The following is a 44030-nucleotide window of genomic DNA, read 5'->3' on the forward strand; positions in this document are numbered from 1 at the left end:
CCGAAGCCGTCGCCGACGCCCTCCTCGACGCCGTCGCCGCCGACCGCTTCCTCGTCCTGCCCCACCCCGAGGTCGCCGGGTACTACCGCAACCGGGCCACCGACCCCGAGCGCTGGCTCACCACGATGAACCACCTCCAGCGCACCTGGGAGAGCGGCCCCCGCTGACCGCCCACGGGCGCCCGCCGGGCCTCGGCGGACGCCCCCGGGCCCGGCGGATGGGAAGATCTACCGGGCGGGGAGAAGTCCCCCGGCCGAGAAGGATCACCAGGAAGGCGGCGGAGCATGGCCAGGACGACGGACGAAAGCGGTACGCCCGTCCCCCAGAGGCTCCTCGCCGCCGCCACCCGGCTCTTCGCGGAGCGCGGGTACGACCGGACCTCCGTCCAGGAGATCGTGGAGGCCGCCGGGGTCACCAAGGGCGCCCTCTACCACTACTTCGGTTCCAAGGAGGACCTCCTCCAGGAGGTCTACGCCCGGGTCCTGCGCCTCCAGCAGGAACGGCTCGACGCCCACGCGGACGCCGACGCACCCGTCGAGGACCGGCTGCGCACCGCCGCCGCCGACGTCGTCGTCACCACCATCGAGAACCTCGACGACGCCGCCATCTTCTTCCGCTCGATGCACCACCTCAGCCCCGAGAAGAACAAGCAGGTACGGGCCGAGCGCCGCCGCTACCACGAGCGCTTCCGGGCGCTGGTCGAGGAGGGCCAGCGCACCGGGGTGTTCTCCGCCGCGACCCCCGCCGACCTCGTGGTCGACTACCACTTCGGCTCCGTGCACCACCTGTCCACCTGGTACCGCCCCGACGGCCCGCTCAGCCCCGGACAGGTCGCCGACCACCTCGCCGACCTGCTGCTGAGGGCCCTCCGGCCCTGACGCGGGCACGCCCCGAGGCACGCCCCGGGGGTGCTGCGGCCCCGAAGCCCCGCACCCGCTGAGACCTTCGGGCCCCGAGAGCCAGGCCCCGGCGGGGCGGGTCCACCGAGGGCCCCGCCCCGCCCGCCCCACCCGCCCCGCCGCCTACAGGTACTTCTTCAGCTCCCGCCGTGCCAGTGACCGCTGGTGCACCTCGTCCGGGCCGTCCGCGAGCCGCAGCGTCCGGGCCGCCGCCCACAGCTCGGCCAGCGGGAAGTCCTGCGAGACCCCGCCCGCGCCGTGCGCCTGCACCGCCTTGTCGATGATGTCGACGACCGCGCGCGGAGTCGCGATCTTGATGGCCTGGATCTCGGTGTGCGCGCCCCGGTTGCCGACGGTGTCCATGAGCCAGGCGGTCTTCAGGACGAGGAGCCGCAACTGCTCGATCGTCACCCGGGCGTCCGCGATCCAGTTCCGCACCACGCCCTGCTGGGCCAGCGGCTGTCCGAAGGCGGTACGGGAGACCGCGCGCCGACAGGTCAGTTCCAGGGCCCGCTCGGCCATGCCGATGAGCCTCATGCAGTGGTGGACGCGACCGGGGCCGAGCCTGGCCTGCGCGATGGCGAAACCGCCGCCCTCCTCGCCGACGAGGTGCGAGGCGGGGACGCGGACGCCGTCGAAGAGCACCTCGGCGTGGCCGCCGTGGGAGTGGTCCTCGTACCCGTACACCCGCATCGCGCGCCGGACCTCGACGCCCGGGGTGTCGCGCGGCACCAGGATCATCGACTGCTGGCGGCGCGGGTCGGCGCCGTCGGGGTCGGTCTTGCCCATGACGACGAAGACCCGGCAGCGGGGGTTCATCGCCCCGGAGATGTACCACTTGCGGCCGTCGACGACGTACGAGTCGCCGTCCCGCCGGATGCGGGTCTCGATGTTCGTGGCGTCCGAGGAGGCGACCTCGGGTTCGGTCATCGCGAAGGCCGAGCGGATCTCGCCCGAGAGCAGCGGCTCCAGCCACCGCTTCCGCTGCTCATCGTCACCGAACTGGGCGAGCAGCTCCATGTTCCCGGTGTCCGGGGCGGCGCAGTTGAGGGCGGTGGGCGCCAGCTGCGGGCTGCGGCCGGTGATCTCGGCGAGCGGCGCGTACTGGAGGTTGGTCAGACCGGCTCCGTACACGGGGTCGGGGAGGAAGAGGTTCCAGAGCCCCTGCCGCTTGGCCTCGGCCTTGAGTTCCTCGACGACCGGCGGGGTGTCCCAGGGCGAGGCGAGCAGGGCGCGCTGCTCCTCGGCGGTCCGCTCGGCCGGGTACACGTACGCGTCCATGAAGGCGAGGAGCCTCGCGCGGAGTTCCTCGGTGCGCGCGTCGTGGGCGAAGTCCATGGCGGGTCAGCCTTCCTGGAGGGTGGTCAGGCCGTGCTCGATGAAGACGGGGACGAGTTCGCCGATGCGGTCGAAGCCCGCGCCGACCGTCTGCCCGAGGGTCCAGCGGTAGTGGATGCCCTCCAGGATCACGGCGAGCTTGAACCAGGCGAAGGCCGTGTACCAGGAGAGGGCGGAGGTGTCGCGGCCGGAACGGGCGGCGTAGCGCTCGACCAGCTCGGCGGCGTCCGGATGGCCGGGGGCCGTGGCGGTGCTGGAGAGGGGGGAGTCCGGCAGGTCCAGCGGGGTGCCGTACATGACCAGCAGGCCCAGGTCGGTGAGCGGGTCGCCGAGGGTGGACATCTCCCAGTCGAGGACGGCCCGGACGCGGTCGTCGGCGCCGACGAGGACGTTGTCGAGGCGGTAGTCGCCGTGGATCACAGTGGGCGGCGGGGAGACGGGCAGCGTCCGGCCGAGGGCGGCGTGCAGCTCCTCGATCCCGGGCAGTTCGCGCCCGCGCGAGGCGTCGAGCTGCTTGCCCCAGCGGCGCAGTTGCCGGTCGAGGAAGCCCTCGGGGCGCCCGAAGTCACCGAGCCCGACCGCGCCGGGGTCCACCGAGTGCAGGTCGACGAGGGTGTCGACGAGACCGAGGACGGTGGCGCGGGTGCGCCCGGGGCCGAGCGGGGCGAGTTCGCCGGCCGAGCGGTACGGGGTCCCTTCGACGAACTCCATGACGTAGAACGGCGCTCCGAGCACCGACTCGTCCTCGCAGAGCAGCAGCGTCCGGGGGACGGGGACGTCCGTGGTGTGCAGGGCGCTGATGACGCGGTGCTCGCGCCGCATGTCGTGGGCGGTGGCGAGGACATGGCCGAGCGGCGGACGGCGGACCACCCAGCGGCCGGTGCCGTCGGTGACGGTGTACGTCAGGTTCGAGCGCCCGCCCTCGATCAGCCCGGCTTCGAGGGGGCCGGTCACCAGTCCGGGCCGTTCCGCGTCGAGGAAGCGGCGCAGCCGCTCGGGGTCGAGACCTGGCGGCGGGGCGGAACTCATGGGCTACCTCCGGATCGGCTGCGGTCGCCGCCCATGATGACCGACCAGTCGGTATGTCGTCCAGAGGGACCCGCGAGAGCGCCTCCGGGAGGGGGCGACGAGGGAGCCGCCCGCACGGACGCCCTTCCCCGGCGGCCCTCGGACTCCCTTCCCGAGTGGCCCTCGGACGCCTTTCCCCGGCGGCCCCCCGGCACCCTCCGAGCCGTCCGTACGGGCCGACCGTTTCCAGGCGGCAGCCCGTACGGGTTCCTCCCCGCCGACCCCGTGAGGGCCCGTCCAGATCCCCCTCCTCCCGTACGGGCTCCCCGTAAGGCGCGGACGCGGCTCAGGAGTAGCTCAGACGCGGCGCGGACGCGGCTCAGGCGTGGCAGGCCACCGGCACCCCGCCGTTCATCGCCGCCATGTCGCCGAAGACCGCCACCGGGTCCAGCGGCGAACCCTCCGGAAGGCCCTCCAACTCCGCGTACGCCCGGTGCAGGTTCGCCACCAGGCGCTCGCTCTCCCGCCAGACGGCGAACTCGCCCAGGTCCGCGCGGCGAGCCGTCTCCAGCGGCGCCGCCCCCCGCGCGTGCCCCTCCGCCGCCAGCTCCCGCACCCAGCGCAGATACCGCTCGGTCGAGTCGTACGCCGAGGGGTCGGTCACCCGGCCGTGCCCCGGCACCACGATCGGCGCGTCCAGGGACCGCAGCAGGTCGAGGGCGCGCAGCGAACCCGCCAGCGAACCCATCGGCAGGAACGGCGTCCCGCCGTGGAAGACCAGGTCGCCGGTGAACACCACGCCCTGCTCGGGCAGGTGCACGACGGAGTCGCCCGTGGTGTGCGCGGGCCCCGGGTGGATCAGCCGCACCTCGGTCGCGCCGACGTACAGCGTCATCCGGTCCCGGTAGGTGACCGACGGCGGCAGGATCTCGATCTCGCCGAAGTCCGTCCGGGGCCACAGCAGATGCAGTTGGTGCCCGGCCTCCAGCTGTTCGGTCCGGCAGTTCTCGTGCCCCACGATCCGCGCCTCCGGCATGAACACCCCGTTGCCGTAGGTGTGGTCGCCGTGGTGGTGGGTCGACACGACGGTGCGGGGCAGCGGCAGGCCCTCGGCGAGGACCGCCGCGCGGAGCAGCCGGGCCCGGCGCTCGGTGGCGGCGGTGTCGACGAGCAGCGACTCCCGGGCGTCGCCGAGGAACCCGGCGTTGTTCAGGCACCAGCCCCCGTCGGGCTGGACGAAGGCGTGCACGTGCGGTGCGAGCGTGACCACGTAGGGATCGGTCGCGGACAAGGTGTTCCCCCCGGTTCGGAGTCCGACTGACAGAGGAAGAGTGCCAGTCGGCGAGGGCGCCGTGGAGCCCGGTCCCACCGTCACAGTGACGTTTCTGTGGTGAATGCGCTGAGCCTGGAGAGTGAGTAAAGCGTTCGCATGGAGAAGTTCAACGACTTCCCACGAAACCATCAGGTTTCGGCAAGAGGTCGTCGTGTCGTGACGGCCCCGGCGCCTTTTCTGTGTTTCCCGAGAAGACCAGGAGTCAGACGTTGAGCGACGCACGTCACGAGAGCTACGGAACCAAACTGCGCGAGCGGATCGCCGCGCCCGGCACGACCCCGCTGATCGGCGTGTTCGACATGTACTCGGCGTCCGTCGCCGCCGACCACTACGACGGGATGTTCGTCTCCGGGTTCGGCTTCTCCGCCTCGTACTACGGGCTGCCGGACGTCGGCTTCATCGCCTGGCCGGACATGGTCGGCTTCGTGCAGCGGCTCCGGGGCGCGTTCCCGAAGCAGCACCTGCTCGTGGACATCGACGACGGTTACGTCGACCCCGAGGTGGCCTGCCACGTCGTGGAGGGGCTGGAGCGGATCGGGGCCTCCGGAGTGATCCTGGAGGACCAGAAGCGGCCCCGGCGGTGCGGGCACGCGGACGGGAAGCAGGTGCTGCCGCTGGACGAGTACCTGGCCAAGCTGGAGATGGTCCTCGCGACCCGGCGGGACATGGTCGTGGTGGCCCGTACGGACGCGACCGACGAGGAGGAGATCCTCCACCGGGCCAAGTGCCTGGCCGCGACCGACGCCGACGTGGTCCTGGTCGACGGCGTACGGAGCGTGGAGTGGATCAAGCGCATCCGCGAGGTCGTCGGCGGCAAGCCGCTGCTCTTCAACCAGATCGCGGGCGGCAAGTCCCCCCGGCTCTCGCTCGCCGAACTCTCCGAGCTGGGCGTGGACGTGGCGATCTACAGCACCCCCTGCCTCTTCGCCGCGCACCAGGCCATGGACTCGGCGCTCACCGAGCTGAAGCGGGCGGACGGGCGGCTGCCGTCCTTCGATCCCGCCGCCAGCATCGGGGTGGCCGCGTCGACCCGCCTCCTGGAGCGGAACATCGCCCGCCACCACGAGGCCCCCGAAGCGGTGGGGGTGTGAACCCGGCGGTCCCGCTCAGGGCCCTCGGTCTCGCGGTGGTGCTGCTCGCGGCCGTCACCGGGCCCGCCGTCGCCGGCGGCAGCCTGATCACCGTCATCGACAACTCCGAGGCCGACTCGATCCTGGAGGTCGACCGCGCGGCCAACGTCCAGTACGGCGGCAGCGGAACCGTCGGCAGCGACCACGACGGCAGCGCGGTCGACGCGATCGAGGCCCTGATGGGAGTCGTCGAGGGCGACGAGGAGGACTGACGAGGACGCCCGAGGACGCCGAGGACGCGCGGACGGCCGGACACCACGAGACGGTGTCCGGCCGTCCGCGCGCCGCCGTACCGGTCCGGGCGCCGGGGGCCTCACCGGATCACCGCCTCACCGACTCACCAGATCATCGCCGCGCCGAACACCGCGAGCGCGACCGTGATGAGCGCCGTGAGCCAGGCCCCCCGGTACGACAGCGGGTCCGGCCGGGCCGCGCTCAGGGACCGGATGCGGCGGTGGGCGACGGCCAGGAAGGCGATCCACACCAGCGCCGACAGCGCGAACCCCGCCACCCCCAGCGGGGTGGTCCCGTCCTGGACGCCCAGCTTGACCGCGAGCACCGCGACCACGGTGCAGGACAGCGTCGTGCGCCGCCAGGCGAGCCGGGTCCGCTCCGGCTGGAGCCCCGGATCGCGGAGGGGCCCGGCGGGCGGGGGCGCCGGACGGTGAGGGGTTCCGGCGGGCGGGAGCCCGTGATCGCGAGAGTTCCCGGCAGGCGGGAGCCCGTGATCGTGAGGCTCCCCGGCGGGCGGGGGCGCCGGATCGCGCGGGTCCCCGGCGGGCCGCCCGTCACCGGCAGTGGTCACCGTCCCGCCCAGCCGAAGAGCACGACCACCACCATCGTGACCGCCACCACGGCCACCACCAGGCTCAGGACCGCCGGGAAGCGGGAGCCGGGCAGGTCCTCGCCGCGCCGCATGGCCCGCTCGCAGCGCACCCAGTGGTTCACCGCGCGCAGCGCGCACAGCACCCCGGCGGCGAGCAGCGCCAGCGCGAGCCCGACCCGGACGCCCCAGCGCAGGTCCGGAAGGAACTGGTCCACCGCGAAACCGCCGCCGACCAGGGCGAGCGCGGTCCTTATCCAGGCCAGGAAGGTCCGTTCGTTGGCGAGGGAGAAACGGTAGTCGGGCGTCTCCCCCTCGTCCCGGACGCGCTGCGGCGCGAACCACAGCCGCAGACTCCGCACAAAATCGCTCACATGTGCACCCTAACGGCCGGATGCCCGGCCCGCCCGGGTGCTCTCAGCCCGCCCGGAGGGCCTCGAGGCGTTCGAACGCGGCGAGCCCGTCCGGCACCCACGACCAGGTCCGGAGCCGTGCGGACAGCTCCTCGTCGGTGAGGAAGCCGTGCCAGGCGACCTCCTCGGCCTGCGGGTCCACCGGCAGCTCGCACCGCACCTCGTAGACCGCCGACCACCATTTCCCGGCCACGCCCCCGGAGTCGTACAGGAAGGTGAGGACGTGCTCGGGCCGGGGCAGACCCCGTACGCCGAGCTCCTCCTCGGCCTCCCGCAGGGCGGCCTCGTCGTAGGACTCGCCCGCTCCGACGACCCCGCCGACGAACATGTCGTACAGGGAGGGGAAGACCAGCTTCGTCGGCGTCCTGCGGTGCACGAAGACCCGGCCCCCGGCGTCCCTGACCCGGACGAAGACACAGCGGTGGATCAGCCCCCGCGCGTACACCTCACCGCGCGGGGCCCGGCCGATCACCCGGTCGTGCTCGTCGACGACGTCGAGGATCTCTTCAGCGGCGCTCATGCCACCATCCAAGCAAACCCGCCGGACCCACCGGCCCCCGAGTCACGCTGAGGCGCCCCGAGTCACCCCGAGGCACCCCGAGTCCCTTTGCGCCACCCCGAGGCGCCCCGCGTCCCCCTGAGTCACCCCGAGGCGCCCGGCCGCCCTCACTGGCCCATGACGTACTTGACCGTCGGCCCGGTGGTCCAGCCGCCGTCGACCGCCAGCTCGGCGCCCGTCACGTACGAGGCGGCGTCCGAGAGCAGGAAGACGACCGCGCCCGCGATCTCGTCGGCCTCGCCGACCCGGCCCATCGGCGTGTTCGGGTAGTTGCCCTCGCCCCGCTGGATGCCCACGGCGGCGGTCATCGGCGTGTACGTCATGCCCGGGTGGACGGAGTTCACCCGGATCTTCGACGTGCCCAGCTCCACCGCGCCGATCTTCGTCAGACCCCGCACGCCCCACTTGGAGGCGCCGTACCCGGCGGTCAGCGCCAGACCCATGAGGCCCGCGGCCGAGGAGATGTTGACGATCGAACCGCCACCGGCCTCCCGCATCGCCGGGACCGCGGCCTTCATGCCGATGAAGACACCGGTCAGATTGATGTCGAGGACCTTGCGGAAGTGCTCGACGGACTCGGTCTCCAGGAGCGTGCCGGTGGAGATGCCCGCGTTGTTCACCAGACCGTGCAGCCCGCCGAACTCCGCCACCGCGTACGCGACGGCCGCCGTCCACTCCTCCTCGGAGCTCACGTCGTGGTGGAAGAAGCGGGCCCGCTCGCCGAGCGCCTCGGCGGTCGCCCGGCCCTCTTCGTCCAGGACGTCGGTGACGACGACGTTCGCCCCCGCCGCGACCGCCTGACGGGCGGCCTCGGCGCCCAGCCCACGGGCTCCGCCGGTGATGAGCACGGTCCTGCCGGTGAGGTCGTTCATGGAAGTTCCTTTCGGTGGTGCGCCTGCTCCGGCTGTGCGGCGCGCAGCAGGGCGGTGGTGGTCTCCACCAGATCGGCGAGGAAGAGCGCCTCTCCGGTGAGGGGTTCGATGCCGTCGAGGTACTGCCGGGCCCGGTCCGCGAGCGCCGCGCCCACCACGGTCAGCGCCAGGTCGAGGCGCTCCAGGAGCAGCGGCCCCGGCAGCCCGTCCACGGCCAGCCGGTCGGCGATCCGCTCGATCAGGCGCCAGTAGGCGGTGCCCGCGAGGGTGGGGTGCGGGGTGCGGGCGCGGATTCCGCTCTCGTGGCTGAGCTGCGCGGAGATCCGCAGACAGCGCCGCCCCCGCTCGGTCCGCAGCTCGCTCGCCTCGGCGGTGACGAGAGCCCCGACCAGGGCGCGCGTCTCGTCGTCGGCGGTCGTCAGCAGCGGGGCGAGCACCCCTTCCGTACGGGCCTGGCGGCCCGCCATCACCGCGTCGAGGAGCCCGGCGCGGGAGCCGAAGTGGTACTGCACGGCGGACGGATTGGCCTGTCCGGCCAGCGCCACCACGTCCCGCAGCTGTGCGCCGTGGACTCCTTGGGCGGCGAAGATCTCCTCCGCCGCCCGGATCAGTCTGTCCCGGGTCCCGGGTCCGGATGTCCTCGCCATGCGTCCATGTTAATGCCCGACATTAGAAAGCGGGAGGGCCGGGGTCGGTCCGGACGGTTGACTCGATACATCCGTGTATCCAAGATGCGGTCCATGTCCTACGACGCTGATGTGATCGTGATCGGAGCCGGTCTCGCCGGACTCGTCGCCACCGCCGAACTGGTCGACGCGGGCCGCACCGTGATCCTCCTCGACCAGGAACCCGAGCAGTCCCTCGGCGGCCAGGCCCACTGGTCCTTCGGCGGCCTCTTCCTCGTCGACTCGCCCGAGCAGCGCCGGATGCGGGTGAAGGACAGCCACGCGCTCGCCCTCCAGGACTGGTACGGCACCGCGGGCTTCGACCGCGCCGAGGACCACTGGCCCCGGAAGTGGGCCGAGGCGTACGTCGACTTCGCCTCGGGCGAGAAGCGCGCCTGGCTCCGCGCGCGGGGAGTGCGCTTCTTCCCCGTCGTCGGCTGGGCCGAGCGCGGCGGCTACGACGCCAACGGCCACGGCAACTCCGTCCCCCGCTTCCACATCACCTGGGGTACGGGCCCCGGTCTCGTCGCCCCCTTCGAGCGCACGGTCCGCGAGGGCGCCGCCCGGGGTCTCGTCCGCTTCCGCTTCCGCCACCGGGTCACCGCCCTCGGCCGTACCGCCGGAGCCGTCGACACCGTCTCCGGCGAGATCCTGGAACCCTCCGCCGCCGCCCGGGGCACCGCCAGCACCCGCACGGTCACCGGACGCTTCGAACTGCGCGCCCAGGCGGTGATCGTCACCTCCGGCGGCATCGGCGGCAACCACGACCTGGTCCGCGCCCAGTGGCCGGAGCGGCTCGGCACCCCGCCCGCCCGGCTGCTCTCCGGGGTCCCCGCCCATGTCGACGGACTGATGCTCGGCGTCGCGGAGAAGGCGGGCGCCCGGCACGTCAACCGCGACCGGATGTGGCACTACACCGAGGGCATCGAGAACTGGAACCCGATCTGGGCCCGGCACGGCATCCGCATCCTGCCCGGACCGTCCTCCCTCTGGCTGGACGCGACCGGCCGACGGCTGCCCGTCCCGCTCTTCCCCGGCTTCGACACCCTCGGCACCCTCGAACACATCATGCGGAGCGGGTACGACCACACCTGGTTCGTCCTGGACAAGAGGATCATCGGCAAGGAGTTCGCCCTCTCGGGCTCCGAACAGAACCCGGACCTCACCGGCAGATCGATCCGTGACGTCCTCGGCCGAGCCCGCGCCGACGTGCCGGGTCCCGTGAAGGCGTTCATGGACAAGGGCGTCGACTTCGTCGTCGAGGACGACCTCTCCGCCCTCGTCCGGGGCATGAACCGGATCACCGGCGAGGATCTGATCGACGAGACCGCGCTGCGCCGCGAGATCACCGCCCGCGACCGGGAGATCGCCAACCCCTTCACCAAGGACCTCCAGGTCACGGCGATCCGGGGGGCCCGCAGATACCTGGGCGACAAGCTCATCCGTACGGCGGCCCCGCACCGCGTCCTCGACCCCGCGGCGGGCCCGCTGATCGCCGTCCGCCTCAGCATCCTGACCCGCAAGTCCCTCGGCGGTCTGGAGACCGATCTGGACTCCCGGGTCCTGACGGACGGCGGCGCACCCCTGGAGGGCGTGTACGCGGCGGGCGAGGCGGCCGGTTTCGGCGGCGGCGGCGTCCACGGCTACCGCTCCCTGGAGGGCACCTTCCTCGGCGGCTGCGTCTTCTCGGGCCGGGCGGCGGGCCGGGCGGCGGCGAGAGCGGTGGGCTGAGGCGCTCCACCGGGGCGCGGATCCGCCGCGCGGGCCGCGCGGCGGCGAGAGCGGTGGTCCGCGTCGCCCGTCCGTGCCACCACCCGGAACCGTTCCACCACCAGCATCGTCCCGTCGTCCACGGTGAAGGCCGGGTCGCCCAGGGCCTCCCGCATCTCCTCGCCGTGCCAGAAGCGCTCGTGCGCCGCGCGCCACTGCGGCACGGACAGATGTCCCTCGCCCTCGTCCAGGGCGAGGGACAGATCGGCCTCGCCGAGGGGCAGCACCCGGACCGCCGTCACCTCCACCACCGCGACCTCGCGCCCGTCCGAGTCGATCAGCGCCGACCGCTCGCCCACCTCGGGCAGGTCCTCGTCCTCGATCTCGTACTCCACGAGGAGCCCCGTCGTGGCGACCTTCTCGCCGGAGAGGACCGCCGCGACCAGCCGGTCCCGCAGCGGGCCGGGAAAGGCGAGGAGGAAGGGCTTGAGCGCGTGAGGGCCGGTCATGGCCGACAGTGTGTCAGCCATGACCGGCCCTCGGCGGTGCCGTGGGAACCTCCCCGGTCATGACACCGGGAGGTCCTCCCGGGCACGGAACCGGGAGGTTCCCTGGGTCACAACACCAGCGACAGGAGCAGCACGAAGACGATGCCGACGACCGAGATGATCGTCTCCATCACCGACCAGGTCTTGACCGTCTGGCCGACGTCCATCCCGAAGTACTCCTTGACCAGCCAGAACCCGGCGTCGTTGACATGGCTGAAGAAGAGCGAACCCGCGCCGATGGCGAGCACGAGCAGCGCCGTGTGGCTGGTCGACATGCCCTCCGCGAGCGGGGCCACCAGGCCCGCCGCCGAGATCGTCGCGACCGTCGCCGAGCCCGTGGCGAGCCGGATCGCGACCGCGATCAGCCAGGCCAGCAGCAGGGTCGGGATGGCCCAGTCCTTGGAGAAGTCCAGGATCATCTGGCCGACGCCGATGTCGATCAGGGTCTGCTTGAAGCCGCCGCCCGCGCCGACGATCATCAGCACGCCCGCGATGGGGCCGAGGGACTTCTCGACGATCGTCGACAGCCGCTCCTTGCCGAACCCGGCCGCGCGGCCCAGCGTGAAGAGGGCGACTATCACGGAGGCCAGCAGCGCGATCATCGGCGAGCCGATGACGTCGGTGACCTTCTGGAGCCCGTTCTCCGGGTCGTCGACGACGATGTCGACGAGCGCCTTCACCAGCATCAGGACGACCGGCAGCATCACGGTGGCGACGGTGACGCCGAAGCCGGGACGCTTCTCCAGGTCCTCGGAGGGCCGCACCGGGATCATGTTGTCGGGGGCGGGGACGTCCACCCAGCGCGCCGCGTAACGGGAGAAGAGCGGACCGGCGATGATCACGGTCGGCACGGCCACGACGAGACCGAGGGCGAGGGTGACGCCCAGATTGGCGTCGACCGCGTCGATCGCGACGAGCGGACCGGGGTGCGGCGGGATGAGCCCGTGCATCACGGAGAGACCGGCGAGGGCCGGGATGCCGATCCGCATCAGGGAGTAGTTGCCGCGCTTGGCGACGAGGAGCACGACCGGGATCAGCAGCACGATGCCGACCTCGAAGAAGAGCGGCAGACCGATCACCGACGCGATGAGCACCATCGCCCACGGCATGGCCCGGCCGCTCGCCCTGGCCAGGATCGTGTCGACGATCTGGTCGGCGCCGCCGGAGTCGGCGAGCAGCTTGCCGAGGATCGCGCCGAGGGCGATCAGCACGCCCACCCCGGCGACGGTGTTGCCGAGTCCGGTGCTGAAGGACTTGATGGCCGCGGCGAGCGGAGCACCGGCGAACGCGCCGAGCCCGAGCGACCCGATGGTCAGCGCCAGGAACGGGTGCAGCTTGAACTTGGTGATGAGCAGAACGATGACGGCGATGCCGGCGAGTACGGCGATGCCGAGCTGGGCGTTGCCTGCCGAGGTGATCGGTTCGGCGGCGTCCGCTGCCAGGATCTCGACGCTGAGACTGGTCACGGTGGGGTCCTCGGGGGTCAGTGGGTGAGCCGGCGCAGCGCGGCGGCGGCCCGGGCGGTGATCTCTTCGGGGGTGCCGGAGACGTCGACGGCGACGCCGGCCTCGTCGTCCCGCAAGGGCTGCAGGGTGGCGAACTGGGAGTCGAGGAGGGCGGTCGGCATGAAGTGCCCCTTGCGCCCGGCCATGCGCTCCTCGATGAGCTTCCGGTCACCGGTGAGGTGGAGGAAGACCACCCCGGGCGCGGCGGCGCGCAGCCGGTCCCGGTAGTCGCGCTTCAGCGCGGAACTGCTCACCACCCCGCCGAGCCCGGCCCTGTCGTGCGCCCAGGCTCCGATGGCGTCCAGCCAGGGAGCCCGGTCGGCGTCGTCCAGAGGGGTCCCGGCGGACATCTTGGCCACGTTGGCCGCCGGGTGGAAGTCGTCGCCCTCCGCGTAGGGGAGGCCGAGCGCCTCGGCGACCAGCGGACCGATGGTGGTCTTGCCGGTCCCCGAGACGCCCATCACGACGACGACCTGGGGGTGGGGGGTGGTGCTCATGAGGTGGTGCCTCGCTGTCTTCTTCGACATCGATCCGTCGGGCTCATGAAACCCATTGGGTACGACGTATTCAAGAGTCTGTGATGAAAAAGTAGTACTTTTAATCGGGATGAGATCGAAGAGGTGACGATGAAGGCGGTCGGAGAGGTGATCGTTCCGGCGTCCCGCATAGGCTTGCCGTCATGACGACACCGGCCCAGGGCCTCCACTCGCACGTCCTGGCCGTCCTGGGCCTCGCGATCACGGCGGGGGAGTACCCGCCCGGCACCGTGCTGCGCACCGACGAGCTGGCCCAGCGCTTCGACGTCTCCCGCACTGTGGTCCGCGAGGTCGTCCGCGTCCTGGAGTCCATGCACCTGGTGGAGTCCCGGCGCCGCGTCGGCGTGACCGTGCTCCCCACCGGAAGCTGGAACGTGTACGACCCCCAGGTCATCCGGTGGCGGCTCGCGGGCGCCGACCGCCCCCGTCAGCTCCGCTCGCTGACCGTGCTCCGGTCGGCCGTCGAGCCGGTCGCCGCCGGGCTCGCCGCCGCGCACGCCACCCCCGAGCAGTGCCGCGAGCTGACCGAACAGGCCCTCGGCATGGTGGCGACCTCGCGCGGGCGGCGACTGGACGAGTACCTCGTCCACGACGTCGCCTTCCACCGGATCGTGCTCAACGCCTCGGGGAACGAGATGTTCGCCCGCCTCGGCGACGTCGTCGCCGAGGTCCTCACCGGCCGCACCCACCACCATGTGATGTTCGAGGACCCCGATCCCGCGGCCGTCACCCTGCACGTCCAGGTCGCCGAGGCGGTACGGGAGCGGGACGCGGTCCGCGCCGAGGAACTGACCCGGCAGATCGCGGTCGGCGCCCTCCAGGAGCTGGACGTCCTCGCCCCCTGACCCGCCCGCGCCGGGCTCAGCGGGCCTCCCCGTCCTCCCGCGCGTCGAAGGTCTCCCGCGCGCGGGTGACGGCGGGCAGATGCTCCGACGCCCACGCGAGCAGGACGTCGACGGGCTCCCGGAGGGTCTTGCCGAGCGGGGTGATCCGGTATCGAACCCCCACCGGACGGGTCGCGAGGACCTCGCGCTCGACCACGCCGTTCCTTTCCAGCCGCCGGAGCGTCGCCGTCAGCGACTTCTGCGTGACCCGGGGGACGGCCCGGCGCAGCTCGTTGAAACGGCACGGGCGTTCGCAGAGCTCGTTGAGGACGCTGAGCGACCACTTGTCGAGGACCTGGTCGAGCAGCTCGCGGTGCGGAAGGTCGATGCGGAGCCCGTCGGCGGTGTCCACGGCGATACCTGGTCTCGTTGAAGTGTCCTTCTGTCGCTAAGTAGCTTACGGATACCTAGTGCGAGGAGAACACCATGACCGTTCGCCACCTCAGCCCCGAAGGCCTGCCGGGCCCCGTCCCGTACCACCAGGTGGCCGTCGGCACCGGCACGCGGCACGTCCATGTCGCCGGGCAGATCGCCCGCCGCGCGGACGGGACCCCGGTCGCCCCCGGTGACCTGGCCGGACAGGTCGCCCAGGCCCTGCGCAACACCTCCACCGGACTCGCGGGCGCGGGCGCCTCCTTCGCGGACGTGCTCCGCCTGACGTTCTACGTGACCCGGTGGAGCCCGGAGCGGGTCGACGACCTCATGGCGGGCGTGGCGGCCGTCGCCGACGAGATCGGGCTCGGCCTGCCCCTGCCGCCCTCCTCCCTCATCGGCGTCGAGTACCTCTTCGAGCCGGACGTGCTCGTCGAGATCGAGGCGACCGCGCTGCTCGACTGACCCCCGGCACCGGCGAACGCCCCGGTCACCGTGCGTGCCCCCGCGGGAACGTCCTGTGGGGGTCTCGCCTTTTGTCAGGAGATAGTGGTACGCAGGAGCCTTACAAGATCCGTTCGGAGGAAGGAAAGTTCGCGATGCCGCAGCACGTACAGGGGGTCATCGCCCCCGGCAGGAACGAACCGGTGCGGGTCGAGACGATCGTCATCCCCGACCCAGGCCCCGGCGAGGCCGTCGTCAAGATCCAGGCCTGCGGCGTCTGCCACACGGACCTGCACTACAAACAGGGTGCCATCAACGACGAGTTCCCCTTCCTCCTCGGCCACGAGGCGGCCGGAATCGTCGAGTCGGTCGGCGAGGGCGTCACCGAGGTCACCCCCGGCGACTTCGTGGTCCTCAACTGGCGCGCCGTCTGCGGCACCTGCCGCGCCTGTCTGCGCGGGCGCCCCTGGTACTGCTTCGCCACCCACAACGCGAAGCAGCGGATGACCCTGCTCGACGGCACGGAACTCTCCCCGGCCCTCGGCATCGGCGCCTTCGCCGAGAAGACCCTGGTCGCCGCCGGACAGTGCACCAAGGTCGACCCCGCCGTCGCCCCCGAGGTCGCGGGCCTCCTCGGCTGCGGCGTGATGGCCGGCATCGGCGCCGCGATCAACACCGGGAACGTCGGCCGGGGCGACACCGTCGCCGTCATCGGCTGCGGCGGCGTCGGCGACGCGGCCGTCGTCGGCTCCCGCCTCGCCGGAGCCGCGAAGATCATCGCCGTGGACATCGACGACCGGAAGCTGGAGACGGCGAAGGCGATGGGCGCCACCCACACCGTCAACTCCCGCTCCACCGACCCCGTCGAGGCGATCCGCGAGCTCACCGGCGGCTTCGGCGCCGACGTCGTCATCGAGGCCGTCGGCCGCCCCGAGACCTACCAGCAGGCCTTCTACGCCCGCGACCTGGCCGGGACCGTCGTCCTCGTCGGCGTCCCCACCCCCGAGATGAAGCTCGAACTGCCCCTCCTGGACGTCTTCGGCCGGGGCGGCGCCCTCAAGTCCTCCTGGTACGGCGACTGTCTGCCCTCCCGCGACTTCCCGATGCTGATCGACCTGCACCAGCAGGGCCGCATCGACCTCGCCGCCTTCGTCACCGAGACCATCGCCCTCGACGAGGTCGAGAAGGCCTTCGCCCGGATGCACGAGGGCGACGTCCTGCGCTCGGTGGTGGTGCTGTGATGGCCGCCCGCATCGACCACCTCGTCACCTCCGGCACCTTCAGCCTCGACGGCGGCACCTGGGACGTCGACAACAACGTCTGGATCGTCGGCGACGACACCGAGGCGATCGTCATCGACGCCGCGCACGACGCCGGGGCCATCCTCGCCGCGCTCGACGGCCGCGCCCTGCGCGCCATCGTCTGCACCCACGCCCACAACGACCACATCGACGCGGCACCGGCGCTCGCCGCCGCCACCGGCGCCCGCATCCTGCTCCACCCCGCCGACCAGCCGCTGTGGAAGCAGACCCACCCCGACCACAGCCCCGACGGCGACCTCGCCGACGGCCAGGTCCTCACCATCGCGGGCACCGACCTCACGGTCCTGCACACCCCGGGCCACGCCCCCGGCGCGGTCAGCCTGTACGCCCCCGACCTCGGCACCGTCTTCACCGGGGACACCCTCTTCCAGGGCGGTCCGGGCGCCACCGGCCGGTCCTTCTCGGACTTCCCGACGATCGTCGACTCGATCCGCGAGAAGCTCCTCGCCCTGCCGCCGGAGACGGTGGTGAGGACCGGCCACGGCGACACCACCACGGTCGGCGCCGAGGCCCCGCACCTCCAGGAATGGATCAGCCGAGGCCACTGAGGGCGAGACGGCTCCCGAAACTCCTCGGCACACCCGTGAACGGGTCGGTGAACTCCAGCGTCCGCGCCAGCAGTTGCAGCGGACGCCGGTGGTCCTCCGGCCCGTCCGCGCGGACCACCGGATAGACCGGGTCGTGCAGGATCGGCAGCCCCAGCGCGTTCATGTGCACCCGCAGCTGATGCGTGCGCCCGGTCTCCGGCACCAGCCGGTACCGCCCGAGCCCGCCCCGCCGCTCCACCAGCGCGATCCGGCTCAGACTGTTCGGCTCGCCCGGCACCTCCCGGGCGGCCATCACCCCCCGCTCCTTCTCGATCCGGCTGCGCACCGTCGCGGGGAGCACCACCGCCGGGTCGTACGGCGCCACAGCCTCGTACTCCTTGCGCACGAGCCGGTCCCGGAACAGCGTCTGGTACGCCCCCCGGTCCTCCTCCCGCACCACGAAGAGCACCAGCCCCGCCGTCAGCCGGTCGAGCCGGTGCGCGGGCTGCAGCCTGGGCAGCCCCAGCTCCCGCCGCAGCCGTGCGAGCGCGGTCTCGGTCACATGCCGTCCCCGGGGCATCGTGGCGAGGAAGTGCGGCTTGTCCGCGACCACGATCCGCTCGTCCCGGTGCACGACGCCGACCGGGAAGGGTACGGGCTCCTCGACGGGGAAGTCCCGGTGGAACCAGAGGTAGCGCCCCACGGCGTACGGCTCGTCCCCGGAGACGGGCCCGTCGGTCCCGACGAACCGGCCCTCCCGCAGCATCTCCTCGACCCGGCTCTCCCCGACGGCCGCCCCGTACCGCCCGACCAGATGGTCCCGTACGGTCCCCCAGGCTCCGGCGGAGTCCTCGGGCAGCCGCACCCGGACGGGATCGATCCCCTCCCGCTGGGGCAGCGGCGAGGCGGGCGCCTTCGCTCTCCTTCTCACCGCTCCGCCTCGGGTCAGTGCCTAAGCACGCGAAAGCCCCGGCCGAATGAGAATCGTCCGGGGCTCCATGCAGGTGTCCGAGGGGGGCTTGAACTCTCCGCTCGGGCACCAGCCCACTACTCCTGTGACCTGCGAGGATATCAGAGACACGCCGTAGGTTCGCCGGGGCTGGTCGGCCACAGGGTGCCGACGCGTTGTACTGCCGGGGACGGAGGGGCCCGGACGTCCTCGGTGCGCGCGGTGCTGAGCCAGATGCTCAGGACGTAGGTGCAGTCCTGGTCGGCAAACTCCGTACGGAACGGCTGACGGGCCCGCAGGGTCTCGCGGACGTACCCGTCCGTCCCGTCGTCCTCCGCCCATTTCCGCAGGTCGTCACAGCAGTGGGAGCCCGGCCGAGCCACGTGGTACGTGCGAGGCGGGAGCCAGTCGACCTGTGCGGGGTCGGGGTCGAGCCGGTCGGCCAGCCGCAGGGCCTCACCCCGGAGCCAGCGCACCACGAGCTTGGGGGAGATGACCTCGACCCGCCCGAGGCTGTACGTCGTCGGCAGCCAGGTCCCGGCGACGGGCCCCACCGCGTACACCTCGCCGACGTAGGCGGGCAGTATCACCGCCCTCAGCCCTGTCACGGCGACATCTCCGGCCGACGCAGGTAGACGGTCGTGCCCCTGCCGAGGACGCTCTCAGCCCGCAGGGGCCCCGCCCAGACCACGCGGACCAGGTCACGGCGTCCGCCCGCGGGCGTCACGACCGCTCCGCCGACAGCGGAGTGATCAGCGTGCGGATGTCTGCCCACTCCGCCACCGACGGCTCCCTGAGAGTGCGGGCCGACGCGGGCCACTGCGCACCACCGCCGGGCGGGCGAAGGATGAACAGCCCGTGGTCCTTCCGGACGATCTTGCCGTACCGGACACGCCCACCGCTGGTGTCCACCGCGTACCTGTTCACGACGGGGGACCACTCAACTGCTCCCATGGGAGCAGCGATAGTGCGGAGACGGTGCAACTTTGCGGAAGGCACCACAAAACTCCTTGCGCCAATTCGGACTTGGGGAGTTCAACGCTAGAGGGAGTGACCTAGTACATGGCACCCTCTGACCTAGGTCACAAAGGTGGATCGATGGAGTGACCTAGTACATCCACACTGACCTAGGTCATTGGCCTGAGAGGTGGAACCAGTGAGCGACGAACCCGCTACGCCGAAGTACATGCAGATCGCGGACACTTTGAGGCAGTCCGTCCTTGACGGCGAGCGCGCCGAGGGGAGCAAGCTCCCCAGCAACCGGCAACTGGCGTCCACGTACGGGGTCGCGATCGCGACGGTGCAGCGTGCCCTCGAACAGCTGTCCGTTGAGGGGATCATCAGGACCAGCCAGCGCGGAACCTTCGTCTCCAACACCCCTTCTGTGAGCAGTTCGGGCAGGGATCGAGTAGCCCGCGTGCTTTCGACCGGTTCACCTTTCACCACCGGCGAGCACTGCCTTGTGACCAAGGCGGAACTCAAGGTGCCCCCCCTGTACGTCCAAGAGATCTTCGGTCTCGGAGAGGGGGATCAGGTCGTCATGCGTGAATGGCACGTTGGCCAGGGTTCGCAGCGCCGAGGGCTTCATGTGGCCTGGTACCCGGCGCAGTTCGCCGCTTCGGTGCCTTCCCTGCTGTCCTTCAACCGGGGCAAGGTGCACTCGATGCTCAGCGATGTCATCGCGGCAACGGGGCGCCGCCCGACGAACGGACGGGATGACATGCACGGCCGTGACGCGGATGCCCGTGAGGCGAACTACCTGGGTCTCCGCGTCGGGTCACCGATCTTGGCGGGTGCTACTCGCCTTTGGGATGACGTGGGGGTAATCGAGTACTCGGAATGGTGCCTCCCGTACCGGCACGTGATCGGGTACGCCTACGAACTGTGAGCCCTGGGAGTACGTCCCTGGAGCTAGCCGTTCGACAGGAGCGCCCCGGCCGGATGTGTTCTGGCTGGGGCGTTTGCTTCGGCTGGAGGCACGGCAGGGTCACGAACGATCTGGAGGCCGGGGAGAACCCCGTAGAGGTCTCCGGGGACGTCCGGCACCACTCGCCGGGCCGCACCGTGGCCCGGTACGGCCACTCACGTAAGCACGGAGGCCCACCGACTGCGGCGCGGGCCGACTCGGCCTGTCATCCCTGGTCTGACCAGGAAGTTTCTCGGCTGTTGGTCACGTGGTGGGTCACGCCACGGCCAGAAAAAGCAAAAAACCCCAGATCAACTGGGGTCTTAGCTGGTGTCCGAGGGGGGACTTGAACCCCCACGCCCGATAAAGGGCACTAGCACCTCAAGCTAGCGCGTCTGCCATTCCGCCACCCGGACAAGGTGTCTGTCTTCCTGGCCGCTGGGCCCTTCCGACGTGGAAAACAATACCAGGATCCGAGGTGGCCGATCACCACCCCCGGTGGGCCCCCGTCATGTGACGGGAGCATGTCGGCGGAGGGCCGCCCTTGGGCCGGAGAGGGGGCGCGCGGGAGGATGGGGGCGAGCACCGAAGCAGTCACGTGGGGCACCTAGTGGGAGGAAGCAGCGTGAGCGAGTCGAACACCGGCCGGAGCGTCACCGCGGAGAACGAGGTCGTCGACCTCTGCCGCGACCTCATCCGCATCGACACCAGCAACTACGGCGACCACTCCGGGCCGGGGGAGCGGGCCGCGGCGGAGTACATCGCCGAGCAGCTCGCGGAAGTGGGCCTCGAACCGAAGATCATCGAGTCGCACAAGGGCCGGGCCTCCACCGTCGCCCGCATCGAGGGCGAGGACCCCTCCCGCCCCGCCCTGCTCATCCACGGCCACACCGACGTCGTCCCGGCCAACGCCGAGGACTGGACCCACCACCCCTTCTCCGGCGAGGTCGCCGACGGCTGTGTCTGGGGCCGTGGCGCCGTGGACATGAAGGACATGGACGCGATGACCCTCGCGGTCGTACGGGACCGGCTGCGCAGTGGCCGCAAGCCCCCGCGCGACATCGTCCTCGCCTTCCTCGCCGACGAGGAGGCGGGCGGCACCTACGGCGCCCGGCACCTGGTCGACAAGCACCGGGGCCTCTTCGACGGGGTCACCGAGGCCATCGGCGAGGTCGGCGGCTTCTCCTTCACCGTCAACGAGAACCTGCGGCTCTATCTGGTCGAGACGGCCCAGAAGGGTATGCACTGGATGCGCCTGACCGTCGAGGGCACGGCCGGCCACGGCTCGATGACCAACGACGACAACGCCATCACCGAGCTGTGCGAGGCGGTCGGCCGCCTCGGCCGCCACCAGTGGCCGGTCAGGGTGACCAAGACCGTACGGTCCTTCCTGGACGAGCTCTCGGACGCGCTCGGCACCCCGCTCGACCCCGAGGACATGGACGGCACCCTCGCCAAGCTCGGCGGGATCGCCAAGATGGTCGGCGCCACCCTCCGCAACTCGGCCGCCCCGACCATGCTCGGCGCCGGGTACAAGGTCAACGTGATCCCCGGCCAGGCCACCGCGCACGTCGACGGACGGTTCCTGCCCGGCTACGAGCAGGAGTTCCTGGCCGACCTCGACCGCATCCTCGGCCCCCGCGTGAAGCGCGAGGACGTGCACGGCGACAAGGCCCTGGAGACCACCTTCGACGGAGCCCTGGTGGACGCCATGCAGCTGGCACTGCGCGCCGAGGACCCGATCGCCCGCGCCGTGCCGTACATGCTCTCCGGCGGCACCGACGCCAAGTCCTTCGACGACCTCGGCATCCGCTGCTTCGGCTTCGCGCCGCTCCAGCTCCCGCCGGAGCTGGACTTCGCCGGGATGTTCCACGGCGTGGACGAGCGGGTACCGGTGGACGGCCTGAAGTTCGGCGTCCGGGTCCTGGACCGGTTCATCGACGCCTGCTGAACCGGGCACCCTCCGGGCACCCGCCGGCCGCCCGATTCGTCCGCGCGTTCGCATGTGACCGGAAAGAGTGAATGAACACAGGGGCTCGTAGCCCTCACCATTCCCCCTCGTTACAGGTGTGCGGTCCGCGGCTGGGACCGCATTGCCAACTAGGAGGAATAATGATCAAGAAGGTCGTCGCCGCTGCGGCTGCCACGGGCGGTCTCGTTCTCGCGGGCGCGGGCATGGCCGTCGCCGACGCCGGTGCCCAGGGTGCCGCCATCGGTTCCCCCGGTGTCCTCTCGGGCAACGTCGTCCAGGTGCCGGTTCACGTTCCCGTGAACCTGTGCGGCAACACGGTCTCCGTGATCGGTCTGCTGAACCCCGCCTTCGGCAACACCTGCGTCAACGCCTGACATCGGGCTTCGCCCCCTGAGGGCGTGAGTCCGTCCGGCCCCGGAGTGCGTGCCATGCACTCCGGGGCCGGTGGTCATTTCCGCCCCGGGTCCACTGCCCGGTGGCTCTCTCCTCGAAGCCGAGCAGGCAGGGAAAACAGCTATGCGACAGGTCACGCGCAAGGGTCTCGTCACCGTTGCGGCAGCCGGAGGAATCTTCGCCGCGATCGGCGGCGGCTACGCCCACGCCGATTCCGGCGCGCAGGGCGCGGCCACGAACTCCCCGGGCATCGCGTCCGGCAATTCCGTCCAGGTCCCGGTGCACGTGCCGGTGAACGCCTGCGGGAACACCGTCAACGCCGTCGGGTTGCTCAACCCGGCGATGGGCAACACGTGCGCCAACACCTCCAAGCCCGGGAAACCCGGGGGGAATCCGGGCGGTGGCTCCTCCGCCGACGGGCCCGCGAACCACTCTCCCGGCATCGCCTCCGGCAACACCGTCAAGGTGCCGGTCGACGTCCCCGTGAACGTGTGCGGCAACAGCGTCACGGGAGTCGGCCTGCTCAACCCGGCGGCGGGCAACCGCTGCGCCGACGGCGCCGAGCCGGCCCGCCCCGGGAATCCCGGCCACCCGGGCAACCCCGGGAATCCGAGCACCCCCGGGAATCCAGGCACTCCGGGTAAGCCCGGTACCCCCGGCAACCCGGGCACCCCCGAGGGGCCCAAGAGCGAGGGCGGGACCGACACCCCCGGCGAGCACCCCGCCGCCCCGCCCCGCGCCTTCGAGAAGCTGGCGGAGACCGGCTCGGGACCGCTCGGCGTGATCGTCCCCGCCGGAGCGGGACTGCTGCTCGCGGGCTCGCTGATCTACCGCCGCGCCCGCCGCGCCGCCTGACCCCTCCGGAACCCCGCAAGACCCGTCCGACGCACCACGCACAGGGGCCCCGCACACCGCGGGGCCCCTTCTCGTCCGCTCACCAGGTCGCCCGGACCTGGCGGATGATCCGCCGCTTCAGCCGCACCCTGCGACTCCCGTCCCGGTGCAGGCTGAGACGGTCCAACTCCCAGTGCCCGTACTCCGCGTGGTCCGTCAGCAGTCGTGCGGCCTCCTTGCGGGAGACGCCGCGCGGCACGTACACGTCGACAAATTCGTATTCCGGCATCGCATCTATTGTGCGGGCACCGCCCTGGTACGGATAGCGTCTGTCCCATGTCTGATGCTGCGCAGCCCACCGCTGCCGAGGTACGCGCCGCCGCCGAGGCGGTCAAAGCCGCACTGGACCGTCACCTCGCGGCGGTCGAACGCCGCTCGGGGGACGACGACACGGCCGTCTACGAAGCCTTCAACGCCCTTGCCACGGCGGCCGAGGCCTACGACGAACTCCTCTACGACCGCTACGACGAGGTCACCCCCTTCGAGATCCCCGGAGCCGACGGCGCGCTGCCGCCGTACTCCGGACCTGACGAACCCCATGCCCTCAGCCTCCTGATCCGCCGCGACTACGCGGTGGCGGAACCCCAGCGGCTGCTGGCCCAGGCGCGTCGCGTCGCCGGGGCCGACGGACCGGCGGACCCCACCGGGCCGGGAGCCAGGGCGGGCGTCTCACCGCTCGCCGCGCTCGGCGTGCTCTTCGGCGAGTACGAACCCGACGAGATCGCCTCGCGCCACAAGGAGTTCGGTCTGGAGGAAGGCGACTCCACGCTCTGGGTCACCGCCGCCGAAGAGCTTCCCGAACCGGGGGAGTGGCTCGACGCGCCCTTCGAGCACGTCGACCCGGAGCGGATCGTCTGCCGCTTCGACGTCAGCGCCGTCTTCGACGAGGACGCCGAGGACGACGAGGAGGAGCACGAAGAGGACGCCGAGCACGAAGAGGACGGCGACGGCGAGGAGGACGCCGAGGACCACGGAGCCGAGGACGACGACGGAGCCGAGGTGGTGGACGCCCGCCGCTCCGGCGTCTGACCGGCCCCAGGGGCCGTCGGCCGGGCGCCGACCGGGGGACCCGCACGGAGCGAGCCGGGACGACCGGGGGAGACGGCGGAGGGCCGGGACACCGATCATGGTGTCCCGGCCCTCCGCCGTTCCGCGCCCCGGCTCCCGCCGGTCACGCCCACCCGGGCCCGGGTGGGGTGCCTGGCGACACGGAGGGAACGCCCCGGCCGCTCCGGCAGCGCCCCGAGGTGTCGTGCCGGGCCCCGTCCGGTCCGGGCCCCGGACCGGACGGGAGCCGAAAGAGCGGCCTACTTCTCCGGTACGGCCAGCAGCGCTTCCAGGAGCGGGCGCAGCCGGGTCGTACGCTCCGGGGCCACGCCCTCGGCCACCGCGCGGGGCAGCGCCTGCTCCACGCCGTGCACGACCGACAGATGGCGCTCCGCCCGGCCGAACGCCGTGTACACCCACGGGCGGCTCAGCCCCCCGGCGGCGTCCCCGGGCAGCACCACGACCACCGCGGGCCAGCGCGCCCCGGCCGCCTGATGCGCGGTGAGCGCCCAGCCGTGCCGCAGCTCCGACTCCAGCCGGTCCCGGGGCACCACCGGCGTCCCGTCCCCGCACCGCAACCGCAGGCCCTCCGGCTCGGCCCCCACGACCGTGCCCGTCACCGTCAGGCCCGGCGCCGGGGCGTACGCCACCCGGTCGCCCGGGTCGTAGCCGCCGAACCGGCCGGGTCCGGGGTTGAGCCGCTGCTTCAGGGCCGCGTTCAGCGCGCGCGTACCGGCCGAGCCGCCGTGGCCGACCGTGACCACCTGCGTCTGCTCCGGCGGCACCCCGATCGCCCTGGGCACCGAGTCGGCCACCAGTTGGACCGTACGGTGCACGGCCTCGCCCGCGTCCCGCACCGGGACGATGACGATCTCCTTGCCGGGCGCCTCCACCCGGTTCAGTTCGCCCGCGCCGATGCCCGACACCAGCTCCCCGAGCGGCCCCGGGTCGGGCAGCCGCGAGGCGACCCGGGGGCACACCCGGGCCGCGAGCACATCGGCGAAGACCCGCCCGGCACCGGGCGCGCCCAGCACCTCCGGGTCGCCTCCCAGCACCAGACGGCAGCCGTCGGGGAGGGACTCCACGAGCAGCGCGGCGGTCTCCACGTCCAGCTGCGGGGCGTCCAGGACCACCAGGAGGTCCAGGGCCAGGGCGCCGTCCTCGTCCCGGCCGGGCCCCGCCGTCCCCGAGAGCAGCGCGGCCACCGTCACCGCGTCCGCCGCCCCGTCGCCGAGCGCCCGGCGCCCGCCGTCGGAGTGGACGGCGACCAGGGCGCGCAGCCCGCGCGCGCGGGCCGCCGCCGCGAGGGCCACCGGTTCGGTCCGGGCGGCCTCGCCGCCCGTGTGCAGGACCAGGCCGTGCGCCCCGGTGGCACGCTCCAGCTCGGAGCCGTCCCAGGGCGCGGCCGTCGCGGTCCGTACGAGCCGGGCGAGGCCCTCCGCGAGGCTCTCCTCCGCGAGCGCGTACCGGTCGAGACCGAGCAGCGCGGGCGGGGCGGGCACCTCGGAGGCGGGCGCGGCGGTGGCCTCGCCCTCCCCGTGCTCCTCCTCGTCCCCGTGCTCCTCGTCCCCCTCGGGTTCCTCGGGGGGTTCCTCCTGGAAGAGGAGCACCGCGCCCGCCGAGACCGCCTCCTCGACCGCCGCGTCCGGATCGGGCACCCGGTGCCCGGCGAGCCCGGCGCGCACGGCTCCGGCCTCCAGCGCGGTGTCGCCCCGGAGCGCGGCCCGCTCCAGGAGCCACACCGTCAGGGCGACGGCGCGGCGCGGGTCGTCAGGGGCACACGCGGGGCCGAGCAGCGCCCGCGCGAAGCCGTCGGCCTGCTCGGGGCGCACCCCGGGCACGGCGAGCAGCTGCCAGGGGTCGTCGAGCAGCGCGGCGGCGGCCCCCTCGCCGAACGCCCCGGCGATCTGCCCGGCCAGCGCCTCGGGGGCACCGCCCCTGGCCAGGACCTCCCGGACGGCGTCGGTGGTGCCGGGTGCCGGTGCGGACGGGCGGGCGGGCCCGGACGGGCGGGCGGCCGTCGGCGCGGACCCGGGTTCTGACCCGGACCCGGACCCGGGGCCGGGTCCGGCGGCAGGTCCGGCGGCGGGGCGGCGGGGGGCGGGCTCGGGGGACTCGTAGAAGGCACTGCCCGAGGCCTTGCCGCCCTCGACGGCCCGTACGGCGGCGAGGAGGTCGGCCGCCGTGCCGCTGAGGCCGGTGCCGCTCGTCACCGTCCCTTCCTTGCCCGCCTTCCGCGCCTCGATCCTGGCCCGCAGCTCGCGCTGGGCGGCCAGCTCGGCCTGCGCCTCGCTCAGCTCGGGCGTACCCGTGCCCGTACCCGTGCCCGTACTTGTATCCGTACCTTCGGCCCGGTCGGCGGCCTCCCCTGCGGGAACGGTGTCCGCCGCGTCGGCCCCGTCCCCGGCGCCGCCCTCGCTCCCGGCCTCCGGCGGAGCGTCCCCGCTCCCGGCCCCGTCCTCGGGCGGTGCCTCTTCGGTCCCGTCCCCCGGCGCCGTGCCGGTCCCCTCGGGCGCGGCCTCCGGGGACACGTCCCCATCCCGGGCGTCGGCCTCCGGGGACGTGTCCCCGGGTCCGGCCTGTGGTGGTACGGACCCCGGTCCGTGCCCGGCTTCGGTCTCCGACGGCGTGTCCCCGGTCCCGGTGGTCTCCCCCGCGTGCTCGGCGGGTGCCGTGTCATCGGGGGACTCGGGTGCCTCGGGTGCGGTCCCCCCGGAAGGCTCGGTCACAAGGTGCTCCAGTCGTGATCCGGATAGCGGTGCACGGGCGCCGACACATCGTCCAGCGCCCGGCAGATCTCGTCAGGAAGACTAAGGGTCTCCACCGACAACGCGGCCGTGAGCTGGCGCGCCGTGCGCGCGCCGACGATCGGGGCGGTCACTCCCGGCCGGTCGCGGACCCAGGCGAGCGCCACGTGCAGCGGGGTGGTGGCGAGCCCGTCGGCGGCCATGGCGACCGCTTCCACGATCCGGCTCGCCGGTTCGTCGAGGTACGGCTCCACGAACGGCCCCATCGTCTCCGACGCGCCCCGCGAGTCCGTCGGCGTCCCGCTCCGGTACTTGCCGGTGAGGACCCCGCGCCCGAGCGGCGACGAGGGCAGCAGTCCTATGCCCAGGTCCTGGGCGGCGGGCAGCACCTCGCGCTCCACGCCCCGCTGCAGCAGCGAGTACTCCAGCTGCGCCCCGGCGAGCCGGGTCCGGTCGCCGCCGAGCTGCCAGGTGCCCGCCTTGGCGAGCTGCCAGCCGCAGAAGTTGGCCACGCCCGCGTACCGCGCCCGCCCGCTGCGCACGGCGATGTCGAGGGCCTGGAGCGACTCCTCCAGGGGCGTGTGCGGGTCGTAGGCGTGCAGCTGCCACAGGTCCACGTGGTCGGTGCCGAGCCGGGCGAGGGAGGCGTCGAGAGCGGCGAGCAGATGGCCCCGGGAGCCGTCCGTGCGCCGGTCGGGGTCCGGCACGCTGCCCGCCTTGGTCGACAGGACGAGGTCCTGCCGGGACACGAGCCGTTCCATCAGCCGCCCGAGCAGGTACTCGGCCTCGCCCCCGCCGTACACGTCGGCGGTGTCGACGAGCGTGCCGCCCGCGTCCCAGAACGCCTTCAACTGCTCGGCGGCGTCGTGCTCGTCGGTGTCCCGGCCCCAGGTGAGGGTGCCGAGTCCGATGCGCGACACGCGCAGGCCGGTACGTCCGAGATGCCTCTGCTCCATGGGCGCGAGAGTACTGGCCAGGGCACCACGCGGAGAGAGCCTGTGGACAACGCGCCCTGACGGATGCCCCGGCAGCGCGCTAGAGTCCGGCGCACAGGTACGTTACCGATGGGTAAGGGGTGCGTGTACATGCGGCTCGGCATCAATCTCGGCTACTGGGGTGCGGGCATGGACGGCGACAACCTCGCCGTCGCGCAGGAGGCGGACCGGCTCGGCCTGGACGTGTGCTGGGCCGCCGAGGCGTACGGCTCCGACGCCCCCACCGTCCTCGCCTGGGTCGCCGCGCGGACCGAGCGGATCGACGTGGGCTCGGCGATCATGCAGATCCCGGCCCGGCAGCCCGCCATGACGGCGATGACCGCGGCCACCCTCGACTCGCTCAGCGGCGGCCGGTTCCGCCTCGGCCTCGGCGTCTCCGGCCCACAGGTCTCCGAGGGCTGGTACGGCGTCAAGTTCGACAAGCCGCTGGCCAGGACCCGCGAGTACGTCGAGATCGTCCGCAAGGCGATGTCCCGCGAGCGCCTCACCCACGAGGGCGAGCATTGGACCCTGCCGCTGCCCGGCGGCCCCGGCAAGCCCATCAAGCTGACCGTGCACCCGGAGCGGGAGCGCATCCCGCTGTACATCGCGGCCATCGGCCCGAAGAACCTGGAGCAGACCGGCGAGATCGCCGACGGCGCCCTGCTGATCTTCCCGTCGGCCGCGCACCTGGAGGAGACGGCCCTGCGACCGCTGCGGGCGGGCCGCGAGAAGGCCGGTCTGACGATGGACGGCTTCGACGTCTGCCCGACCGTGCCGCTGGCCCTCGGCGACGACGTGGACGCCCTCGCCGACGTGTTCCGCCCGTACACGGCGCTGTACGTCGGCGGCATGGGCAGCCGACGGCAGAACTTCTACCACCAGCTCGCCGGGCGCATGGGGTACGAGAAGGAGGCCGCCGAGATCCAGGACAAGTACCTGGCCGGCGACAAGACGGGGGCGGCGGCGGCCGTGCCCCGCAGCCTGATCGACCAGACCACCCTGCTCGGCCCGGTCGAGCGGATCGCGGAGCGGATGACGGCCTACGCCGAGGCGGGGGTCACCACCCTCACCCTCGCCCCCGCCGGGTTCACCCTCGACGAGCGGCTGGCGGCGCTGCGGGCGGGCGTGACGGCGATGGAGCGCGCGGGCCTGGCGTAGGGAGCGCGCGGGCCCGGGGACCCGGGACGTACCGGCCCGGCCGGGTACGTCCCGGGTTCCCGACGCACCGCGCTCCCCGGTGTACGCGTACACCGGGGAGCGGGTGGAGGTCCGCGGCCGTGGTGGGGGCTCGGGGGGTCTTCCCCGCCACGGCCGTCATCCAGCACAACGCTCCACGACGCCCCCGGTTACGGCCCCCGGCCCTCACTCTTTCGGCCGAGCCCGGGAACCCCTCCTGTTGCCCGGGGGCGCCGACCGCATTTGACTCGGTCCCCCGGACGTACGGAACGCGGACGTCCGCACGGAGGTGGCGGCGATGCTCACGGCCAAGGGCCTGTTCCAGGAAATCATCGACAACGACGAGTCGTTCCGGCTCTTCTGCTCGATCGCGGCGAGCGGCGAGTCGCAGGGCGGCTGGGAGAACGCCCGGATCGCGGCCCTCGTCGCCCCCGGCATGGCGGAACTCACGCCCAAGATCGTCCGGCACGGCGCCGACGAGGACAAGCACGGCCGGATCTTCCGCGCGCTGCTGCGCAAGCGCGGCCTCGAACCCGTCCCCGTACCGCCGGACACCGACTACACGATGCTCCTCGAACGGCGCGGCATCGGGCTCACCCACGACAAGCTGCGCCGCGACGAGCGGCTGACCGAGGAGGACGTGATCGTCTACCTCGCGCACAGCAGGGTCACCGAGCAGCGCGCCGCCGACCAGATGGACATGCTCGTGGCGTACTTCGGCGACCACCCCGAACTGGGCCGGGCCATCCGCATGATCGACGACGACGAGGCGAACCACCTCGCCTACTGCCACGAGGAGCTGCTCCGGCTCGCGCGCGCCGGCCACGGGCGCCTCATCCAGCGGACCCTGCGCGAGTCCGCGCTCGTCGAGATCCGGGTCCACCGGGACGTGAGCCTCGCCGTGATGGGCCACATGGGCCGTGTCCTGGGCTGGTCCCGCCCCAAGGCGGCCGTCCTCGCCGCGGGCATCCACGCGGTGTACGCGTACGAGCGGGCGGCCGGATGGCACCGGATGGTCGGTCTGAGGACGCCCGAGCGGCTCGACGCCCTCGGCGGTCCCGCCGTCCCCGCGCCCGCCTACTGAGACCCCGGGGCCGGGCGCCTCACATCCAGCCGCGCCGCTTGAACGTCCGGTACAGCCCCATGACGATCCCCGCCATCAGACAGAGCACCGCCGGGTACGACCACACCCAGTGCAGCTCCGGCATGTGGTCGAAGTTCATGCCGTAGACGCCCGCGACCATCGTCGGCACGGCGGCCATGGCCGCCCACGCCGAGATCTTCCGCATGTCGTCGTTCTGCCGCACCCCCATCTGCGCCAGATGCGCCGACAGCATGTCCGTGAGCAGCCGGTCGAGCCCCTCCACCTGCTCGTTGGCGCGCAGCAGATGGTCGTCGACGTCCCGGAAGAAGGGCCGCGCGGGCTCGTTCACGAACGGCACGGAACCGGCCGTCAGCCGGGCCAGCGGCCCCGCGAGCGGCCCGGCGGCCCGGCGGAACTCCAGGACCTGCCGCTTCGCCGTGTAGATCCGCTCGGCGGTGTTGCCCGTCGGAACGCCCCCGGAGGGCGCGAAGACGTCCGTCTCCAGCTCCTCCAGGTCCACCTGGAGCTCGGTCGCCACGTCGAGGTAGTGGTCCACGACCGTGTCGCTCACCGCGTACAGCACCGCCGTCGGGCCGTGCTTCAGGACGCCGGGGTCGTCCTCCAGCCGACGGCGGACCTCCGCGAGGGGCGCGCCGCCGCCGTGCCGGACGGTCACCACGAAGGAGTCGCCCATGAACAGCATCAGCTCGCCGGAGGTGACCCGGTCGCTCTCCGGCTCGTACACGACGGGCTTCAGGACCGCGAACAGCGAGTCGTCGTAGACCTCCAGCTTGGGCCGCTGATGGGCCTTGAGGGCGTCCTCGACGGCCAGCGGGTGCAGCGCGAACTCCGAGGCGACATGGCCGAACTCCGCCGCCGTGGGCTCGTGGAGCCCCACCCACAGGAAGGCGTCCCCGGTGGCCCGCGCCTCCGCCAGGGCGTCGGAGAGGTCGGCGGGCCCGTCCGTGCGGTGCCCGTCGCGGTAGATGGCTGAGTCCACGATCACGCGGGGCATTCTCCCCCGAAACGACCCCGCCACGCACGCGTACGACGACCGGCCCCCGCCCCGCGCTCCTCCACGGCCGGTCGGCCCGCCCCGCGCGCGTACGACCCCCTCCCCGAGCCGTGTCCGCCCGGACCCTCCGGGCCGGGACAGCGGGGGAGCACCGCGTCCGCCGCGCGCGCGGCCCGGTCCTGGCGGGCTCCGCCGGGCATACGCGCGCCGCTCCCGCTCGGCCGCTCCGTCCGGACCCGTACCCCCTTCCCGTACGGCCCCGGCGCCCGCGTCCGGCCCGGCCGCGTACCGCCTAGGCTGGCGGTCATGGCCACGCTGATCCTCGTCCGGCACGGACGCTCCACCGCCAACACCTCCGGGCTCCTCGCCGGGCGCACGCCCGGGATCGCCCTCGACGAGCGCGGGGCCGCGCAGGCCGCCGCGCTCCCCGGGCGCCTCGCGGACGTCCCGCTCGCCGCCGTCGTCTCCAGCCCCCTCCAGCGCTGCCGGGAGACCGTCCGGCCGCTCCTGGAGGCCCGCCCCGGCCTCCCGCTGCACGTCGAGGACCGGATCAACGAGTGCGACTACGGCGACTGGTCGGGCCGCAAGCTGGCCGAGCTGAACGACGAACCCCTGATGGAGATCGTCCAGGCGCACCCCTCCGCCGCCGCCTTCCCCGGCGGCGAGTCCATGCGCGCGATGCAGGCCAGGGCCGTCGACGCCGTCCACGACTGGAACGCGCGGATCGACGCCGAGCACGGCGAGGACGCCTGCTACCTGATGTGCTCGCACGGCGACATCGTGAAGTCCGTCGTGGCGGACGCCCTCGGTCTCCACCTCGACCTCTTCCAGCGCGTCCACGTGGACCCCTGCTCGGTCACGGTGATCCGCTGGACCCGGACCCGTCCCTTCCTCCTCCGCCTCGGGGACACGGGCGACTTCGCCGGATTCGGGCCCCGCGAGCACGCGGATCACAGCGGGACGGCCGCCGTCGGGGGCGGTGCGGGCACACCCTGATCCTTTCGCGCAGTAGGGTGGACGCGCCGTTGTCGTTACGACCGTCGAGCCGCAAGGGAGCCGGGAACGTGTCCCGTCAGGTGTTCCTCTACGACCCACCGGAGCGTTTCGTGGCCGGTACGGTCGGGCTGCCTGGCCGCCGTACCTTCTTCCTCCAGGCCTCGGCCGGCGGCCGGGTCACCAGCGTCGCCCTGGAGAAGACACAGGTCGCCGCACTCGCCGAGCGCATGGACGAACTCCTCGACGAGGTCGTGCGCCGCACCGGGGGCAACGCCCCGGTCCCGGCCGTCGCCCCCGCAGAGGTGACGGACACCGCCCCCCTCGACGTACCCGTCGACGAGGAGTTCCGGGTCGGCACCATGGCCCTCGCCTGGGACGGCGAGGAACAGCGCATGATCGTCGAGGCGCAGGCGCTCGTCGAGCTGGACGTGGAGTCCGAGGAGGACCTCGCCGAGGCCGAGGAGCGGCTGCTCCAGGACGAGGAGAACGGCCCGCCGATGCTCCGCGTCCGCCTCAGCGGCGGCCAGGCGCGGGCCTTCGCCAAGCGGGCCCTGGACGTCGTCAACGCGGGCCGCCCGCCGTGCCCGCTGTGCAGCCTGCCGCTCGACCCCGAGGGCCACGTCTGCCCGCGCCAGAACGGATACCGCCGCGGAGCATGAGCAGCCCCCCGACGCCGCCGGACGACGCCGAACTGCTCGCCCGCGGTGAGCTGACCGTGCGAGGCCGGGTCCGCGAGGCGTCCAACGCCGTCCTGTACTGCTCCGTCGCGTACGGCGGCCGGGAGGCGGCCTGCGTCTACAAGCCGGTCGCCGGGGAGCGCCCGCTGTGGGACTTCCCCGACGGCACCCTCGCGCAGCGGGAGGTCGCCGCCTACGAGGTCTCCGAGGCCACCGGCTGGGGCCTGGTCCCGCCGACCGTGCTCCGTGACGGGCCGTACGGCGAGGGCATGGTCCAGCTGTGGGTCGAGGCCGACCCGGCGGCCCGGCTGCTCGCCCTCACCGAGGACGACGAGCCGGGCGAGGGCTGGAAGGGCGTCGGCCCCGCCCAGGTGGACGAGGGCCGGATCGCGCTCCTGGTCCACGCCGACACCCCCGGGCTGCGGCGGCTCGCCGTCCTGGACGCGGTCATCAACAACGGCGACCGGAAGGGCGGACATCTGCTGCCCGCCCCCGACGGCCGCCTCTACGGCATCGACCACGGGGTCTCCTTCCACGTCGACGACAAGCTGCGGACCCTGCTGTGGGGCTGGGCGGGCGAGGAGCTGCCCGCCGGGACGGCCGGGGTGCTGGCGGGGCTCGACGACTCCCTCGCGCCCGGGGCGCCGCTCGCCACCCGTCTGGCGGAGCTGCTGACCGGCGCCGAGGTGGCGGCCGTCCGCGCGCGCGTGGCGGCCCTGCGGGCCTCGGGGAGGCACCCGGAGCCCTCCGGGGAGTGGCCCGCGATCCCCTGGCCGCCGGTCTGAGCCGACCGAAACGTTTCAGCCAGCACCCGTGGAGGCGTCCGGCACCCCTGGGGGGTATGCACGGGCGCCTCCGACCCGCAAGAGCGCCTAATCGGTCAAGATCCCGCATCCGGTTCGTATCCGGAACACCTGTCCGGTTACGCTCGGGTCATGTATGCCTGGCCCGCTTCTGAGGTCCCCGCCCTTCCTGGCAAGGGCCGCGACCTCCAGATCCACGACACCGCGACCGGCGGACGAGTGACCCTCGCCCCCGGCCCCGTCGCCCGTATCTACGTCTGCGGCATCACGCCGTACGACGCGACCCACATGGGTCACGCGGCGACCTACAACGCGTTCGACCTCGTTCAGCGCGTGTGGCTCGACACCAAGCGGCAGGTGCACTATGTCCAGAACGTGACGGACGTGGACGACCCGCTCCTGGAGCGCGCGATCCGCGACGGCATCGACTGGGTCGGCCTCGCCGAGCGCGAGACCGCCCTCTTCCGCGAGGACATGACCGCTCTGCGGATGCTCCCGCCGCAGCAGTACGTCGGAGCGGTCGAGGCCATACCCGGCATCGTTCCGCTGGTCGAGCGCCTGCGGGACGCGGGCGCGGCCTACGAGCTCGACGGCGACATCTACTTCTCGGTCGACGCCGACCCGCACTTCGGCGGGGTCTCGCACTACAGCACCGAGCTGATGCGGCACCTGTCGGCCGAGCGCGGCGGCGACCCCGACCGCCCCGGCAAGAAGAACCCGCTGGACCCGATGCTCTGGATGGCCGCCCGCGAGGGCGACCCCAGCTGGGACGGCGCCAGCCTCGGCGCCGGACGCCCCGGCTGGCACATCGAGTGCGTCGCCATCGCCCTCGACCACCTCGGCATGGGCTTCGACGTGCAGGGCGGCGGCTCCGACCTGATCTTCCCGCACCACGAGATGGGCGCCTCCCACGCCCAGGCGCTCACCGGCGAGTTCCCCATGGCCAAGGCGTACGTCCACGCGGGCATGGTCGGCCTCGACGGCGAGAAGATGTCCAAGTCCCGGGGCAACCTGGTCTTCGTCTCGCGGCTCCGCCGGGACGGCGTCGACCCCGCCGCCATCCGCCTCGCGCTCCTCTCGCACCACTACCGCGCCGACTGGGAATGGACCGACCAGGTCCTCCAGGACGCCGTGGAGCGCCTCGGCCGCTGGCGCGCCGCCGTCTCCCGCCCCGACGGCCCGTCCGCCGACGCGCTCGTCGAGGAGCTGCGCGAGGCGCTCTCCGACGACCTCGACGCCCCGGCGGCGCTCGCCGCGGTCGACCGCTGGGCCGCGCTCCAGGAGTCCGACGGCGGCACCGACGATTCCGCCCCCGGTCTGGTCTCCCGCGCCGTCGACGCCCTCCTCGGCGTCGCCCTGTAGTCCCCGCCCGCCACCGGGAGGGTGCGACTCCCTTCCGCGCGACCGCCCCCGGACTTCCCCGCGAAGCCCGGGGGCGGTTCCTTCGTACGGCCCGGGTTCCTCACGGCCGTACGGCTCGGGTTCCTCACGGCCGGGGGGCCGCCCGAGCGCGACCGCTCCGGGCCGTGCCCCACTCCGGCGGGGCAGGGCCACGTCAGGGAGCGGGACCACGGGGGCCGGGCGGAGGGGCAGGCTCCCCCGCGCCAGCCCGGACGTGCGGGAGGGGTGCCCCGGTCCATCGGGGCACCCCTCCCGCACGTCCGCCGTTCCCGGCGGCTACTTCTCCTCGGAACCGCCGTCCGGCGCGTCCGAGGACACGTCACCGGAGCCCTCGGTTCCGTCCGGGGCCCCGGGGCTCACGTCCGTCGCCTCCGGTCCCTCCGGGGCTCCGCCCGGACTCTCCGCCGCGCCGTCCCCGGCGTCGTTCCCGGTGCCGTCCCCGGCGTCCGCGTCCGGCGCGGACTCGGCGCCCGGCGCCGTCTCCGGGCCCGGCCGCTCCGGCTTCTCGGGCTTCGGCGGGCGCGTCCGGCCACCGCCGGTGTCCCGCAGGAACGCCGAGTCGCCGCCGTCCGTGGCCACTCCGGGACCGGAACCCGGCCCCGTGCCCGGCTCGCGCCGCCGCAGATACCGCTCGAACTCCCTGGCGATGGCCTCGCCCGAGGCCTCCGGCAGCTCCGCCGTGTCCCGGGCCTCCTCCAGGGTCTGCACGTACTCGGCGACCTCGCTGTCCTCGGCGGCCAGCTGGTCCACCCCGACCTGCCAGGCCCGCGCGTCCTCGGGCAGTTCGCCCAGCGGGACGCGCATCCCGATCAGGTCCTCCAGCCGGTTCAGGAGCGCCAGCGTGGCCTTCGGGTTCGGCGGCTGCGACACGTAGTGCGGCACCGCGGCCCACAGGCTGACGGCGGGCACGCCCGCGTGCGTGCACGCCTCCTGGAGGATGCCGACGATGCCCGTCGGCCCCTCGTACCGCGTCTCCTCCAGGTCCATCGTCCGGGCCAGGTCCGGGTCGGAGGTCACACCGCTGACCGGCACCGGCCGGGTGTGCGGGGTGTCCCCGAGCAGGGCGCCCAGGATGACGACCATCTCGACGCCCAGTTCGTGCGCGAAGGCGAGCAGCTCGTTGCAGAAGGAGCGCCAGCGCATCGACGGCTCGATGCCTCGGACCAGGACCAGGTCGCGGGGCTTGTCGCCGCCGACCCGGACCACGGAGAGGCGGGTCGTCGGCCAGGTGATCTTCCGTACGCCGTTCTCCAGGAAGACCGTCGGCCGGTTGACCTGGAAGTCGTAGTAGTCCTCGGCGTCCAGCGCCGCGAACACCTCGCCCTTCCATTCCCGGTGCAGGTGGGCGACCGCGGTGGAGGCGGCGTCGCCGGCGTCGTTCCAGCCTTCGAACGCGGCCACCATGACCGGGTCGACCAGCTCGGGTACCCCCTCGAGCTCGATCACCCAGCGCCTCCTTCTCGAAGTTCCTGTCGTAACGGACCAACCTTACGGCTTTCCGGAGGTCCGCCCGCAGCCCCGGGGCACCCCCGAAAACCCGTGCGGCCTTGATCGACTACCCAGGAACCCGGCTCCGCACACGGCGGGATCACTCCTCCCAGAGCGTGCTGGGCGCCTCCCTCCGGACCACGGGCGCGATCTCCTCGGCGAAGCGCTGGAGCGTCTCGATCTGCTCGGCCGTCGACTGGCCGAAGGCGTCGACGGTGACGGACTGCAGGTCGTGCCGGTAGTGCTCGTGGTAGCCGAGGAGCTTGTCGATGATCTGCTGCGGCGAGCCGATCAGCTGCGGGCCGTCCGCGATGGCGTCCTCGATCGTGCGGAACGGCGTGTTGTACCCGGCCTTCCCCGCGAGGTGCGGCCGGTAGCTCTGCCGGACCTTCGCCTCGTACAGCTCCTTGTACCGGCTGACCGCCTCCTCGGCGGTGTCGGCGATGAGCAGCCCGCCGGAACCGGCCGCCACGCGCGCGCGGGCCGGGTCGTGGCCGTGCTCCTCGAACTTCTCGCGGTAGTGCGCGATGAGCTTCGCGTACGCCTCGCGGGGCTGGATCGCGTTGGCGGTGAACAGCGGGTCGCCGTGCTTCGCGGCCAGTTCGGGGGAGTGGAGGCTGGTCGCCGAGCCGTGCCAGATCCGGGGCGGACCCGCGTACGGGCGCGGGACCGTGGTCACGTTCTTCAGCGCGGGCCGGAACTCGCCCTCCCAGTCGACGCCCTCCTCCGACCAGAGCCTGCGCAGCAGCTCGTACTTCTCCTTCTGGAGGTCCCACTGCCGCTCCTCGTCGAGACCGAAGAGGTCGAAGTGCCCGGCCTCCGCGCCCTTGCCGACGACGAGTTCCAGCCTGCCCCGGGAGAGCTGGTCCAGGGTCGCGTAGTCCTCGGCGACCCGGACCGGGTCGAGGATCGCGACCACCGTGACACCGGTGAGCAGCCTGATGCGGGTGGTGCGGGCGGCGAGCGCGGCGAGCAGCACGGTCGGGGCGGAGGAGAGGAACGGGCCCGCGTGCCGCTCGCCGACCGCGTACGCGTCGAAGCCGAGCCGCTCGGCGGCCTCGCCGAGCGTGACGACCTGCTCGACGCGGTCGGCCGGGGACAGGAGTTCGCCGGTCAGCGGGTGCGGCGAGTGGTGGACGATCGTGAGCACCTGGAATTTCATGGCTCCCACTGTGCGCGCGGAGTGTTGCGGGCGTGTGGACGCCGTGTGGCGTGCCGCAGGGGCGGCTCCTCGACGAGGAACCGCCCCTGGAGGTGCGGGACTTGCGGCCGGAGGCTACTTCCGCAGCATCGCCTCGACGTCGGCGCGGATGGCGTCCGTGGCGAGACCGCGGACGGTCAGCGTGGTCCGTCGGCGCAGCACGTCGTCCGCCGTCTCCGCCCACTCGTGGTCGCGGGCGTAGGCGACCTGGGCCCAGATCTCCGGCGCGTCCGGGTGGACGCGGCGGGCGAGCTCCGGGTTCTCGTTCGCCATCCGGGCGATGTCGAAGGAGAGCGAGCCGTAGTGGGTCGCCAGGTGGCGGGCGGTGTCGGCGGCCATCCGGGGGCCGGGGGCCGGTCCGTCGACGAGCAGCCGGTGCGCCACCGCGTTCGGGTTGGCTATGCCGGGCAGCGGGAGCCGCTTCGGGAGCGCCGACACCGGCTCGTGGTCCTCGCCGAGCGGGTGGCCGGGGAGCTGCTCCAGTTTCCGCATCACCGTACGGCCGATGTGGCGGAAGGTCGTCCACTTGCCGCCGGCCACCGACAACATGCCGCCCCGGCCCTCGGTGACGACCGTCTCGCGCTTGGCCTTGGAGGTGTCGCCGGGGCCGCCCGGCAGCACCCTGAGACCGGCGAAGGAGTAGGTGATCAGATCGCGGGAAAGCTGCTGGTCGCGGATGGAGAAGGCGGCCTCGTCCAGGATCTGGGCGGTGTCCTTCTCGGTGACCTCGACCTGGCCGGGGTCGCCCTCGTACTCCTCGTCGGTGGTGCCGAGGAGCAGCATGTCCTCCCAGGGGAGGGCGAAGGTGATCCGGTACTTGTCGATCGGGGTGGCCAGGGCCGCCTTCCACGGCGCGGTCCGCTTGAGGACCAGGTGCGCGCCCTTGGAGAGGCGGATGGAGGGGGCCGCGTTGGGGTCCTCCATCTTCCGCAGGTGGTCGACCCACGGGCCGGTCGCGTTGAGGACGAGGCGGGCGGTGACGCCGAACTCGTCGCCGCTGGTGCGGTCCTTGAGCTCGGCGCCGGTGACCCGGCCCCGGGTGAAGCGGAGGCCGGTGACCTCGGCGTGGTTGAGGACGGTGGCTCCGGCGTCGGCGGCGGCGCGGACCGTCATCAGGGCCATGCGGGCGTCGTTCATCTGGTCGTCGCCGTAGACGGCCACGGCCTTGAGGTTCTCCGTGCGCAGCTCCGGCACGTCCTGCGCGGCCTTGGCGGGGGAGAGCAGGTGGCCGACGCCGTCGCCGAAGGCGGACAGGGCGCTGTAGGCGAAGACGCCCGCGCCGAGCTTGGCGGCGCCGTGCGGGCCGCCCTTGTAGACGGGCAGGTAGAAGGTGAGGGGGTTGGCGAGGTGCGGTGCCACCTGTCGGGAGACCGCACGCCGCTCGAAGTGGTTCTCCGCGACCAGCTTCACCGCGCCGGTCTGCAGATAGCGCAGACCGCCGTGGAGCAGCTTCGAGGAGGCGGAGGAGGTGGCGCCGGCGAAGTCGCCGGCGTCCACCAGGGCCACCCGCAGGCCCGACTGCGCGGCGTGCCAGGCGGTGGAGATGCCCAGGATGCCGCCGCCGATCACCAGGAGGTCGTACGTCGCCTTGGAAAGCCGGTCCCGGGTCTCGGCGCGGCTCGGGAGGGAGCCGGACGCCGGGTGCGTCCCGAGGGCAGGGACGCTCTGCAGGGTGGTCATGTGAATTACTCCTCGTCCTCGATCCAGCCCATGGTCCGCTCCACGGCCTTGAGCCAGCTCTTGTACTCGCGGTCGCGCCTGTCGGCGTCCATGCGAGGGGTCCATTCCGCGGCCCGGCGCCAGTTGGCGCGCAGCGCGTCGGTGTCCGGCCAGAAACCGACGGCGAGACCGGCGGCGTAGGCGGCGCCGAGGCAGGTGGTCTCGGCGACCATCGGGCGCACGACGGGGGCGTCCACGAAGTCGGAGAGGGTCTGCATCAGCAGGTTGTTGGAGGTCATGCCGCCGTCGACCTTGAGGGCGGTCAGCTCGACGCCGGAGTCCTTCGTCATGGCGTCGGTGATCTCGCGGGTCTGCCAGGCGGTGGCCTCCAGGACGGCACGGGCGATGTGCGCCTTGGTGACGTACCGGGTGAGACCGGCGATGACCCCGCGCGCGTCCGAGCGCCAGTAGGGGGCGAACAGGCCGGAGAAGGCCGGTACGAAGTAGGCGCCGCCGTTGTCCTCGACGGAGGAGGCGAGGGTCTCGATCTCGGCGGCGGACTTGATCAGGCCCATCTGGTCGCGCATCCACTGCACCAGCGAACCGGTGACGGCGATCGAGCCCTCCAGGGCGTAGACCGGCTTCTGCTCGCCGATCTGGTAGCCGACGGTGGTCAGCAGGCCGCTGTAGGAGTTGATGATCTTGTCGCCGGTGTTCATCAGCATGAAGGTGCCGGTGCCGTACGTCGACTTGGCCTCGCCCTCGGCGAAACAGGTCTGGCCGAACAGGGCCGCCTGCTGGTCGCCGAGCGCGGAGGCGACCGGGATGCTGTCGAGGACGCCGCCGCTGACCCGTCCGTAGACCTCGGCGGAGGAGCGGATCTCGGGCAGCAGGGCCGCCGGGATGTCCATGGACTGGAGGATCTTGTCGTCCCACTCCATGGTGTGCAGGTTCATCAGCATGGTGCGCGAGGCGTTGGTGACGTCGGTGACGTGGACGCCGCCGTCGGTGCCGCCGGTCAGGTTCCAGATGACCCAGGAGTCCATGGTGCCGAAGAGGATGTCGCCGCGCTCGGCGCGCTCGCGCAGCCCCTCGACGTGGTCGAGCAGCCAGCGGACCTTGGGGCCGGAGAAGTACGAGGCGAGGGGGAGGCCGGTCTCGCGGCGGAAACGGTCCTGCCCGACGTTGCGGCCGAGTTCCTTGCAGAGGGCGTCGGTGCGGGTGTCCTGCCAGACGAGGGCGTTGTGGACGGGCTCGCCGGTGTTCTTGTCCCAGAGCAGCGTGGTCTCGCGCTGGTTGGTGATGCCGATGGCCTTGACGTCGGCGGCGGCGATGCCGCCCTTGGCGAGGGCGCCCGCGACGACCTCCTGGACGTTGGCCCAGATCTCGGCGGCGTCGTGCTCGACCCAGCCCGGCTTCGGGAAGATCTGCTCGTGCTCCTTCTGGTCGACCGAGACGATCCGGCCGTCCTTGTCGAAGACGATGCAGCGGGAGGAGGTGGTGCCCTGGTCGATGGCCGCGATGAAGGGGCCGGAGGTGTGTGCGTCGGTCACGGTGTGCTCCTGGGGAAGTCTGGGGGAGGACGGCTCAGGCGAACGCGAGGGTGTAGATACCCGCGGCGAGGGCGCCACCGATCAGGGGACCGGCGACCGGGATCCAGGCGTAGCTCCAGTCGGAGCCGCCCTTGTTCGGCAGCGGGAGCAGGGCGTGCACGATGCGCGGGCCGAGGTCGCGGGCCGGGTTGATCGCGTAGCCGGTCGGGCCGCCCAGCGAGAGGCCGATGGAGACCACGACGAACGCGGTGATCAGGGCGCCGAGGACGCCGAGGCCCTTGCCGCTGTCGTTGAGGCCCTGGGTGAGCACGGCCAGCACGAGCACGGTGGTGCCGATGACCTCGGTGGTGAGGTTCTGCCAGGTGTTCCGGATCTCGGGGCCGGTGGAGAAGATGCCGAGCACCGGGCCGGGGCCCTCGATCGGCTTCCCGGCGGCGGCCTCGGGGTCGGTGAGGTGGGCCCGGAACTGTCCGTAGTAGGCCAGCCAGACGAGGGTCGCGCCGATCATCGCGCCGAGCAGCTGCCCCGCGAAGTAGACGGGGACGTCGCCCCACTCCCCGTCCTTGAGGGCGATTCCCACCGTGACGGCGGGGTTCAGATGGGCTCCCGAGAGGGAAGCGGTCATGTAGACGGCCGTCATGACGGCGAAGCCCCACCCGAAGGTGATCGCGAGCCAGCCCGCGCCGCGGGCCTTGGAAGCCTTGAGCGTCACGGCGGCGCACACGCCGCCGCCGAGCAGAATGAGTACGGCGGTACCGATGGTCTCGCCGAGGAAGATGTCGGAGCTGGACACCCGCGACTCCTTTGTCCTTCGTCCAGGGGAAGGCGGACCCCGGGTCCCTCCGGTGGTCCGCGCCCTCGTATGAGGGCGTCACCGGCCCTTGGCACTGCCACACTCTAGCGCTTATTACCGTTAGGTGTTCGGCAATGCCGACCGATGAACGGAAGTTTTGCCCTCGTTCAATAGTGCGTCAAGGTCCCCGGACAGGAAAGAACCGCCGATGGCGGGATCGTTACCGGCGGGTCGGGTCGGAGCGGACAGCGCGTCCGGGGGCGCCCCGGGGCATCGCGAGCGCCGGGCCCGGGTGTCGCGGGCCGACGGCGCGCGGGTCACTGGAAGCGGGGGCGGGGCGGACCCTGGGAGCGGTGGCGCGCCGGGCCCGGAAGCGTCGGGACGTCGGGTCGTCAGGATCGCCGGACCTCGGATCGCCAGAAGCTGGGGTCGCCGGAAGTGCCGGGGCGCCGGGGCGTCAGAAGCGTGGGGCCCGGAGCGCCGGAAGCGTCGGGACGTCGGGTCATCAGGAGCGCCGGAAGCGCCGGGCCCGGGATCGGCAGAAGCGCCCGGCCCGGGATCGACAGAAGCGCCGGATCGCCGGATGGTCGGCGGCGCCGGGCCCGGGCCGTCAGGACCGCCAGGACGCCGGAAACGCAGGGTCGCCGGATGATCAGGAGCGCCCGGCCGCGGACCGTCAGGACCGGTGCCCCCCGGTCGTCAGAAGCGGCGGGCCCCCAGATCGCGCGAGACCGCGCGGGCGCAGTCCCGCACCGCCGCCACCAGCTCCGGGCGCAGCTCGCCCGACGGGCACAGCCGCTCCACCGCGCCCGTCACCGCCACCGCCCCCACCGGCATCCGCCGCCGGTCGTGGATGGGCGCCGCCACCGACGCCACACCCTCCCAGGTCTCCTCCATGTCCGCCGCCCAGCCCCGGGCCCGCGCCAGGTCGAGGAGCGCCTCGACATCGGCCAGCGCCGTCGTGGTCCGGGGGGTGAACGCCTCCCGTTCGACCTCCACGACCTCGCTGTGCGCCACCGGGTCGTACGCCGAGAGGACCTTGCCCAGCGCCGTGGAGTGCAGCGGCTGCATGGCCCCCACCTCCAGGACCTGCCTGCTGTCGTCCGGCCGGAACACGTGGTGCACGATCAGCACGCCCCGCTGGTGCAGCACCCCCAGGTGCACGCTCTCGCCGCTGGACCGGGCCAGGTCGTCCGTCCAGACCAGGGCGCGCGCCCGCAGTTCGTGGACGTCCAGATAGCTGTTGCCGAGCCGCAGCAGCTCCGCGCCGAGCTGATAGCGGCCCGAGGCCGCCTCCTGCTCCACGAAGCCCTCCGCCTGGAGGGTGCGCAGGATGCCGTGGGCCGTGCCCTTGGCGAGCCCGAGCGAGGACGCGATGTCCGACAGGCCGAGCCGGCGCTCGCCGCCCGCGAGCAGCCGCAGCATGGCCGCCGCCCGTTCAAGCGACTGGATGTTCTTCGCCATCGCCCGGCCCTTCTCCCTCTTACCTTGTTCGACAATGCTGAACACTATCGGTCGATGCCGACCTTGCCCCACACATGACAGTGTCGGACAAGAACGGGCCGGACCGGGAGTCCCCGGACACAGGATGCCGTCCGCCCCGTGGGACACCGTGTCCGCCCCGGGCCCGGCGCGGTTAGGCTGACCCCGTGCGCCCTCCACCGGGAGCGCAAAGCCGACAGCCGTCGCATCCCAGGGAGCTCATCCATGGCCTCGTTGCCGACCCCTTCCGCTGACAGCCGGAACCGCGCCGCAGCCCTCCGTGAGGCACTCGCCAGCCGGGTCGTCGTCGCCGACGGAGCCATGGGCACCATGCTCCAGGCCCAGGACCCCACCCTCGACGACTTCCAGAACCTCGAGGGCTGCAACGAGATCCTCAACGTCACCCGGCCCGACATCGTCCGTTCGGTGCACGAGGAGTACTTCGCCGCGGGCGTCGACTGCGTCGAGACCAACACCTTCGGCGCCAACCACGCAGCCCTGGGCGAGTACGACATCCCCGAGCGGGTCCACGAGCTGTCCGAGGCCGGTGCCCGCATCGCCCGCGAGGTCGCCGACGAGTTCACCGCCTCCACCGGACGCCAGCGCTGGGTCCTCGGCTCCATCGGCCCCGGCACCAAGCTCCCCACCCTCGGCCACGCGCCCTACCCGCTGCTGCGCGATTCCTACCAGCGGAACGCCGAGGGCCTCCTGACCGGCGGCGCGGACGCGCTGCTCGTGGAGACCACCCAGGACCTCCTCCAGACCAAGGCGTCCGTCATCGGCGCCCGCCGCGCCCTCGAAGCCCTCGGCGCGGACGTGCCGCTCATCGTCTCCGTCACCGTGGAGACCACCGGCACGATGCTGCTCGGCTCGGAGATCGGGGCCGCGCTGACGGCCCTGGAGCCGCTGGGCATCGACATGATCGGTCT

Annotated in this window: 44 protein-coding genes, 1 tRNA gene and 2 pseudogenes (1 of these 47 only partly in view); 21 read left to right on the plus strand and 26 right to left on the minus strand. The window is 72.6% G+C overall.

The features are described from left to right. A protein-coding gene (locus tag ACFXGN_RS27495; protein ID WP_384864314.1) for an SDR family oxidoreductase crosses the window boundary here: on the plus strand, positions 1–167 show its final stretch. 628 nt of this gene lie to the left of the window's left edge; 167 of the gene's 795 nt are visible here — the last part of the coding sequence; its start codon lies beyond the left edge, outside the window; the stop codon is at positions 165–167. A 117-nt stretch (positions 168–284) separates the two neighbouring features. Then, complete coding sequence (locus tag ACFXGN_RS27500; protein WP_384864316.1) at positions 285–878, plus strand: TetR/AcrR family transcriptional regulator; 594 nt, start codon at positions 285–287, stop codon at positions 876–878. 144 nt (positions 879–1022) lie between these two features. On the opposite strand, the gene ACFXGN_RS27505 is transcribed toward ACFXGN_RS27500, so the two are convergent. The 3 genes from ACFXGN_RS27505 to ACFXGN_RS27515 form a co-directional block, all read right to left on the minus strand. Beyond that, a complete protein-coding gene (locus ACFXGN_RS27505; RefSeq protein WP_384864318.1) occupies positions 1023–2237 on the minus strand; it encodes an acyl-CoA dehydrogenase family protein in 1215 nt (404 codons plus the stop codon). Positions 2238–2243: 6 nt separating this feature from the next. Next, complete coding sequence (locus ACFXGN_RS27510; protein WP_384864320.1) at positions 2244–3266, minus strand: phosphotransferase; 1023 nt, start codon at positions 3264–3266, stop codon at positions 2244–2246. Between the two features lie 358 nt (positions 3267–3624). Then, a complete protein-coding gene (locus ACFXGN_RS27515) occupies positions 3625–4536 on the minus strand; it encodes an MBL fold metallo-hydrolase (RefSeq protein WP_384864322.1) in 912 nt (303 codons plus the stop codon). A 251-nt stretch (positions 4537–4787) separates the two neighbouring features. Between ACFXGN_RS27515 and ACFXGN_RS27520 the strand changes: the two genes are divergently transcribed. Beyond that, positions 4788–5669, plus strand: a complete 882-nt coding sequence (locus tag ACFXGN_RS27520; RefSeq protein WP_384864324.1) for an oxaloacetate decarboxylase — start codon at positions 4788–4790, stop codon at positions 5667–5669. Continuing rightward, the gene (locus ACFXGN_RS27525) at positions 5666–5920 is read left to right on the plus strand and encodes a hypothetical protein (protein ID WP_384864326.1); all 255 of its coding nucleotides are present in this window, start codon (positions 5666–5668) and stop codon (positions 5918–5920) included. Before ACFXGN_RS27520 ends, ACFXGN_RS27525 begins: the two co-directional genes overlap by 4 nt. 125 nt (positions 5921–6045) lie before the next feature. Here ACFXGN_RS27525 and ACFXGN_RS27530 read toward each other — a convergent pair. From ACFXGN_RS27530 to ACFXGN_RS27550, 5 genes and pseudogenes are all read right to left on the minus strand, one after another. Then, positions 6046–6342 (minus strand): annotated as a pseudogene (locus tag ACFXGN_RS27530) (DUF202 domain-containing protein); the annotation flags it as partial. Between the two features lie 167 nt (positions 6343–6509). Continuing rightward, positions 6510–6905, minus strand: coding sequence for a YidH family protein (locus tag ACFXGN_RS27535; RefSeq protein ID WP_384864328.1), 396 nt, complete (start codon positions 6903–6905; stop codon positions 6510–6512). 43 nt (positions 6906–6948) lie between these two features. After that, on the minus strand, positions 6949–7464 hold the full coding sequence (locus tag ACFXGN_RS27540) for an NUDIX domain-containing protein (RefSeq protein WP_384864329.1): 516 nt from the start codon (positions 7462–7464) through the stop codon (positions 6949–6951). 146 nt (positions 7465–7610) lie between these two features. Further along, positions 7611–8375 carry a glucose 1-dehydrogenase gene (locus ACFXGN_RS27545; protein ID WP_384864331.1) on the minus strand — a complete coding sequence of 255 codons (765 nt, stop codon included), beginning with the start codon at positions 8373–8375 and terminating at the stop codon, positions 7611–7613. Then, entirely contained in the window at positions 8372–9022 is a 651-nt protein-coding gene (locus tag ACFXGN_RS27550; RefSeq protein ID WP_384864333.1) for a TetR/AcrR family transcriptional regulator, read from the minus strand. Before ACFXGN_RS27550 ends, ACFXGN_RS27545 begins: the two co-directional genes overlap by 4 nt. Positions 9023–9115: 93 nt before the next feature. Here ACFXGN_RS27550 and ACFXGN_RS27555 point away from each other — a divergent pair, with 93 nt between their 5' ends. Beyond that, complete coding sequence (locus ACFXGN_RS27555) at positions 9116–10771, plus strand: FAD-binding dehydrogenase (RefSeq protein ID WP_384864335.1); 1656 nt, start codon at positions 9116–9118, stop codon at positions 10769–10771. 65 nt (positions 10772–10836) lie between these two features. Here the strand turns inward: ACFXGN_RS27555 and ACFXGN_RS27560 are convergent. The 3 genes and pseudogenes from ACFXGN_RS27560 to ACFXGN_RS27570 all read right to left on the minus strand — a co-directional run. After that, positions 10837–11259 (minus strand): annotated as a pseudogene (locus tag ACFXGN_RS27560) (ASCH domain-containing protein); the annotation flags it as partial. Positions 11260–11366: 107 nt separating this feature from the next. Then, complete coding sequence (locus tag ACFXGN_RS27565) at positions 11367–12764, minus strand: gluconate:H+ symporter (protein ID WP_384864337.1); 1398 nt, start codon at positions 12762–12764, stop codon at positions 11367–11369. A gap of 17 nt (positions 12765–12781) precedes the next feature. Then, entirely contained in the window at positions 12782–13300 is a 519-nt protein-coding gene (locus ACFXGN_RS27570; RefSeq protein WP_384864339.1) for a gluconokinase, read from the minus strand. Between the two features lie 182 nt (positions 13301–13482). Here ACFXGN_RS27570 and ACFXGN_RS27575 point away from each other — a divergent pair, with 182 nt between their 5' ends. After that, a complete protein-coding gene (locus ACFXGN_RS27575) occupies positions 13483–14184 on the plus strand; it encodes an FCD domain-containing protein (protein ID WP_351788727.1) in 702 nt (233 codons plus the stop codon). A 16-nt stretch (positions 14185–14200) separates the two neighbouring features. Here the strand turns inward: ACFXGN_RS27575 and ACFXGN_RS27580 are convergent, their stop codons facing one another. Continuing rightward, positions 14201–14575, minus strand: a complete 375-nt coding sequence (locus ACFXGN_RS27580) for a winged helix-turn-helix transcriptional regulator (RefSeq protein ID WP_384864341.1) — start codon at positions 14573–14575, stop codon at positions 14201–14203. A 74-nt stretch (positions 14576–14649) separates the two neighbouring features. Here ACFXGN_RS27580 and ACFXGN_RS27585 point away from each other — a divergent pair, with 74 nt between their 5' ends. The 3 genes from ACFXGN_RS27585 to ACFXGN_RS27595 all read left to right on the plus strand — a co-directional run bounded on the left by ACFXGN_RS27585 (position 14650) and on the right by ACFXGN_RS27595 (position 16909). Further along, complete coding sequence (locus ACFXGN_RS27585; RefSeq protein ID WP_384864343.1) at positions 14650–15060, plus strand: RidA family protein; 411 nt, start codon at positions 14650–14652, stop codon at positions 15058–15060. A 134-nt stretch (positions 15061–15194) separates the two neighbouring features. Beyond that, positions 15195–16280, plus strand: coding sequence for an S-(hydroxymethyl)mycothiol dehydrogenase (locus ACFXGN_RS27590; RefSeq protein WP_384864345.1), 1086 nt, complete (start codon positions 15195–15197; stop codon positions 16278–16280). After that, on the plus strand, positions 16280–16909 hold the full coding sequence (locus tag ACFXGN_RS27595) for an MBL fold metallo-hydrolase (RefSeq protein WP_384864347.1): 630 nt from the start codon (positions 16280–16282) through the stop codon (positions 16907–16909). Before ACFXGN_RS27590 ends, ACFXGN_RS27595 begins: the two co-directional genes overlap by 1 nt. Here the strand turns inward: ACFXGN_RS27595 and ACFXGN_RS27600 are convergent. The 3 genes from ACFXGN_RS27600 to ACFXGN_RS27610 all read right to left on the minus strand — a co-directional run bounded on the left by ACFXGN_RS27600 (position 16893) and on the right by ACFXGN_RS27610 (position 18791). Further along, complete coding sequence (locus tag ACFXGN_RS27600; RefSeq protein WP_384864349.1) at positions 16893–17819, minus strand: pseudouridine synthase; 927 nt, start codon at positions 17817–17819, stop codon at positions 16893–16895. The two genes, ACFXGN_RS27595 and ACFXGN_RS27600, sit on opposite strands and share 17 nt — an antisense overlap. 140 nt (positions 17820–17959) lie before the next feature. Continuing rightward, complete coding sequence (locus ACFXGN_RS27605) at positions 17960–18445, minus strand: hypothetical protein (RefSeq protein ID WP_384864351.1); 486 nt, start codon at positions 18443–18445, stop codon at positions 17960–17962. Positions 18446–18560: 115 nt separating this feature from the next. Continuing rightward, positions 18561–18791, minus strand: coding sequence for a hypothetical protein (locus tag ACFXGN_RS27610; RefSeq protein ID WP_384864353.1), 231 nt, complete (start codon positions 18789–18791; stop codon positions 18561–18563). A 202-nt stretch (positions 18792–18993) separates the two neighbouring features. On the opposite strand from ACFXGN_RS27610, the gene ACFXGN_RS27615 reads away from it, so the two are divergent. After that, a complete protein-coding gene (locus tag ACFXGN_RS27615) occupies positions 18994–19725 on the plus strand; it encodes a GntR family transcriptional regulator (RefSeq protein ID WP_384864355.1) in 732 nt (243 codons plus the stop codon). A 346-nt stretch (positions 19726–20071) separates the two neighbouring features. On the opposite strand, the gene ACFXGN_RS27620 is transcribed toward ACFXGN_RS27615, so the two are convergent. Next, positions 20072–20159: transfer RNA gene (locus ACFXGN_RS27620), tRNA-Leu, on the minus strand. A 209-nt stretch (positions 20160–20368) separates the two neighbouring features. Here ACFXGN_RS27620 and ACFXGN_RS27625 point away from each other — a divergent pair. From ACFXGN_RS27625 to ACFXGN_RS27635, 3 genes are all read left to right on the plus strand, one after another. Next, positions 20369–21694 (plus strand): M20/M25/M40 family metallo-hydrolase, encoded by a 1326-nt coding sequence (locus ACFXGN_RS27625; RefSeq protein ID WP_366444138.1) that lies wholly within the window; start codon positions 20369–20371, stop codon positions 21692–21694. 161 nt (positions 21695–21855) lie between these two features. Further along, positions 21856–22089: a chaplin ChpH gene (chpH, locus tag ACFXGN_RS27630; RefSeq protein ID WP_030218232.1), complete on the plus strand. Its 234-nt coding sequence runs from the start codon at positions 21856–21858 to the stop codon at positions 22087–22089. A 142-nt stretch (positions 22090–22231) separates the two neighbouring features. Beyond that, entirely contained in the window at positions 22232–22963 is a 732-nt protein-coding gene (locus tag ACFXGN_RS27635) for a chaplin family protein (protein ID WP_384864357.1), read from the plus strand. 79 nt (positions 22964–23042) lie between these two features. On the opposite strand, the gene ACFXGN_RS27640 is transcribed toward ACFXGN_RS27635, so the two are convergent. Next, positions 23043–23231 carry a DUF5703 family protein gene (locus ACFXGN_RS27640; RefSeq protein ID WP_030692832.1) on the minus strand — a complete coding sequence of 63 codons (189 nt, stop codon included), beginning with the start codon at positions 23229–23231 and terminating at the stop codon, positions 23043–23045. A gap of 47 nt (positions 23232–23278) precedes the next feature. Between ACFXGN_RS27640 and ACFXGN_RS27645 the strand changes: the two genes are divergently transcribed. Then, positions 23279–24031: a hypothetical protein gene (locus ACFXGN_RS27645; RefSeq protein WP_384864359.1), complete on the plus strand. Its 753-nt coding sequence runs from the start codon at positions 23279–23281 to the stop codon at positions 24029–24031. Between the two features lie 278 nt (positions 24032–24309). Here ACFXGN_RS27645 and ACFXGN_RS27650 read toward each other — a convergent pair whose 3' ends face one another. Both ACFXGN_RS27650 and ACFXGN_RS27655 read right to left on the minus strand, forming a co-directional pair. Continuing rightward, positions 24310–26778, minus strand: a complete 2469-nt coding sequence (locus ACFXGN_RS27650) for a helix-hairpin-helix domain-containing protein (RefSeq protein ID WP_384864361.1) — start codon at positions 26776–26778, stop codon at positions 24310–24312. Continuing rightward, positions 26775–27752, minus strand: a complete 978-nt coding sequence (locus tag ACFXGN_RS27655; RefSeq protein ID WP_384864363.1) for an aldo/keto reductase — start codon at positions 27750–27752, stop codon at positions 26775–26777. The genes ACFXGN_RS27650 and ACFXGN_RS27655 overlap by 4 nt, the downstream gene beginning before the upstream one ends. A 129-nt stretch (positions 27753–27881) precedes the next feature. Between ACFXGN_RS27655 and ACFXGN_RS27660 the strand changes: the two genes are divergently transcribed. Together ACFXGN_RS27660 and ACFXGN_RS27665 are read left to right on the plus strand one after the other, a co-directional pair. Continuing rightward, on the plus strand, positions 27882–28931 hold the full coding sequence (locus ACFXGN_RS27660) for an LLM class F420-dependent oxidoreductase (protein ID WP_384864393.1): 1050 nt from the start codon (positions 27882–27884) through the stop codon (positions 28929–28931). Between the two features lie 316 nt (positions 28932–29247). Continuing rightward, positions 29248–30033, plus strand: coding sequence for a ferritin-like domain-containing protein (locus tag ACFXGN_RS27665; RefSeq protein WP_384864365.1), 786 nt, complete (start codon positions 29248–29250; stop codon positions 30031–30033). 19 nt (positions 30034–30052) lie between these two features. On the opposite strand, the gene ACFXGN_RS27670 is transcribed toward ACFXGN_RS27665, so the two are convergent. Continuing rightward, positions 30053–31048: a magnesium and cobalt transport protein CorA gene (locus ACFXGN_RS27670; protein WP_384864367.1), complete on the minus strand. Its 996-nt coding sequence runs from the start codon at positions 31046–31048 to the stop codon at positions 30053–30055. Between the two features lie 306 nt (positions 31049–31354). Between ACFXGN_RS27670 and ACFXGN_RS27675 the strand changes: the two genes are divergently transcribed. From ACFXGN_RS27675 to mshC, 4 genes are all read left to right on the plus strand, one after another. Then, complete coding sequence (locus ACFXGN_RS27675) at positions 31355–32044, plus strand: histidine phosphatase family protein (RefSeq protein ID WP_384864369.1); 690 nt, start codon at positions 31355–31357, stop codon at positions 32042–32044. A 68-nt stretch (positions 32045–32112) separates the two neighbouring features. Then, positions 32113–32703 carry a DUF3090 domain-containing protein gene (locus ACFXGN_RS27680; protein ID WP_366444147.1) on the plus strand — a complete coding sequence of 197 codons (591 nt, stop codon included), beginning with the start codon at positions 32113–32115 and terminating at the stop codon, positions 32701–32703. Next, the gene (locus tag ACFXGN_RS27685; RefSeq protein ID WP_384864371.1) at positions 32700–33506 is read left to right on the plus strand and encodes an SCO1664 family protein; all 807 of its coding nucleotides are present in this window, start codon (positions 32700–32702) and stop codon (positions 33504–33506) included. Before ACFXGN_RS27680 ends, ACFXGN_RS27685 begins: the two co-directional genes overlap by 4 nt. Before the next feature lie 150 nt (positions 33507–33656). Next, entirely contained in the window at positions 33657–34886 is a 1230-nt protein-coding gene (gene mshC, locus ACFXGN_RS27690; protein ID WP_384864373.1) for a cysteine--1-D-myo-inosityl 2-amino-2-deoxy-alpha-D-glucopyranoside ligase, read from the plus strand. Positions 34887–35201: 315 nt separating this feature from the next. Here mshC and ACFXGN_RS27695 read toward each other — a convergent pair whose 3' ends face one another. The 6 genes from ACFXGN_RS27695 to ACFXGN_RS27720 all read right to left on the minus strand — a co-directional run bounded on the left by ACFXGN_RS27695 (position 35202) and on the right by ACFXGN_RS27720 (position 43083). Further along, complete coding sequence (locus ACFXGN_RS27695; protein ID WP_384864374.1) at positions 35202–36371, minus strand: PAC2 family protein; 1170 nt, start codon at positions 36369–36371, stop codon at positions 35202–35204. Between the two features lie 142 nt (positions 36372–36513). Further along, entirely contained in the window at positions 36514–37575 is a 1062-nt protein-coding gene (locus ACFXGN_RS27700; RefSeq protein ID WP_384864376.1) for an LLM class flavin-dependent oxidoreductase, read from the minus strand. Between the two features lie 114 nt (positions 37576–37689). Next, a complete protein-coding gene (locus ACFXGN_RS27705) occupies positions 37690–39294 on the minus strand; it encodes an FAD-dependent oxidoreductase (protein WP_384864377.1) in 1605 nt (534 codons plus the stop codon). Positions 39295–39299: 5 nt separating this feature from the next. Further along, positions 39300–40826 carry a glycerol kinase GlpK gene (gene glpK / locus ACFXGN_RS27710; protein ID WP_384864379.1) on the minus strand — a complete coding sequence of 509 codons (1527 nt, stop codon included), beginning with the start codon at positions 40824–40826 and terminating at the stop codon, positions 39300–39302. Positions 40827–40860: 34 nt separating this feature from the next. Continuing rightward, the gene (locus ACFXGN_RS27715) at positions 40861–41619 is read right to left on the minus strand and encodes an MIP/aquaporin family protein (protein WP_384864381.1); all 759 of its coding nucleotides are present in this window, start codon (positions 41617–41619) and stop codon (positions 40861–40863) included. 699 nt (positions 41620–42318) lie between these two features. Beyond that, a complete protein-coding gene (locus tag ACFXGN_RS27720) occupies positions 42319–43083 on the minus strand; it encodes an IclR family transcriptional regulator (RefSeq protein WP_384864394.1) in 765 nt (254 codons plus the stop codon). Between the two features lie 243 nt (positions 43084–43326). Here ACFXGN_RS27720 and ACFXGN_RS27725 point away from each other — a divergent pair. Then, positions 43327–44030 (plus strand): homocysteine S-methyltransferase family protein (locus tag ACFXGN_RS27725; RefSeq protein WP_384864383.1); only part of this gene is annotated, 704 nt, incomplete at its 3' end.

Origin of the sequence: Streptomyces sp. NPDC059247, from assembly GCF_042754005.1 — a bacterium.
In the GTDB taxonomy this organism is placed as follows: domain Bacteria; phylum Actinomycetota; class Actinomycetes; order Streptomycetales; family Streptomycetaceae; genus Streptomyces.

Coding starts and splice junctions, on each gene's coding strand:
- ACFXGN_RS27505 (WP_384864318.1), bottom strand. CDS start 2,237: ATGGACTTCGCCCACGACGCGCGCACCGAGGAACTCCGCGCGAGGCTC.
- ACFXGN_RS27610 (WP_384864353.1), bottom strand. CDS start 18,791: ATGGGAGCAGTTGAGTGGTCCCCCGTCGTGAACAGGTACGCGGTGGAC.
- ACFXGN_RS27665 (WP_384864365.1), top strand. CDS start 29,248: ATGCTCACGGCCAAGGGCCTGTTCCAGGAAATCATCGACAACGACGAG.
- mshC (WP_384864373.1), top strand. CDS start 33,657: ATGTATGCCTGGCCCGCTTCTGAGGTCCCCGCCCTTCCTGGCAAGGGC.
- ACFXGN_RS27675 (WP_384864369.1), top strand. CDS start 31,355: ATGGCCACGCTGATCCTCGTCCGGCACGGACGCTCCACCGCCAACACC.
- ACFXGN_RS27570 (WP_384864339.1), bottom strand. CDS start 13,300: ATGAGCACCACCCCCCACCCCCAGGTCGTCGTCGTGATGGGCGTCTCG.
- ACFXGN_RS27670 (WP_384864367.1), bottom strand. CDS start 31,048: ATGCCCCGCGTGATCGTGGACTCAGCCATCTACCGCGACGGGCACCGC.
- ACFXGN_RS27585 (WP_384864343.1), top strand. CDS start 14,650: ATGACCGTTCGCCACCTCAGCCCCGAAGGCCTGCCGGGCCCCGTCCCG.
- ACFXGN_RS27500 (WP_384864316.1), top strand. CDS start 285: ATGGCCAGGACGACGGACGAAAGCGGTACGCCCGTCCCCCAGAGGCTC.
- ACFXGN_RS27705 (WP_384864377.1), bottom strand. CDS start 39,294: ATGACCACCCTGCAGAGCGTCCCTGCCCTCGGGACGCACCCGGCGTCC.
- ACFXGN_RS27640 (WP_030692832.1), bottom strand. CDS start 23,231: ATGCCGGAATACGAATTTGTCGACGTGTACGTGCCGCGCGGCGTCTCC.
- ACFXGN_RS27595 (WP_384864347.1), top strand. CDS start 16,280: ATGGCCGCCCGCATCGACCACCTCGTCACCTCCGGCACCTTCAGCCTC.
- ACFXGN_RS27660 (WP_384864393.1), top strand. CDS start 27,882: ATGCGGCTCGGCATCAATCTCGGCTACTGGGGTGCGGGCATGGACGGC.
- ACFXGN_RS27590 (WP_384864345.1), top strand. CDS start 15,195: ATGCCGCAGCACGTACAGGGGGTCATCGCCCCCGGCAGGAACGAACCG.
- chpH (WP_030218232.1), top strand. CDS start 21,856: ATGATCAAGAAGGTCGTCGCCGCTGCGGCTGCCACGGGCGGTCTCGTT.
- ACFXGN_RS27540 (WP_384864329.1), bottom strand. CDS start 7,464: ATGAGCGCCGCTGAAGAGATCCTCGACGTCGTCGACGAGCACGACCGG.
- ACFXGN_RS27685 (WP_384864371.1), top strand. CDS start 32,700: ATGAGCAGCCCCCCGACGCCGCCGGACGACGCCGAACTGCTCGCCCGC.
- ACFXGN_RS27720 (WP_384864394.1), bottom strand. CDS start 43,083: ATGGCGAAGAACATCCAGTCGCTTGAACGGGCGGCGGCCATGCTGCGG.
- ACFXGN_RS27545 (WP_384864331.1), bottom strand. CDS start 8,375: ATGAACGACCTCACCGGCAGGACCGTGCTCATCACCGGCGGAGCCCGT.
- ACFXGN_RS27555 (WP_384864335.1), top strand. CDS start 9,116: ATGTCCTACGACGCTGATGTGATCGTGATCGGAGCCGGTCTCGCCGGA.
- ACFXGN_RS27645 (WP_384864359.1), top strand. CDS start 23,279: ATGTCTGATGCTGCGCAGCCCACCGCTGCCGAGGTACGCGCCGCCGCC.
- ACFXGN_RS27510 (WP_384864320.1), bottom strand. CDS start 3,266: ATGAGTTCCGCCCCGCCGCCAGGTCTCGACCCCGAGCGGCTGCGCCGC.
- ACFXGN_RS27575 (WP_351788727.1), top strand. CDS start 13,483: ATGACGACACCGGCCCAGGGCCTCCACTCGCACGTCCTGGCCGTCCTG.
- ACFXGN_RS27635 (WP_384864357.1), top strand. CDS start 22,232: ATGCGACAGGTCACGCGCAAGGGTCTCGTCACCGTTGCGGCAGCCGGA.
- ACFXGN_RS27655 (WP_384864363.1), bottom strand. CDS start 27,752: ATGGAGCAGAGGCATCTCGGACGTACCGGCCTGCGCGTGTCGCGCATC.
- ACFXGN_RS27700 (WP_384864376.1), bottom strand. CDS start 37,575: ATGAAATTCCAGGTGCTCACGATCGTCCACCACTCGCCGCACCCGCTG.
- ACFXGN_RS27550 (WP_384864333.1), bottom strand. CDS start 9,022: ATGGCGAGGACATCCGGACCCGGGACCCGGGACAGACTGATCCGGGCG.